At 36.5% G+C, this 57,671-nt stretch carries 40 protein-coding genes and 1 tRNA gene (2 of these 41 cut by a window edge); 17 read left to right on the forward strand and 24 right to left on the reverse strand.

Annotated elements, in window-relative coordinates; translation table 11 throughout:
* Positions 1 to 11,454, forward strand: partial view of a LamG domain-containing protein gene (locus DAY19_RS02795; protein ID WP_114705662.1) — the 3' portion only. Its footprint begins 6,576 nt before the window's first position; only the last 11,454 of its 18,030 coding nucleotides appear in the window; the start codon falls outside the window, past its left edge; it ends in the stop codon at positions 11,452 to 11,454.
* Between the two features lie 588 nt (positions 11,455 to 12,042).
* On the opposite strand, the gene DAY19_RS02805 is transcribed toward DAY19_RS02795, so the two are convergent.
* From DAY19_RS02805 to DAY19_RS02840, 8 genes are all read right to left on the reverse strand, one after another.
* Positions 12,043 to 12,126 (reverse strand) — tRNA-Leu (locus tag DAY19_RS02805).
* An 81-nt stretch (positions 12,127 to 12,207) separates the two neighbouring features.
* The gene (locus tag DAY19_RS02810) at positions 12,208 to 14,514 is read right to left on the reverse strand and encodes a hypothetical protein (protein WP_114705664.1); all 2,307 of its coding nucleotides are present in this window, start codon (positions 14,512 to 14,514) and stop codon (positions 12,208 to 12,210) included.
* Positions 14,511 to 15,329, reverse strand: coding sequence for a hypothetical protein (locus DAY19_RS02815; protein ID WP_133296867.1), 819 nt, complete (start codon positions 15,327 to 15,329; stop codon positions 14,511 to 14,513). Before DAY19_RS02815 ends, DAY19_RS02810 begins: the two co-directional genes overlap by 4 nt.
* 102 nt (positions 15,330 to 15,431) lie before the next feature.
* Positions 15,432 to 16,304 carry an ABC transporter permease gene (locus tag DAY19_RS02820; RefSeq protein ID WP_114705666.1) on the reverse strand — a complete coding sequence of 291 codons (873 nt, stop codon included), beginning with the start codon at positions 16,302 to 16,304 and terminating at the stop codon, positions 15,432 to 15,434.
* Between the two features lie 8 nt (positions 16,305 to 16,312).
* Positions 16,313 to 17,254, reverse strand: coding sequence for an ABC transporter permease (locus DAY19_RS02825; RefSeq protein ID WP_114705667.1), 942 nt, complete (start codon positions 17,252 to 17,254; stop codon positions 16,313 to 16,315).
* A 131-nt stretch (positions 17,255 to 17,385) separates the two neighbouring features.
* Positions 17,386 to 19,149: an ABC transporter substrate-binding protein gene (locus tag DAY19_RS02830; protein WP_114705668.1), complete on the reverse strand. Its 1,764-nt coding sequence runs from the start codon at positions 19,147 to 19,149 to the stop codon at positions 17,386 to 17,388.
* A 108-nt stretch (positions 19,150 to 19,257) separates the two neighbouring features.
* On the reverse strand, positions 19,258 to 19,953 hold the full coding sequence (locus tag DAY19_RS02835) for a hypothetical protein (RefSeq protein ID WP_133296868.1): 696 nt from the start codon (positions 19,951 to 19,953) through the stop codon (positions 19,258 to 19,260).
* Entirely contained in the window at positions 19,872 to 21,734 is a 1,863-nt protein-coding gene (locus DAY19_RS02840; RefSeq protein ID WP_114705670.1) for a tetratricopeptide repeat protein, read from the reverse strand. Before DAY19_RS02840 ends, DAY19_RS02835 begins: the two co-directional genes overlap by 82 nt.
* 469 nt (positions 21,735 to 22,203) lie before the next feature.
* Here DAY19_RS02840 and DAY19_RS02845 point away from each other — a divergent pair, with 469 nt between their 5' ends.
* From DAY19_RS02845 to DAY19_RS02870, 6 genes are read left to right on the forward strand one after another with little or no spacing between them, the layout of a single operon-like run.
* A complete protein-coding gene (locus DAY19_RS02845) occupies positions 22,204 to 22,593 on the forward strand; it encodes a polyhydroxyalkanoate synthesis regulator DNA-binding domain-containing protein (RefSeq protein WP_114705671.1) in 390 nt (129 codons plus the stop codon).
* Positions 22,594 to 22,638: 45 nt separating this feature from the next.
* A complete protein-coding gene (locus DAY19_RS02850) occupies positions 22,639 to 23,289 on the forward strand; it encodes an outer membrane protein (RefSeq protein WP_114705672.1) in 651 nt (216 codons plus the stop codon).
* Positions 23,289 to 24,101: an ArsA-related P-loop ATPase gene (locus DAY19_RS02855; protein WP_114705673.1), complete on the forward strand. Its 813-nt coding sequence runs from the start codon at positions 23,289 to 23,291 to the stop codon at positions 24,099 to 24,101. Before DAY19_RS02850 ends, DAY19_RS02855 begins: the two co-directional genes overlap by 1 nt.
* Positions 24,102 to 24,106: 5 nt before the next feature.
* Entirely contained in the window at positions 24,107 to 25,090 is a 984-nt protein-coding gene (locus DAY19_RS02860) for an ArsA family ATPase (RefSeq protein WP_158536757.1), read from the forward strand.
* Between the two features lie 14 nt (positions 25,091 to 25,104).
* A complete protein-coding gene (locus DAY19_RS02865; RefSeq protein ID WP_114705675.1) occupies positions 25,105 to 26,487 on the forward strand; it encodes a pyridoxal-phosphate dependent enzyme in 1,383 nt (460 codons plus the stop codon).
* A gap of 10 nt (positions 26,488 to 26,497) precedes the next feature.
* Positions 26,498 to 27,664, forward strand: coding sequence for a trans-sulfuration enzyme family protein (locus DAY19_RS02870; RefSeq protein ID WP_233500232.1), 1,167 nt, complete (start codon positions 26,498 to 26,500; stop codon positions 27,662 to 27,664).
* Here DAY19_RS02870 and DAY19_RS02875 read toward each other — a convergent pair.
* Complete coding sequence (locus DAY19_RS02875; RefSeq protein WP_114705677.1) at positions 27,661 to 28,338, reverse strand: hypothetical protein; 678 nt, start codon at positions 28,336 to 28,338, stop codon at positions 27,661 to 27,663. The genes DAY19_RS02870 and DAY19_RS02875 overlap by 4 nt on opposite strands.
* The gene (locus DAY19_RS02880) at positions 28,319 to 29,389 is read right to left on the reverse strand and encodes a hypothetical protein (protein ID WP_114705678.1); all 1,071 of its coding nucleotides are present in this window, start codon (positions 29,387 to 29,389) and stop codon (positions 28,319 to 28,321) included. Before DAY19_RS02880 ends, DAY19_RS02875 begins: the two co-directional genes overlap by 20 nt.
* 187 nt (positions 29,390 to 29,576) lie before the next feature.
* Here DAY19_RS02880 and DAY19_RS02885 point away from each other — a divergent pair, with 187 nt between their 5' ends.
* Entirely contained in the window at positions 29,577 to 30,383 is an 807-nt protein-coding gene (locus DAY19_RS02885) for an HD-GYP domain-containing protein (RefSeq protein ID WP_114705679.1), read from the forward strand.
* Positions 30,384 to 30,386: 3 nt separating this feature from the next.
* On the opposite strand, the gene DAY19_RS02890 is transcribed toward DAY19_RS02885, so the two are convergent.
* The 4 genes from DAY19_RS02890 to DAY19_RS02905 form a co-directional block, all read right to left on the reverse strand.
* Entirely contained in the window at positions 30,387 to 31,871 is a 1,485-nt protein-coding gene (locus tag DAY19_RS02890; RefSeq protein WP_114705680.1) for a hypothetical protein, read from the reverse strand.
* Positions 31,872 to 31,946: 75 nt separating this feature from the next.
* Positions 31,947 to 32,858, reverse strand: coding sequence for a hypothetical protein (locus DAY19_RS02895; RefSeq protein ID WP_114705681.1), 912 nt, complete (start codon positions 32,856 to 32,858; stop codon positions 31,947 to 31,949).
* Positions 32,855 to 33,682: a DUF455 family protein gene (locus tag DAY19_RS02900; protein ID WP_114705682.1), complete on the reverse strand. Its 828-nt coding sequence runs from the start codon at positions 33,680 to 33,682 to the stop codon at positions 32,855 to 32,857. The genes DAY19_RS02895 and DAY19_RS02900 overlap by 4 nt, the downstream gene beginning before the upstream one ends.
* A 3-nt stretch (positions 33,683 to 33,685) precedes the next feature.
* A complete protein-coding gene (locus tag DAY19_RS02905) occupies positions 33,686 to 36,343 on the reverse strand; it encodes a helicase-related protein (RefSeq protein ID WP_114705683.1) in 2,658 nt (885 codons plus the stop codon).
* A gap of 113 nt (positions 36,344 to 36,456) precedes the next feature.
* Between DAY19_RS02905 and DAY19_RS02910 the strand changes: the two genes are divergently transcribed.
* From DAY19_RS02910 to DAY19_RS02920, 3 genes are read left to right on the forward strand one after another with little or no spacing between them, the layout of a single operon-like run.
* Positions 36,457 to 37,440, forward strand: a complete 984-nt coding sequence (locus tag DAY19_RS02910) for an NAD(P)H-dependent flavin oxidoreductase (RefSeq protein WP_114705684.1) — start codon at positions 36,457 to 36,459, stop codon at positions 37,438 to 37,440.
* Between the two features lie 2 nt (positions 37,441 to 37,442).
* On the forward strand, positions 37,443 to 38,690 hold the full coding sequence (locus DAY19_RS02915; RefSeq protein ID WP_114705685.1) for an MFS transporter: 1,248 nt from the start codon (positions 37,443 to 37,445) through the stop codon (positions 38,688 to 38,690).
* 22 nt (positions 38,691 to 38,712) lie between these two features.
* Positions 38,713 to 39,774, forward strand: coding sequence for a saccharopine dehydrogenase (locus DAY19_RS02920; protein WP_114705686.1), 1,062 nt, complete (start codon positions 38,713 to 38,715; stop codon positions 39,772 to 39,774).
* 468 nt (positions 39,775 to 40,242) lie between these two features.
* On the opposite strand, the gene DAY19_RS02925 is transcribed toward DAY19_RS02920, so the two are convergent.
* From DAY19_RS02925 to DAY19_RS02940, 4 genes are read right to left on the reverse strand one after another with little or no spacing between them, the layout of a single operon-like run.
* On the reverse strand, positions 40,243 to 42,276 hold the full coding sequence (locus tag DAY19_RS02925; RefSeq protein WP_114705687.1) for a M3 family metallopeptidase: 2,034 nt from the start codon (positions 42,274 to 42,276) through the stop codon (positions 40,243 to 40,245).
* Positions 42,277 to 42,307: 31 nt separating this feature from the next.
* Positions 42,308 to 43,525, reverse strand: coding sequence for a hypothetical protein (locus DAY19_RS02930; protein WP_114705688.1), 1,218 nt, complete (start codon positions 43,523 to 43,525; stop codon positions 42,308 to 42,310).
* A complete protein-coding gene (locus DAY19_RS02935) occupies positions 43,525 to 44,025 on the reverse strand; it encodes a hypothetical protein (protein ID WP_133296869.1) in 501 nt (166 codons plus the stop codon). Before DAY19_RS02935 ends, DAY19_RS02930 begins: the two co-directional genes overlap by 1 nt.
* Before the next feature lie 40 nt (positions 44,026 to 44,065).
* The gene (locus tag DAY19_RS02940) at positions 44,066 to 44,629 is read right to left on the reverse strand and encodes a metal-dependent transcriptional regulator (protein ID WP_114705690.1); all 564 of its coding nucleotides are present in this window, start codon (positions 44,627 to 44,629) and stop codon (positions 44,066 to 44,068) included.
* A 236-nt stretch (positions 44,630 to 44,865) separates the two neighbouring features.
* Between DAY19_RS02940 and DAY19_RS02945 the strand changes: the two genes are divergently transcribed.
* Both DAY19_RS02945 and DAY19_RS02950 read left to right on the forward strand, forming a co-directional pair.
* A complete protein-coding gene (locus DAY19_RS02945; RefSeq protein ID WP_114705691.1) occupies positions 44,866 to 46,629 on the forward strand; it encodes a hypothetical protein in 1,764 nt (587 codons plus the stop codon).
* A 26-nt stretch (positions 46,630 to 46,655) separates the two neighbouring features.
* A complete protein-coding gene (locus DAY19_RS02950; RefSeq protein ID WP_114705692.1) occupies positions 46,656 to 47,048 on the forward strand; it encodes a thiol-disulfide oxidoreductase DCC family protein in 393 nt (130 codons plus the stop codon).
* A gap of 1 nt (position 47,049) precedes the next feature.
* Here DAY19_RS02950 and DAY19_RS02955 read toward each other — a convergent pair whose 3' ends face one another.
* The 3 genes from DAY19_RS02955 to ahcY form a co-directional block, all read right to left on the reverse strand.
* The gene (locus tag DAY19_RS02955; RefSeq protein WP_133296870.1) at positions 47,050 to 47,730 is read right to left on the reverse strand and encodes a hypothetical protein; all 681 of its coding nucleotides are present in this window, start codon (positions 47,728 to 47,730) and stop codon (positions 47,050 to 47,052) included.
* Positions 47,731 to 47,734: 4 nt separating this feature from the next.
* Positions 47,735 to 48,175: a ribose 5-phosphate isomerase B gene (rpiB, locus tag DAY19_RS02960; RefSeq protein WP_114705694.1), complete on the reverse strand. Its 441-nt coding sequence runs from the start codon at positions 48,173 to 48,175 to the stop codon at positions 47,735 to 47,737.
* A gap of 63 nt (positions 48,176 to 48,238) precedes the next feature.
* On the reverse strand, positions 48,239 to 49,534 hold the full coding sequence (gene ahcY / locus DAY19_RS02965; RefSeq protein ID WP_114705695.1) for an adenosylhomocysteinase: 1,296 nt from the start codon (positions 49,532 to 49,534) through the stop codon (positions 48,239 to 48,241).
* A gap of 198 nt (positions 49,535 to 49,732) precedes the next feature.
* Here ahcY and DAY19_RS02970 point away from each other — a divergent pair, with 198 nt between their 5' ends.
* A complete protein-coding gene (locus DAY19_RS02970) occupies positions 49,733 to 50,968 on the forward strand; it encodes a THUMP domain-containing class I SAM-dependent RNA methyltransferase (protein ID WP_114705696.1) in 1,236 nt (411 codons plus the stop codon).
* 2 nt (positions 50,969 to 50,970) lie between these two features.
* Here the strand turns inward: DAY19_RS02970 and DAY19_RS02975 are convergent, their stop codons facing one another.
* From DAY19_RS02975 to DAY19_RS02985, 3 genes are all read right to left on the reverse strand, one after another.
* Complete coding sequence (locus DAY19_RS02975) at positions 50,971 to 51,786, reverse strand: hypothetical protein (protein ID WP_114705697.1); 816 nt, start codon at positions 51,784 to 51,786, stop codon at positions 50,971 to 50,973.
* Between the two features lie 31 nt (positions 51,787 to 51,817).
* Complete coding sequence (locus tag DAY19_RS02980; protein ID WP_114705698.1) at positions 51,818 to 53,542, reverse strand: acyl-CoA dehydrogenase; 1,725 nt, start codon at positions 53,540 to 53,542, stop codon at positions 51,818 to 51,820.
* Positions 53,543 to 53,705: 163 nt separating this feature from the next.
* Positions 53,706 to 54,440 (reverse strand): hypothetical protein, encoded by a 735-nt coding sequence (locus tag DAY19_RS02985; RefSeq protein ID WP_114705699.1) that lies wholly within the window; start codon positions 54,438 to 54,440, stop codon positions 53,706 to 53,708.
* 195 nt (positions 54,441 to 54,635) lie between these two features.
* On the opposite strand from DAY19_RS02985, the gene gpmI reads away from it, so the two are divergent.
* The 3 genes in view from gpmI to DAY19_RS03000 are tightly spaced (at most 8 nt apart) and all read left to right on the forward strand, a layout consistent with a single transcriptional unit that may run on beyond the window.
* Positions 54,636 to 56,159 (forward strand): 2,3-bisphosphoglycerate-independent phosphoglycerate mutase, encoded by a 1,524-nt coding sequence (gpmI, locus tag DAY19_RS02990; protein WP_114705700.1) that lies wholly within the window; start codon positions 54,636 to 54,638, stop codon positions 56,157 to 56,159.
* Positions 56,160 to 56,167: 8 nt separating this feature from the next.
* Entirely contained in the window at positions 56,168 to 57,175 is a 1,008-nt protein-coding gene (gene pfkA, locus DAY19_RS02995) for a 6-phosphofructokinase (RefSeq protein WP_199506604.1), read from the forward strand.
* Between the two features lie 4 nt (positions 57,176 to 57,179).
* Positions 57,180 to 57,671, forward strand: the 5' end (the start) of a protein-coding gene (locus DAY19_RS03000) for an ArnT family glycosyltransferase (RefSeq protein WP_114705701.1). 1,080 nt of this gene lie beyond the right edge of the window; only the first 492 of its 1,572 coding nucleotides appear in the window; the start codon lies at positions 57,180 to 57,182; its stop codon lies off the right edge, out of view.

Raw genomic sequence — 57,671 nt, forward strand, 5'->3', positions numbered from 1 at the left:
CCAAGTATTCTACATTATACTATGGATAATGATCATATTGATGGATCACTAGTTCAAGAGATCAGATCTGGTTACCATGCAACAAATAATGGTGCGACACCAAGTGTATCTGGAGTCCAAAATGAAGCTTATCAATTTGTAAAAGCAAGCAATACCTACTTAGAGACTAAACATGCCGCACTTTCTCAAGTCGCAGATGAAGTAACCATTTCGATCTGGGCCCAACTGACTGCAAATGATAATCGTCAGCAGGTGCTGGCCGGGAATAGAATCTCTTCTCATGGTTACTCAATTGAAATTGACAACAGTACAAGTGAATTGAAATTCTTTGTGGAAACTAGTGGTGGAACAAGATCAGTTGCAATTGCAACCTCGGCCTACACAACAGGATTTCATAATATCGTTGGTGTCTATGATGGACAAAACACAAATCTATATATTGACGGTATACAAGTTGCAAGTGTTGACCACGGAAGTGTCCTACCTATTCAATACACTTGTCTAGGTTCATTTGTAATTGGTGCTGGAGCAACATGTAATAATGGTGCTGCTCTTGGAACGCATTTTGATAATAAAATCGATGAAGTATTAGTTTGGGACTACTCATTAACTTCTGCAGCTATTACTGAATTATTTGAAGGACAAGATACTGTTCCTCCACTTTCAGTACCAGTTACTCCACGTGATAATCTTTACACAATTGGAATTCCTGTCGCAAGACTCAACGTAGATAACTGTAGCGATATTGCTAAGGTCTATGTAGCACTCGATGATACCAAGCCAACTGGTGAAATTGCTAATTGGCAAACATGTTCAACAACAGATGACCTAATTAAATCGAGCTTATTAGAAATTGGTGCAAATGATCTACGTGTATGGTTTATGGATGAGTCTGGAAATGTTTCTGACACTTCAACTGATTTAACAATCACATATAACTTTGATGCAACCATACCTACTCCTGACTCTTACTACACACTAGACCGAGCAAATCGTGATGGAAGCGTGATCTATGACGTAACAAGTGCTCATCATGGAGAAAACTATGGGCCAATAGAGTCAACGGGTGTTGCCGATGAAGCAATGAATTTCAACGGCACGAGTGATTATATTGAAGTCTCAAACGATGTATCATTTGAGCCAGCTTCTGAAGTAACACTATCAACGTGGTTTAATGTGGATTCTTTCCCAACTTCAAGACAAGTAATTGCAGGTAACTACAACAACGGCGGTTACGAGATTGCTCTTGATAACGGTGTTGTAGAATTTAAGGTTCAAGCCTTAGGTGGCCCTCAAGTTGCTACCTACTCAACGACATCATTAACTCCAGGAGATTGGACTCACGTTACGGGTGTTTGGAATAATGGAACGATTAGACTATTTATTAATGGAATAGAAGAAGTTAATACTGTTATTGCGGGAAGTGCTGATATTGATTATGCACAAAGCAATTCATTCTTAATTGGAGCATCACCTACAACATCAACAGGCCCATCGGGTAATTACTTTGATGGTAGTATCGATGAAGTTTCTTTTTATCGAGCTGCTTTAAGTGATACCGTTATAAATGAATTATACGAGAGACAATCTAAAGGAGATAAAGCGTATTACGATGTTACTCCTCCATCAATTCCAGTAAACCTGAATATCATTTACTACAACTCATTAGTATCAAGAGCAAACCTAACAGTCACAGACTGTACTGGACTTGATTATATTATTGTTACAAAGAACGAATTCCCTCCGGACAAAAATGATGAGGACTGGCAACTTTGTAATACTTTAACAGGTGGTCTACTTTCAAAAAGACTAGATCCAACTGACAATTATGCAAAGTTTTGGACAAAAGATATTTACGGAAATATTTCAAAAACTTTTGAGTATGTTCCAATTATTACAAAATACGATAAACCTATTGCAAGACCAGTTGTTCACTGGACTTTTGACGAAGCCCACTACAACAGTACCTCAAACGAAGCCTTAGATCGCATCAGTGGCCTAAAGCTTAAAAATGAAGGTTATGAATTAGAGTATGTTGATTTTGATAATGATACATGTCCTCGAACAATGGTACACAATCCAGCATTAGCACCTGTAACAATCGATTCTGATGGTGTTCTAAATAAATCGATGCTTTTTGGCGATGACCGATTCTTGCGCGTTAAGTCTCCTCAGAACTCAAAGCTTAAGCCAAGTGACACACTCTCTGTTGCAGCATGGGTTTACTTAACTGGTGATGGTGTACACTCTGATGACCATATCATCTCAAATGAGTTCAATGGCAAAGGTTGGTCAATAAAAGTTGATGCGGCCAACAAGGATGACAAAGGGCTTCGATTTACTGTTCATACAGCAGATGGGCTCTTAGAACCATATCTTGAAACAAAGAACTACACAACAGGATGGCACTTAGTTATTGGTACTTATGATGGACAGAAGGCCAGTCTTTATTTTGATGGTATTTTTGTCAAGTCCTTCTCTAATGCTTCACCATCGCCAATCGTCTATGAGACAGGTGTAAACACTTTCGTTGGGGCAAAAGCATCTACTGGAGATGAGCCAACAAATGGTAAATCACATTACTATGCGCGCTCTGGTTTAAATTGTAACTTATACAATATCGAAGATAGTAACTTTGCAAATAAAATAGATGAAGTCATTATTTGGGATCAAGTTCTAACAGGACTAGAAGCGTCTTCTCTATATCATAATGGTGCAGATATTCTTTACGAGACGGATGTAACGGAACCACCGAACCCTACTTTAACACTAGAAAATACTAGACCAGATTTATTCTCTAATAAAGCATATTTCACCGTTAACGACTGTACAGATATTTCAGGAGTCCTAGTTAATGAAGGGACAAGACCTGACAAGCAAGATGATCGCTGGGAAGTATGTCGAGAAAGACGTGGTTCATTTGGATTAGAAGAACTTACAGAAGGTGGTCACACTATAACGACATGGTTTAAAGATCTAGCTGGTAATGTAACAAGTTCTTCTTCTGATCTAGTTGTAAATTATACTCCAATTGCAACAGTTCCATATTCAAATGCTTACTGGCCAATCGAAAGTGTTGCAAGCGTTGATAGAACTGTCATTGATATTATTGAACATGGAGTACACGACCTAATCGAAGTTAACGTAGATGCTGCCGATAACCCGACAGCAACTTATACCACAGGAAAAGTAGGAGAAGCATTATCCCTTACAGGTAGCCAGTCTTATCTAACAACTCAAGACACTGTCTTATTGACACCAGTTAACTTCTTATCTGTTGGTGGATGGTTCTATCTTACACAATCTGATAGTACAAACCGTGTCTATATTGACCGCCATGTCTATTCAACAGCAACAAACAGAGGTGGTTATAAACTCTATCAAAGCGGTGGAAACATACGATTTACACTTGAGCTAGACATTGCAGGAACAATTAATTTAGCGAGTTCAATGGCCGGTGTTACAACAGGATGGAATCATGTAATCGGTATTTTTGATGACCAGGAAGTTAAGTTGTATTTAAATGGCGTCGAAATTGCTACTTCAGGTGTACTACCTGAAAGAGATTTCGTTCGCTACGATGTTCCAACTGATTTTAGAATTGGTGCAGAATCTAATCAGAATAATCTTGCGACAAACTTTTTAAATGAGAAAGTCGATGAAATTGCTGTTTGGGGATATGACTTATCACCAACAGAAGTAGCAACTGCACATACAAAAGGACAGTCATCGACAAGACAAGTTGAGACGATGAATGCACCTTCAAATGTTGATAACGCTTATATATATTTCGATAGTCATTTCGGCCCTTACGCCAAGATGACAATTTTAAATTGTACAAATACTCCTTGGGTATATATTACTTATCAAGGAGCACCACCACCGGCCGATGACAGCGATGACTGGCATCGTTGTGTAACTAACCCTGGTGCAATATTATCTGAAAAGCTTCCAACTGGAACAACTTATGTTGATGTGTATGCAAAGAATGCACTTGGAGATATTTCGACATTAGCAGGTACAAAAGAAATTGATCCGATTCCAACATATTCAGACTACGATCTGGTAAAGCCTATTTATCATGCATCTTTTGATAATGGCACGATTAACGGTTCAACACTTACTGATCATACCTCACAAGTATCAGCTCAGCTAAATGGAAGCCCAACAATCTCAACAAGTAGTAACGGTAACGAAGTAATATTCGATGGTAGTGATGATTATATAGATATTGCTAATAATTTTAGATTTGAAAATCTGTATAACTTTACATTAATGACATGGTTGCATTTAGATAGTACTGATACAGCTACTAGACAAATTATTACAAAGAAAAACTCAAAAGATGACATACGTGTTTATCTTGATAGTGGCGATATTGTTTTTGAAGTAAATATCGTTCAACCATCTGGCTATACTAGAAGTGTTCCTTATGGAATTATTAGATATCCTCTAGAACTGATTCAAACCGGAATGCATCAACTGGCAGTAAAATACGATGGACAAGAATTATCTTTATATATTGATGCTAATCTTGTTGCTCAAGCAGATCCTGGCTATCAAAACTGGTCAACTACGACGATACGTAAAGTTGACTTTGATTTTGTAAGTGGTTTCTATCTAGGTGACAATACACAAGCAGAAAACTTCCAAGGTGCTCTTGATGACTTTATGGTATTCAATCAGACTCTTACTGATGAAGAGATTTTCTACCATTATAAGAGATATGTAGATGAAGTTTATCCAAATGATTCAACAGCTCCAACAACAACGCCAACACTTTCTGTTGTTAACTCGACGTTTGGAACAAATTGGCCAACAGATAATCCAAATCCAGTTTATTCAATAAATGACTGTAATGATATCACTGGTGTCTATATCACTGTTGATGCTCAACCAGGGCCAACAAATACATCAAGTGGATGGCAACAATGTAGTACAAAAGATGGTGCAATCGATTCACCGACACTCACTCCAGGTGTACATACAGTATATTTTTGGTTTAGAGATGCAAGAGGAAATATAAGCTCACCTCAAAGTATCGTTGTTGAATACACAGACCCACCTCTTCCTCAGCCAGTTGCTTATTGGACGCTCGATCAAAATACGAAAATCGGTAGTATTTTCTACGACTCATCAAACGCTATCAACATCAATAATTTTGGTGCTCAAAATATAGCCTCTGCAAAAGTTGGAAATGGATTAAGTTTTGATGGTGAACGTCAATATTTAAAAACTGATTACGATCCACAACTAAAAGTTACAGATGAATTCACTATTGGATTTTGGATGGATCACAATATTCCATTGGATGAAGGAAGTGGCGATCGTTTCTTCAGTATGACTGGTGCACAGCCAGGTGGTATGGAGATGTATCTAATATGCGATGAATCTTCTTGTGAAACTAGTAATAAATTTGTTGATTTCAAAGTTAATATCGGTAATAGAAATTATGTACTTGATTTACCTGTTTCACAATTTCCTTCATCTTGGGTGTATGTTCTATACACATATGATGGACGCTATCTAAGATATTATGAAAACGGAACACTGAAAAGAGAGAAAGACTTAAATGATTTTGAAAGTGTAACTTATGATGCTGTTGAAGAAGTTCCTTTTGTTATGGCCGCGAAAGCAGGAGCAGATGAACAAATATCTAAACATTCAAATATGAATATTGATGACGTTGCAATCTGGAGTAAGGCGCTAAATCAATCTCAAATTACAAATCTCTATAGTAATTATGCAAATAATAATACGAGAAACTATGATCCATTAAGACCGATTGTAACTCCGGCCAATACAAGAGCTTCTATTTATAACCCAGGTTATAAATCATTTGGTTCAAGACTTCGTCTGACAATGAATGATTGTACAGATACCGATATGATCTTGGTATCTGACTCAACAGTACAGCCAAGTGATACAGATGAAAATTGGCAAGTTTGTAACACAATAGCAGGTGGTATATTAAGCTCGCCTCTACCAACTGGATCGGTAACGCCAAGGGTTTGGGCAAGATCATTTACTGGTGAAGTTTCCGCAGCTTCTGGTACTGCAAATGATCAATCATATACAATGCCAACCTATGTTTCTGACATACCAAGGCCAAGTGTTCACTGGTCACTGGATTCAGCAGCATCTGGCGCTTATGGACATCCTCAAGTTTATGATAATTTTGGTACTGCACATGGATCACTTGATGCCACAACACCACCTGAATCAACTGCAACGAGTGGAGACAATGCTGTAATTGAAGAAGGGTTCAGCTTTAATGGTATCGATGAATTTATTAAGATAAAACCAGATGCAAATACAAACCCAATGTATACAACATCAATATCGGCATGGGCCCATCTTGTAAAAGGCGAAACAAAGCATCGTCACATCGCTGGTAATATTCAAAAAGCAACACTCACAGATGGATCAGGGATTGGACTTAGAGTTAAAAATGGTAATTTACAATTTTATGTGACTGCAAGATCCCCTGGAGCAACAGGAAGCATTCAAACTCTAACTGTAGATTTTGATACAAGTATCTACAATACAGGCCTTCACCATATAGTAGGAACATTTAACAAACAAAAACTAGAGCTATATCTTGATGGTGTAAAAGTAGCGGAAAAATACGCTCAGCTCTTTGATGGAAATTATATTGAAGTTGTTAATGATGACTTTAGTTATTGGAATATTGGTGCAGAAACAGGATATCTACAAACAGCTGAAGCAAACTCTTTCTTTAAAGGCGTTATTGATGATGTCATGATTTGGCACAATGTTCTATCAGAAGAAGAAGTTTACTATCTATACGAATACGGATCAGACCTTCTTCCTACGACACTAGCGGATGGTATTGCTCCAACTGACCCAGGAATAGAGCTCACAGGTAATCTTACAACGACGTCTTCACCATGGAGTCATTTTACAATGCCAACATGTACTGGAGCAAACGGGATTCTGATTAATGCAATCTATGTTAATTCCAGTTCAGATGCACCACCAAGTAAAGACGATATTGGCTGGCAGTATTGTACCCGTGATGAAGGATATGTAATTTCCCATTTACTTGAAAGAGGTGATAACGATATTACTGTCTACTTTAGAGATGAAGAAGGAGATATCTCAGGATCAACATCTTTTAATGTTACCTATATTCCACCAGACTTAATTCATCCACTGGCATACTATACATTTAACACTGAAGATTCTATTAGTGCTGACCACTTTAGAGACTTAGCAGGAAACCTTCATATTAAAGCCTCAAGTGATATACCTAAAGTTTCATCTGCAATTGGTGGAAATGCAGTTGAATCAACTCTCTCATCAGAAACAATTAGTAATACTTTTACTTTTGAATACGATATGGAAAGAGATTTTACGATCTCTATGTGGCACTTACCACAAGCAACATCTGAATATAAACTTTTAGAGTATGGGCAGCTACGAATTTCGAGAACATCACTAAATCAAATTCAAATTCACATACCTGATATCGGAACTTTTACAACAAATCAATCACTGATACCAGCGCAGTGGACACACTTAACTTTTAGAAGAGAAAACAACTCTCTAAAAATATATTTTAATGGAAAACTAATTTCATCTTTTTATACTAAGACAAACAATCTAAAACTTCACAACAGTGGGAAACTATCATTACTAGAAACGAGAGGTCGACTAGATGAAGTCGTTATCTATGACTCACCTCTTACAGAAGATCAAATTGCTTACTTATTCTTCAAGGGAAGTAATCAAGAAAAGCTAGAACTATATCCTTTAAACTATGTTGAACCTGCCGTTCCTGACTTTTACTGGAACTTTAATAACACACAACTTACTTCAAATAGCTTAAGTGGGGTAACAAACTCAGAATCTCTAAATGTGAAAAATGCAGTTACGACAGGAAGTGTTGATGCTATTGAAGGAGAGGCTTTCCAATTCACTCGTTATGAAGATATTTTAGCAGGTGATGATATAAATACCGTTGGCGCAAGACAATTTTTACGATCGGACTCTGTTGCACCAATTGACTTCACTTCAGAGTTCACATTATCAATGTGGATCAAGCAACCGAATGCAGATAGCGCAAACATTTTCACTGATGATAAGAGTGTTATTATTGATCAATGGGGATCAGAGTTTGAAGAGAGAGTTTTCAGACTAGAATATAAACACACTTCTACTGGTTCAGGAAAGTATATACTCTATCTAAGAAATGGTTATGAAACGGATATTACCAAACAAGCTATTAAAGTTGAAACAACATCTTTTAGTGGAATTAATGGCTGGCACCATCTTGCGATTAAAAGAGATGTAAGAAAGCTTGCTATCTTTATTAATGGCCGTGAATACGGTGCCGCTTTAATTGGAACAGCTGCTCAAATTGTTAACAACAATCTTACAACACCTTTAAGAATTGGTGAGTCAGGTCTAAGCGGGCTTGACCTTATGGCAGAAGATGTCTCAGTTGCAGCTGGAACAAATACTATCACTGGTATTGGTTCTGATTTTGAGAATAAATTCTATAATTATATCCATGGAAGTGTTGATATCATTTCAAATACTACAGTTGTTACAGGTACAGGTACTCGCTTCACTCAAGACTTAACGGTTGGAGAAAGTGTACTCATTGCAGGAGAAGTTCATACTATTGCAAGCATTACAGATAATACGACATTTATACTCGATGCAAATCATGTTTCAGGAGCCTCTGGTGAGAATGTTAGAAAGGTTATCCCAGGAACAGTATCAAGTACAACAGGATCAAATATTATTACAGGAGTTGGAACAAACTTTACTTCGGCCCAATTCCCAAATAACTCATATATCACTTTTGGTAACGAGATTGGTCAAGTTGCTTCAGTTAATAGTCCAACACAAATAACATTAGTCAATAATGCTATCTCTACACAATCAGGAGTTTACGCTGAAAGTACAAGTGACCTAAAGCGACTTAAATTAGGCGCTGAGATTTTCGATTCTTACTATGTTAATGATGCAACAACAATTACATTAGGATCAAATCACATAGCTGATGTTTCAAATGTAAATATGTGGAGAACTTATAATAATACTCATAGTGATGAATATGGATTTGACGGTAGTATTGATGAACTTGCTGTATGGTACGATGCTCTCGACTTCAACCAAATTTATAAATTATATCAGAAAGGATTGGCCAATGAGCCTATTTCAGCGGCACCTACAATAGCATTTAATGGTGTTGGTAATACAACAAATGATTCAACAGTTTCAATCACGCTCAATGACTGCCAAGACTATACTCATGTTTGGGTAGGAACAAGCCTCGATAGTGATCCGCTTGATGGAACTCCAGGCTGGGTAGCATGTACCGATGTAGCAGGTGGACTAACTTCACCAACTCTTACTTCGGATTCACTAAACACTGTTAAGATATGGTTTAAAACGGGATCTGTTGTTAGTTCATATACATCAAGTTTTGATATTACACATGTAACTGGTGATCTCACTCCTCCAGCAATTCCAGCAATTACACTTGAAACAGCATCACCAACGAATCTTTCTTATGCTCGATTTACGATTGGCTCATGCAGTGACATCACTGGTGTTCTAATAAATCTAACGGGTATTACTCCAAGTGCAATTAATCCAAATTGGAAAAATTGCTCTACGATAAACTCTGCACTTCACTCACCAATTCTTGAAAGTGGAGCAAATACAATAAGTGTATATTTTAAGGATGAAGCAGGAAATGTAACAACAAGCTCTGATTTTGCACTGACATACAATCCAGTAATGATTGCAAAGCCTGGCTTATATTTGAACTATAATAACGAAAACCTAAATAACAATATTATTCTTGAAGAAATAAATGATGATGTATTCAGTCCTTCAGTTGTTCTATCTTTAGAAAGTAGTTATATAGAAGGAGAAACGATAGAGTTTAACGGTACAAGATACCTTGAGGATGTATCAAATACTTTTAATATCACGTCAAACTTTACAATCTCAAATTGGATAAACATCGCAAAACCGACATCTTTCAGTGTCATTAATGATAAATGGAATAGTACAATTGCAGAACAGTCATATCGTAAATTAATTGATAGTAATGGCCGTCTATGCCTAGAGTATCAAACAGTCAACAGTACCCAAGTTTGGAATAATGATTCATACAAGAAGATCTGTTCAACTGGTAAGATCGAATTTGGTAATTGGAATCATGTCGCTATCACGAGATCAGGTACGAATGTAAACTTCTACATTAACTCAGTAAACGTTGGAAATGAGACAATTGATAATGGCGATCTTGTGAACTCACCTATTCCACTTCGAATTGGTGCAAGTCAGCGTGAAACAAATGGCGTTGGTATTGTTGGAGGTATAGATGAGACAGCAATGTGGAATCAAGAGTTATCTGCTTTAGATATAGAGACTCTTTATGGACGTGGAATGTCTCAAATGCCAATTTTATATACTTCGCAACCTCAAGCAACACCACTTGAAGATATTTTCTGGGGATTTGAGTCTGCAAATTACTCAGCTCCAAACCTAAGTGCAGCAATTGGCTCTAAGGACTTAATCAATGTTCCATCTTCAACGCCAAGCTCAGCAACATATAATCCGTCTGCACAGATAGGAGAAGCATTTGACTATGCTAATGAAAACTATTTCGAAACTGTTGATCATGAAATTAATCTAGGTACTGACTTTACAATTTCAACTTGGATCAACCTCGTTGATGACTCAGACGATGAAGGAACAATTCTCAACAAGTGGAATGAAGCCGATGTAGATGAACAAGAATTTAGATTATATACAGATAATCAATATATTAAGTTCTCATATCATGCGACGACAACAGCTACTGACACCTTCCCAATGCTCGGCTTTGACACAATAACATCAAATGGGCAGATACCACTTACAACGTGGACAAATATTGTCATAACAAGACGTGGAAATGTTATCCGTATGTATATTAATGGTGAGCTAGAAAGTTACAAGGTTATTGGGCCAGAAGCAATGAAGAACATTACAACCGTACCACTAAGAGTTGGTGGTGTTGAAGATGGCGGTATTAACTTCTTCACTGGTACAATCGATAACACGAGTATTTGGAAAAAGCCTTTAACTAAAGAAATGATAAAGTATGTTTATCAACAAGGACAAGCGAATCTTGAGAATCCAACCACAACTCAAGTAAGCCTTGCTAACCCAAGTAATACCATTGTTGACCCAATTGCTTATATGACAATATCAGACTGTAATGGAAATACTAAATACCTAATCCAAGATTCATCTCTAGGTGCTCCAGCAGCTGGTGCATTAACAAATGATTGTACTAGTGAGCTAAGAGGAATCTTCTCTACAGATGTCCCAGCAACAAGTGACACACTCCATATCTACTTAGGAGATGGTACTTCAACTGTTGAAGGTCCATATCCAGTTAATGTCATCTATGCCCCATAATCCAGAAGCGTTAGCGCCCGAAATGAACGCAGGTTGAACCGTAGGTTCAAGTCCAATCAGCATTAATGCAGAAAAAAGGCAAAAAAAAGCCTCCGATACGGAAGCTGTCACCAGACCTCCCATCCGGGTCGGTCGGCGTTGTTCGTCGTCATTTTTCCATCCTGGAAAATGCCGCCTCCAAAAAGATGGTGCCCAGACCGCCTGCGGAAAAAGGTGCCCGATGGCACGTTTTCGTGCAGAGTGGAACTTAGGATCGTTCAAACAAGTAATACGATTAATTATTTTTACAAAGTTGGGACTTAAGGTAGAAAAAAGGCAAAAAAAAAGCCTCCGATACGGAAGCTATCACCAGACCTCCCATCCGGGTCGGTCGGCGTTGTTCGTCGTCATTTTTCCATCCTGGAAAATGCCGCCTCCAAAAAGATGGTGCCCAGACCGCCTGCGGGAAAAGGTGCCCGATGGCACGTTTTCGTGCAGAGTGGAACATAGAATCGTTTAAACAAGTAATACGATTAATTATTTTTACAAAGTTGGGACCTAAAGAAGAAAAAAGGCAAAAAAAAAGCCTCCGATACGGAAGCAAAAAGATGGTGCCCAGAAGAGGACTTGAACCTCCACGCCAAAGGCACTAGATCCTAAGTCTAGCGTGTCTACCAATTTCACCATCTGGGCACATATTCGGTTTTAAAAAACTTTCATTGGTAAGGCGTGAGAATATTTATAAAGGGTTTGTAATAATTTGGCAAGAAAAAATTATGCTGCTGATTTATTTTTCTTATCGAGCTTCATCTCTAACTCTTTGATTTTATTTGAAAGGATTTTATTTTCTTGAGAGAGCTTATGATTATCGCGTTTATAATTAGCAACTTCAGTATCTGCTTTAGATTTAAGCTGTTTTTGTTTATCTAGCATCTTCTCAAGATGACTAAGCTTCTTATCGTTAGTTCCTTTACTAGCAGCTGCTTTCTTAGCTTTTTCAAGGTTTTGAATTTGAGATTGGGCAAATTTAAGTCTTTGCTTATATTTTTTAACTTCATTCTGGGCCTCTTTTAGCTTCTCAGCAGGGTTTTCACCCTTGGCCCCAGCTTCATCTTCATTATATTTCTTTAATTCTTTTTCTAAGCTTTCAACTTTAACTAACTCTTCTTTATACTTAAGCTGAAGATTGGCCAACTGCTTCTTTTCACTCGCAGCAAGCTGATGTGCCTCATCAACCTTTCGACTCATAACTTCTATCGAGTCATTTTTAATCTCTAATTCTTTTGTCAGTTGATCCACTTTTGATTCTAAGTCTTGAATCCAACGATCTTCTCCATTGAGATCTTTTGCACTCTTAACTTCCATCTTTCCTGTATCTGCTTTTTGTTCATCTGCTTTTACAACAAAGACATCATCCTTCTCATCAAGGTCTTCTTCACCTTTAATAACAAGGACGTCCTCTTTAGAACTTTCCGCCACTTCATCGTGAGACTTAACAACAGTAAGATCTTCAGTTGACTCTTCCTTAGGTGTGTTATCTTTAACTACTTGGATATCAGATTTCTCTTCAGGTTTACTACCTGAAATTACTTGGAGCTCTTCTTTGTGATGTTGCGTAGTTCCCGATATTACTTTTTTCTCTTCTTCTTTATTTCCATTCTCTAAAGCTTCAGCTTTTGTTTTATCCAGTTCATCCTTCATCTGATTGAACAGACTACTCATTCGGGCCACTTTAGACTTCATTTGAACTGTTTCAGAACTTCTTACAAATTCTTCAATATTTTGCCCTTTAACTCTAATAAGCTCTTCAGCGATATTTCCCTCAGCATTATCTTTTACTGTTGTGAAATCTTCATCGAGAACATCATATTTACCATTAACATACTCTTTTACGTTTTCAACATATTCGTCATATGAGTTAACAGCTGACTTATCTAAAACTTCGTCCGCAATTTCATTCTTAAGTTTTTCGCCATCAAGAGGCCAGCTTTCAGGCTTTACCAGGTCTTTAAAAGTATTTCGATCAATACTATTAAAGAACTTTTCATTGAATTTTTTTGCATCATCAAAAGACTCTTTTACTGTAGAAGTAATGGCCTCTTTGAGATCGATATTAGTGTCACTAAGAACACTTTTCTTTATGAATTCTATTTCATCATCTTTTAAAATTTTTAAGATTGCTTTATCAGGGAATGCATCGAGATCATCGAGGAAATTCTCTTCACTAACTTCTCGATTCTTCATGAATTCTACAATATCTTTTAAAGTCTTTACTGTAACTTTCTTAACGATAGGATCATGATAATTCTTATGATCAATAATGCTTTCTTCATCTGAAATATCAACTGTTGCAACTGAATCACGTTTTATTTCAATAGACTTAGTGAATACAAAACAAGCTTGATAACTTTTTTGTTTCTCTACAGTAAAGCAAATTTGAAGCTGTCCCTTCTTATCATTTCTTTTTAAGCCAAAAAATGAACATTTTTCCGACATAAATGAACTAATTTTTTCAATTAAATTGTCATCAATATAAACTGAAAAGGCATTAATATAAAAAAGCGCTTCATTGTCACTTAATAGTAGATCAATCTCAACAGGACAAGCCTGCTTGACTAAGACTAATTCACTTAAAGTAGATTGAAGCATATTTGTATAATTTTCGACTTCAAAAGACTTTTCATGTAACTTTAAATTTATAAGGTCTGAATAATATCCAATACTAAAACGAGACGTGATTTTATATTGCTTTGCCGATTGAAAGCTTTTTAGCACTCTTTGTTTTGGAGTGTGCATAACACCAAAGAATTGCTCAATTTCTAAAATGACATTTTCTTTTGCATTAATTATTGCCTCAGGACTTATAGAAGCTCGCTTTGTGCTTACATCATTACTTACATATAAGACTTTTGCCTGTGCATCGACAGTTGTGCTGAAGTCGTTTGTTATAACATTAAGCTTATCCGCTAATTCATCAACAGTTCCAACTTTGATCAAATTTATATCTTCAGAAACCACTTCTTTAAGTTTATTGAAAACATCATCAGTTAAGAATGTGTGAATATCGATTTGAAAGCTCATCGCGAACTCTCCTGAGTCATAATTTCATCAATATAACGATATTCCTTAACAGTTTGTAGAATCGACTTGAATATACTTTCTAGATCACTTGCATTAAATTCTAAATCCAATTTAAATACTTTGTGATGTACTTGAGACCAAATTGAACTAATATCATCTGATAGGCCGTAATCTAACTCAAAGAACCTTGATGATAGTCCTTTTAAATATTCTTGATGAACTATATTTTTATCAGAACGACTGTATTCATCAACGATATGATCGTAACGAGAAACGTAAGAATAGTAGGTTAAGATAATTGTATTATAAACTTCTTTTAAAAAGTTGAAGTCACAATAGCCACTTACTAGGGCCATATAAATAACAATACTGGCCGAAACTTGTGCTTTCTTTAATGTCATTGCATTAGTTCTAATAAACTCATCTTCGATATCTTTTTCATCGATTACCAGATCATTAAAAACTTCATAGCAGATAAATAAGAAATCTAAAGTAGAGCTCTTTTGCTCACCTTTTAAAACGCGATAAAAGTCCACAAGAACGAGGTTTCGATAACGCATTTTTACATCTTCAAGATTTGCGGATTTTAATTCATTGAAATGATCGATAACTTGAGAGACTCTTTCTTCATCAATTAAGACTTCTTGGATAAATTGGTCATTCGTTGATGATAATTTTTCAATTAATTCAAGATTAGCAAACTCTCCAGCGTGACCAATACAAAGCCTACGGCCACTAGGTCGACACCAGAATAACTCGCCTCTTAACAAAGGTGAGTCTTTTATATGAATTGAGGTTTGTTTGATTTCTCTCATTACATCCAAGTCACTAAAATAAAAGGCCCAAAGATGGGCCTCTTAACAATAATTATCGGATATATTCGCGAAAATCTTAGGTAATTTTAACCGAGTAAATAACTACGCTTTACCCTTTAGTTTTGGATCTAGAGAGTCTCTTAAAGCATCCCCTAGAAGGTTCAGAGCAAGTACCAGAACGAACATTGCAACTGTTGCAGCTGTTAATTGCCACCAAACTCCACGAGCTAGTTCAAGCTTAGAGTCATCGATCATTGTTCCCCAAGAAGGTTGACCTTGAACACCAAGACCTAAATAAGAAAGGATTACTTCTGACTTAATAGCTTGTTGAAATCTCAGAGAGAATTGAATGATTACGATGTGAAAAATATTTGGAAGGATGTGCTTAAACATTCTTCTTGTATTTCCAGCACCAAGTGCGGCAGCTGCTTGAATATATTCTCTTTGCTTGTGTCTCATAACTTCACCACGAACAAGTCGACAAAGTCCAACCCAAGAAGTGATACCTAGAGCTAAGAAAAGTGAAGAAGTTCCTTTTCCAAGAACCATCGTCACAGCAAAAAGAAGCATGATATATGGAATTGATGCCATTGATGTATAAAACCAAACGATAAATTCATCGACTTTTCCACCAAAGTAACCGGCCGTAAGACCTAGTGTTACACCAATTACAGTTGAGATAGTAGCAGTAGAGAAACCAATACCAATGGCCATCTCTGCACCTTTTAAAGTTTTATAAACAACACTTCGACCAAAAATATCTGTACCAAATAGAGCGTCCAATGAAGGAGCTGAATATGAAGCACCGATTTCTTTTGACCATTCACCTGCAATAACTCCAAAGAAAGTTAATGCGGCAAGAAGTACGTATCCACCAATAACGATCATACTAAAAACTGCAGCTTTATCTCTTTTAAGCTCAGTCCAAGCATGTCCCCATAATGATTTTGATTCACTTGAATGATTTACTGACATGACAACTCCTACTTTAACCTTACTCTTGGATCAACAACTGTATAAAGAATATCTGTAATAACTGTGAAGATGATATAACCCATAGCAGATAAAATCGTCATCGCCTTAATAACTGGGAAGTCATTATCAAAAACAGCTTTTACAGTTAGACCACCAAGCCCTGGAATTGAGAAGAAACTCTCAAGAAGCAGGGTTCCTAAAATAAGGAAAGGAATTTGAATAATTACATATGTGATAATTGGAATTAGAGAGTTCTTTAAAACGTGCTTTAAAAGAACAGCTTTCTCGCTTAGACCTTTGGCACGTGCTGTACGTACATAGTCCTGGTAAATATCATCAAGAATTACTGTTCTAAAGTAACGAAGATCAGGACCTAAGTTAAGAACAACCATAATGATAACTGGTAAAATAATATATGGTACAAAGTACGGGAATCCGTGCTCATAACCTGAGATTTCAAACCACCCCATTTCATACGCAAAAAACTTTTGGAAGAAAAGAATATACGCAAGAGATGGAATACTCATTAACGATACACTGATAATAACAAGTGCGCGGTCAATGGCCTTCCCTCTAAAGAATGAAACAACAATAGCAAGAAGTATTGATAGTGTTGTTGAGATTAAGAAAGCAGGAAGAGTTAATGTTAATGAAGGAATCGCACCTTCCTTAATCATTTCAATAATCTGTTGCTTTGTTGCCCATGAACGACCAAAGTCGAAAGTAAAAGCAGACTTAACGATATCTAAGTACTGTTCTACTAATGGACGATCAAGTCCAAGTTCATGTCTTACTTCAGCAATTTGTTTTGCTGATGCGTGCTTACCTAATAAAAGTTGTGCTGGATCGTATCCAGATAAGTTAAAGATAGCGAAGATAATTAAACACACACCTAGAATAATAGGGATCGTGTAAAGTAGTCTTCTTATAATGTATGACCAAGTATTCACAAAAACAGCTCCTTAGCTCTAACAGCATTCATATTTAAACGATTAGCTTTTCGCTTATTTAAAAGAGAAAGACCCTTTCCCAATTAAATAAGCGCTGGAGATAACTCCAGCGCCATATGTACTATAAAAAATTATAGCTTATCTTGCATTTTCTTCTTTTGATCTAGATCCACGTCTAGGTATTGAGCCTGACCTGCTTCAAAGTCAGTTGTCATGTAGTTTTTTAGCCAACTGTGCTTGATTAGGTAAGACTGACGGTGAACACCGTAAATCCATGGAACTTCTTCTGCTGCCATTTTATTAAGCTCTTCATAGATAGCAGTTCTCTCTGGAGAATCTTGCATAATTGAAGCTTTTGCAAATAGCTTATTGAACTCTGGATTATCATATCCTGAACCATTTGCTCCTGGAGACTTATTTGGTCCATATAGAAGTTGTAGGAAGTTTTCAGCATCTGGATAATCTGCACCCCATGCAATTCCATAAAGCATAACCTGACGCTTAGTGATCTTCTTTTGAAGCTCTGGCCATGAGTTTTGTACAACTTTGATATTTACACCAATTTCTGCCATTTGCTTTTTAAATAGCTCACCAATCTGACGTGAAGTCGATGAAGATGGACAGTCATAAGTAATTTCAGGAAGACCTTTACCATCTGGGTAACCTGCTTTTGCTAGAAGCTCTTTTGCCTTTGCAAGGTCACGGTTTCTATAAGGACTTACGTAGTCTGGCATATAACCAGCAATTCCCGGAGGAATAACTGACTGCGCAGGAAGAGCAGTACCATTATAGAAAAGCTTGTTAAATTCTTTTACATCATATGCAAGAGCAAGTGCTCTTCTTAGGTCACGATTTTGAAGTAACTTCAGATCGTGATTGAATGCTGTATAAGTAACATCTAGAGATGGTGAAATTGAAAGCTCAACACCCTTCTCTTCAAATTGCTTATCTAGACCTTTACCTGGAGTAACGGCCGCTTCAAAGTTATCCTTTGGGATACCAATATAATCAACTCTCCCCTTAAGGAAGTTTAGCCAACGTGGCTGATCTTCTTTAACAACATTGATTTCAATACGATCAACGAAAGGAACTGGTTTACCAGCATACTTTAGCATGTGCTTAAATTCGTCACTTGCTTCAGATGGGAAAAGCTTCTTTCTAAACTTTGGATTTCTTGTGTAGCTAAACTTCTTAGCAGTTTGCTTGAATTCACCAAGCATGAAAGGCCCTGTACCAACTGGGTGGTTAAGGAATTCTTTCCCGTAGTGATCAACAACTTCTTTTGCAACTGCAAATGTAAATGGCATTGCAAGTGAGTATAGGAATTGTGGGAATTGCTTCGTAAGTTTAAATTGAAGAGTATACTTATCTAAAGCTCTTAGACCTTCTACTTCTTCAGAATAATCAACCTTATCTTTTTCAGCATTCTTATCACGCCAAGCATCTAGCCCTTTGATCTTACCAGATAGTAGCCACCATCCAAGACCCTGTAGCTTTGGATCAGCAAGTCTTTTGATTGAGTAAACAAAGTCTTCAGCAACTAGCTCACGACCTTTACCACCTTCAAAAGCTTTATCATCGTGGAATAAAACACCTTTTTTAATTTTGAAAGTATAAGTTAGTCCGTCTTCAGAAACTTCTGGTAAAGATTCTGCTAAGTTTGGAACTAGAGTGTATGGTCTTTTTAAGTAGTGATACTCTAATAGACCTTCATAAACACGACCAACTTCATTAGATGAATATTTGTCATTTGAATAAATCGGATCCATCCCTTTAATTTCAGATGTTACCGCTAAATTTAAGACCTTTTCGTTTAGGTCAACTTTTTTCGTACATGAGATTGTTACTGCAAGTAAACTCATGAGTAAAAATGAAACAAGATTCCTTGATTTCATAAACCTTCCTTTGTTCGTAAAATTATTGCACAGAATAATAACAGACTAATTTATACAAGAGATAAGATAAATTTACTAGGAATTATTAGGACTTGCACTACCGCACTGCTAGATACTACCGCACGAATCGACAATTAGATCCAATGCTAAAACGCGCTGCTTCTTTTGAGAATTCTTGAGCTTCCTTAGGCCATGAAGCTGAATAACCTTATACTCATTTGCCACAAGTCGACTGAACTCTGCCTTGAATTCAAAAGGCCCACTCATTTGCTTAGAGTAAACGAGTTTACCATCACTGAAGTGAGTTACTTTTCCGGGAAGACACTTATCGTCACAATAATTACTGTCGACATTTCTAATATCACTAAATAAAAGACGATTTTGCATCAGGAAGTTATCAAGAATATTTTTTGTGCGTAAATGATTTGCCGCAACAAGGTTTTTAGAAATTTTCTTATAAAGAGTTCCCTCAACTTTTTTTCCTGTCGCTAATGGAAGAATCAAAGTCTCTTGTCCTTTAAACGGAACATCGATAGCAAGACTAAATGTTTCTTTATTAAAAATTGCATTATAAGTGAAACGCTCTTGCTTCTTACCAAAGTTAAGACGACCCCTTCCCTTAAACTCTTTACACAGTCCGCTGCTTAACAATTTATGTGCAGTGACTTTATCTGTAGAAGCTTTTGTACTCGTTGAAGTTTTCTTAGGTGTTGCACATGAAATTAACGTGAAGCAGGCAAGCGCGCAGAGTCCAGCTTTTCGATATAATTGAGAATTTCTTCGCGTTCTTTTACTTTTGTACAATTTTTCAATGCCTCGACATAATAGTGACGGGCCCTTTCAGGCTTATTAAGTGAAGTATATATGAGCCCTAAATGCTTTGCAATGACAACATCATCACTAACAAGAGCAAAGGCTTTCTTTATTTCACGATATGCTTTTTTGTAATCACCAGTCTTATAATAGTACCAACCCAGTGAGTCTCTAATGTAGCCATCTTTAGGATTCAATTGAACCGCTCTTTTAATATAAGTGTAGGCCTTGTCCATATGAACGCCCTGTTCTAAGTAAGTGTAGCCTAAGAAATTTAAAGCATGAGAATTATTTGGATCTCTTTTAAGAATATCGAGCATAATCTTTTCTGCTTTAACAAATGACTTATTCTTTTCGTAGAGTGAAGCTAAGTAGTAAGCGTGTCCATCAGTATAGTTATCGTGCTCAACATGAGATTCCATTAGTGCAATTGCTTGTCCAAGATCTCTTTTCGTCTCATAATATCCGGCCAAAATAACTTCTAATTCAAATCTTAACTCTTTAGATGTTTTAGATCTCTCTTTTACAAAATCCACAAAGCGCTTTTCTTGCTTTGAGTCTTTTTGTGCATAAGCATTTAAAATATTTGCAATTTGAATATTTGACTCGTGGTAAAGAGAGCTATCTTCTTTAATTCGTGAGTAGTAAGTAACCGCTAGATCTCCATCTTCACTTTTTTGATATAAGCTTGCTAAGTAATAAAGCACTTTATCTGAGTCTGGAATGACGTCGAGAATTTCTTTAAAGACACTTTTTGCATCTTCGATTCGATTGGTTTCAGTATAAATAACACCAAGTCTAACTTTTAAATTTAAGTTTTCTGGATCAAGTGCAAGTAGCTTTTCTAAATATGGTACGACTTCATCGTATTCGCCATCAGCAAATAGTAAGTTTACATACTTCCCAAGTGCTGTGTAATTACTTGGATCGTATTTTAAAAACTTGCGATATAAAATTTTTGCTGCATCGTATTTCCCCTCTTGCTCCAAAACAACACCAAGCAGAATTGTACTTTGCTGATTGGTTGGATCAAGTTTTAGAGAGATATTAAAATACTTCTTTGCTAATTTATATTTCGACTTTTCAAAGTAGATCTTTCCTTTATGAAAAGCATATTCACTACGATTTGAGCGATCCTTTTGAGAACAATAACTAAGTGTCCCAATGGCCTTTTTTACTTTCTTATCATCAACGTATGCTTTCGATAAATATATACAAGCTTCACTTAAAAGTGGTCGTGTTTTATAGACAAGATTACGATACAATTTAATTGCTGTTTTGTTCTCACCTAGTGCACCATAGACACCGGCAAGTAAAAGACGTGCCTTTGCTTTTACATCTTCATCTGCATGTTCAATTAAGTAGTTTAACTCTTTCTTTCCTTCTTCTAGTTGACTTGATTTGATAAGTTCAACTGCATACTTACGACGAAGATAAATATCATTTGGCTTTAATTCTACGACATATTTTAGAATCAATGATGCAGATGCTGCATCACCAGCAAGGGAGGCGTCAGAAGCCTTAAGAAAGAGATCACTGGCCACATAATTAATTGATTCTTCGCCTCTTTCTTTAGCATCAGCTACTACTTCCGCTAGAGAATTCTCAACGAATTCACGTGCGCGCTTTGCTTCTTCAAAATTAGATATTTTAATCTCTGCGGCCTTGTTAATAAGCTGAGTTTCCGTCATCTTATCGGTATGTGTCGCACAGCTCACTAATGCTGCAAGCGGTAGAAGAAGTATTGATTTTTTAAAGAAAAATTTGAACATTAAACAATCCTTGGCCTTTATGCCTTGGTACCTCTTCGACCTAAATAGATATTTCTTAAAAAGAATTCTCAGTAAAATGACCCCCGGCAGAAATAACAGGCCACAAAAGCTTAGTTGCACTAAGTCACCGAAATTAGGGGAATTAAACGGATTCTCTTGTAATTTAGATAAAATTAAGATCGCAATTGCTTGACAGTTACTGTCATTGATTGTTACTTCTCTGATGCAATTTTCAAAACGCTGAGCAATAGACACGGTGGGAATCAATAAATATCGCTTAAGGCCAAAGCTTGAAGCAAAAAAAGATGAACCACTAAGTACTTAATTTTATTAATTTTTGTTGAGAAATGAAATTAATACAAAGAGCTTAACTATTACGAGGCAACGTGTTAATTATTAACTAGTTTTAACTCAGGAGATCTCATTAATCTTTTGAGCTATATTCGTTAAAACCAATAGGGGTAGTAGAATGAATGATGTAAGAATTATTAAAAGGTACCAAAACAGAAAACTTTATGACACTCATCAAAGTTGCTACGTGACTCTTGAAGAGATCGCTCAAATCATCAGAGAAGGTCACGAGATTCAAGTAATTGATAACAAAACAAAGAATGACATTACTTACATGACTCAAATCCAACTTCTTTTTGATCAAGAGAAAAAATCAACTAAGCCAGGTGACGTTGAACTTCTTAAGAGAGTTATCCGTGGTGAAGAAGGTACATTCACTGGTTATATTAGAGGACTAGAAGGAATTGAAGCTCCAGTAGTTGAAGAAGCTCCAGCTCAGTCTTTCAACTCTTTCAACAGTGCAGCAAACCTAAACTCTTCTGTTGAAACTACGACTACTTTAAACTAATATAGGGCAGTTATTACTGCATATATATTTAGTTTAGAGGGTGAAATGATTTTAAAAATTTCAAAATCTATATTAAGGCCTGCAGTTATTCTAGCAGGCCTTTTTATTTTTAGTGCTCAGGCACAAACTGTTAAGCAATTAACATCAAAGAATTCAGCCAAAAAGAATGAGGATTCGGTCGCTGCAGCTCAACTTTTAAGCGGTCAAGAATTGCACATCCATTCTCTTGGAATTGGAATTGGGCAAACTTTATTAATGAGTGATTTTAAAGACAACGGTGAAGATAAGATCACGGCCGAACTCTTTTATAATTACAAGGCTTCGTACTCTTTTGACTTTTATGCCAACCTTCACTTCTCAAAACATGAACTAGAAGAGAAAGGTACGTATTCAAAAATCTCGGGACTTGTTCTTGGTGCTAAAGGAAAACTTTTTCACTATGATGCCTTTCAACCATTTGTTGGTGGTGGACTTGGCTTCTTCCGTCCTCAATTAAAAACTGTAAACTATAAATCAAAAGGTAAGACAGTATTCGGTTATCAAGCCGTTGCTGGAGCTGACTTCGATCTAAATCGCAAGATTTCAGTTGGTGGAATGTTCATTTACAACAATCCTTTTGATGTCGAACAAGAAAGCACTGCAGACGTAGAAGGTTATTATTTTAAAATGCTTCTTACTGCATTCTATAAATTCTAATGAAGTTTAAAGACTTATATATAGTCACAGGTAAGGGAGGTGTCGGAAAAACCCTCACTTCCCTTGCCTTGACCAAGTCTCTAACTGAACTCGATCAAAATAAGAACGTCTATTTTTTTTCGTTTGAACAAAATGCTGATAAGGATCTTATCAATAAGTTAAATGTTAATACCGTTGAGTTAACGCATATTAGTTCAGTTCAAGAGTATATTGCGAGAAAACTAAACTCCAAAACAATTGCAAAGTGGATTGTATCAACATCTTTTTTTAATGCATTATTTGATATGGTTCCAAGTTTTGGGCAACTCATCTTCTTAGGGCATATTATTGATCTTGCTCGAGATGATCGCAATATCGTCGTCGTTGATGCACCGGCATCAGGTCATCTTCTTTCGACAATACATTCACCAAAAGTCTTTAAAGATATTTTTAAAATCGGTCCCATTGCAAATGATATCGATAAAATGCATAACTTTCTAACAAATGATGAACATACTCAATGTGTGGTTGTTAGCATTCCGACAGAGCTTGCCATTGAAGAAGGCCAAGAACTAGAGCGAGAACTAAAAGAGAAATATAATCTCTCGACAATTGAGATCCTAAATTGTGATCTCTCACTAAATGACTTTCCAGAGGATGATACGCCAGATTTTATCAGGGCAAAAATCCAAGACCAAGAAAGCCTAAAAGAGAAATTTAAGGTTAACCCTCACCTAAGTTTCCCTCAAATTGTCGTACCGACACAAAAAGAACAAGTCGAGGAATTAACAAGAATTATTACAAAGAAAGTTGATATTTTTAAATCAAAGTAGGAATCGTGGAAAACTATAGAGAAGTCGAAATATTTTGTGGAACAGGTGGCGTTGGAAAAACAACGATTTCAACTTCACGTGCCTTCTTTCTGGCTTCTCAAAAAAAGAATGTTCTTTTAATAACGATTGATCCGGCCAAAAGACTGCGTCAATTACTTAGCTTAAAAGATGCATCAGAAGTGATTAAGTTCACTGATAAAGAAATCAGCTTTGATGTTTTATTACTTGATCCTAAAACATCATTTGAAAAGATTCTCGGGAAGAAAGTTGATAATAAAATACTAGAAAACTTAACAAGTAGTCGCGGTGGCCTAAATGAAATTCTTGCAGTCCTAGAGATTCAAAATCAACTTGAAACTAAAAAATATGACTCTATCGTCGTCGACACTGCGCCAGGAAAGAACTTCTTAGACTTTTTGAATTCATCAAATAAGATTAATAAATTCTTTAATAAAACATTTGCTGATGCATTCATGTACATTACTAATAAGAATAAGCCTGGACGCTTCTTTAACCGCATTATTACCGCTGGGATTGAGAAGTTTCTTAATTATTTAGAAAGTGTTACCGGCAAGGGCTTTATTAATGACTTTCTTGAGGCCATCACAATTCTCTATGAGAATCGAGATAAGTTTATTGAAGGTATTAAAGTTGAAAAAGTTCTCAATAGTGCCCAGCGATCGAGGTGGTATCTCGTTACTTCTGCTGAGCATATGAAAGAGGTTGAAACTCAACAGATTCTTGACTCAATTCAGGCCCAAATGACCACAGAACGTTACCTAATAATTAACAAATCATGGTATAACAACCTCGCATCTTGGGAACCCAAGACAGAAAAAATGAAAGAGTTTAAAGATATAATAATCAAACAAGAAGAAATAAAAACTTCGATCTCAAAGAAATCACAGATTGAAGCAATTACATTTCCAGACCTCTCAACGTTTGATCCTATCAAGCAGTTAGAAGAGTTAGAAGAACACTGGAAGTAAATGGAGATTTAATTATGATGAAAGGTGCTAAAGCAAACGTTGTCGAAGCAATTGGGAATACACCAATTGTAAAACTTAATCATATCGGTAAGGACCTTAATTGCGAAATTTACGTAAAATTAGAATATATGAACCCAGGTGGTTCAACTAAGGATCGTATCGGTGCATACATGCTTGATCGTGCAGTAGAAGAAGGTGATCTAAAGCCAGGCGGAACGATCATCGAAGGTACTTCTGGGAATACAGGGGTTGGTCTTGCGATGTGGGCAGCAGTTCACGGATACAAATGTATTTTCGTACTTGCTGATAAGCAATCAAAAGAAAAGATCGATAACCTTAGAGCATTTGGAGCAAAAGTTGTTGTTTGTCCAACAAACGTAGAGCCAGAAGATCCTCGTTCTTACTACTCTGTTTCAAAGAAACTTTCTGAAACAATTCCAAATTCATTTTACGTAAATCAATACGATAATCTACATAATAGAAATACACACTACACTTGGACGGCTCCAGAAATGTATGAGCAAACTCAAGGTGACTTTGATGTATTTATGGCCGCAGTTGGAACTGGTGGGACAATTAGTGGTTGTGGACGTTACTTCAAAGAAAAAATGGATAAAGTTGAAATTATCGGTGTTGACTGTGTTGGTTCAATCATCGCTGGTTACCACAAGACTGGAGAAATGGGACAAGCTCACTCATATGTTTTAGAAGGTGTTGGCGAGGACTTCATTCCAGAGAATTATGACTTTGACTTAATTGATGACTTTGAAGTTGTTAATGATAAAGAGTCTTTCCTAATGACGAGAAAACTTCTTAAAGAAGAAGGTATTTATGCTGGTGGATCAGCAGGTGCCGTTATTGAAGGTGCTCTAAAATATGCGAAGAAACAAACTACTAAGAAAAAGATTCTTATTCTTCTTCACGATTCAGGAAACCGTTACGCTTCAAAAATCTATAATGATGATTGGATGAGTGATGGTGGATACTTAGATTCATCATTCAATGTTCAAATTTCAGAGGTATTAAATACTCTTGGTAAGGATGGAAATATTATTACTGTTGAAGATACAACGACTATTGGACAGGCCATTACTCTAATGGAAGAGAAGAATATTTCTCAAGTTCCAGTTGTTAGTAAAAATGGTGACATTCTTGGTCTTTGTACAGAGAAGAGTCTAATTAAGCCAGTTATCATGGGTGAGTTCCAAAAAGATGATAATATTTCATTAGCTATCTCTAACAACTACAGAGTTGTGGATTGTAATGAACTTCTTGAAACAGTTGCTGATGCACTACTTAAGAAGGAAGTTGCCATTATCACTAAAGATGGAAAAGTTTCTGATCTATTATCAGAAATTGATGTTCTTCAGTATATGTCAGAAAAAGGTTCTAACTAAGGATCAAGGCTTGAAGAAAAGCACTCTTAAAAAAGCAGCAAAAGCCTCGGTATGTATCCATGCCGGGGCTCACCCCGACAAAGAAACAGGCGCAGTTATACCGCCAATTCATCAAACAACAACATATGCTCAAACAAGCCCAGGAATTCACCAAGGCTACGAGTATTCACGTTGTCATAATCCAACAAGGACGCGATTAGAAGAATCACTTGCGGCACTAGAGAACGCAAAATATGCACTGGCAACGTCAAGCGGTGTTTCAATTGAAATGCTAATAATGCATGCTCTGCCAGCTGGATCAACGATTCTTTGTGGTGATGATGTATATGGTGGAACTTATCGTCTCTTTACGACCGTTTTTAATTCCATTCATAAGTTTATCTTTGTCGATACAACTGATCCTAAAAAAGTTGAAGAGGCACTAAAAGAACATAAGCCTAAATTAATGTGGGTAGAAACACCAACGAACCCACTTTTAAAAATTTCTGATATTAAGAAAGTTTCAGAACTTGCGAAAAAATATAAGACCTTAACTGTTGTTGATAACACATTTATGAGTCCTTATTTTCAAAACCCATTAGATCTTGGTGCTGACATTGTAATGCACTCAATGACTAAATATATCAATGGTCACTCTGATGTTGTTGGTGGAGCCTGTATGCTCAACAACAAAGCACTTTACGAGAAACTTTGGACACTTCAAAAATCTCTTGGACCAACACAATCACCATTTGACTCTTGGTTAGTACTTAGAGGTATCAAGACTCTTGCGATTAGAATGGAAGCTCATGCAAAGAATGCAATGAAAATAGCAAAGTATCTCGAGTCGCATCCAAAAGTAGATAAAGTTCTCTACCCAGGCCTTAAGAGTCACCCTCAATATAAAATCGCAAAAAAACAAATGAGTGGCTTTGGAGGGATGATTACATTTTTCCTAAAAGGTGACATTAGAAAGTCTAAGAAGTTTTTACAAAACGTCGACATGTTCTCTTTAGCTGAAAGCCTTGGTGGTGTTGAGAGCTTAATTGAACACCCGGCCATCATGACTCATGCTTCTGTTCCCAAGAATGTTCGTGAAAGTATCGGCCTAACAGATAACCTAATAAGGCTATCTGTAGGTATTGAAGATGCTAATGATTTAATTTCAGATTTAGAAAGAGCATTTAAGACAATCTAGAAAGTTCCAGAGCCTGCATTTTCATCAATTTCAAGGCCATCAGAGCTTGTGTCTGAAGACTCTTCAACTTCAGTCTCCGCTGCTTTGTCTTGCGTTGTCTCAACTTTTGTTTCTTTCTCTGCTTTGAACTCTGCTCTAGCTTTTTTTATATCTTCAGGTATTCTCGCAATTGGCTTACGAATCATTAATGAATCATAATTACCATTGCGATTAAAAATATTATTTTCTTTCAAGTATGCGTTTAGTACTAAGCTTGCACAAAAAACTCTTCCGTGTGGATCATTAAGATTATTCTTTGCACCTTCTGCAAAGATAAGCCCATCATCTTCGATAATTTTACGTATTGTCTTATACTCATCACAGAAGTCATTTGAAGTTTTATGACACTCTCCGGCCTTACGATAAACATCGATTGACGTCGTCGTTGATTTTATATGAACTGGATCTCGACAAATATCAATCACCCACGATCGATTGTGATACTTATATTCGTTATGGGCCACTTCGACTTCACATTCTTTTTTAGAAATAGTCAGGGTTTTATTTAAAAGTCCAAATGGTGATGACTTATGAGAGACAGAGACATCAAAGGAAGACTGAAAACATTCAGTCCCTGTAAATGCTATTACTGAATTAATTGTTAAAAATAGAATACTAAATTTTAGAAATTGCATTTTTATCTACCTCTATCATTAGAATTGTTTGATCATTTGGTAAGAAGTCATTCTCATTATAGCCCTTTTTTGTTTGAAATGTTAATTCACTAATGAATTCAACAGGGGCCGCCCAATTCTTTTTAACAAATGTTAAATACTCTTCTCCATCAATTTTATCTTCAATATTCTTAAAAAAGCCAGGAGATAGCAATAACAGGCCTTCACCTTTATTTAACTGAACTTCTTGCGTTGATGTATTATAGTTCGATGGAAACGCGCTACCATTTCTCGCTAATACAACACCATCTTTATTTAATAATTCATGATCACCAATATTAAGCACCTCAGCACTTAAGTCTGAAAGCTTAATTCTAGCAATTAAAATGGAAGCATCTCCATATTCACTAAAGTCATCTTTCTTACTTTCTAAGTTTGAGATGACTTTAGTCATATCAATATTAGACTCTAGCTTCCAAGTTTCGATTAGTGATAAGAAGTTTCCGATAAGCATATATGATGATGCATGTAATGAAACAATCCATACTTCGCCACCAATTTTAAAGAAGTCAAAAAACTCGCCACCATTTGATGTACCGGCACAAAAGCGTGAAGTAATTCCTACTCCTCTTAGCTTTTCACTTCTAAAAGGCGCCATATTACGATGCATTTCTTTAATATTTTCGACTTGGCCAACAAGTCCTTCCATAACAGAATTCATCTTGAATAATAATTGCTTTTGAGTCTCTAACGCTCTTAGCCCTTCTATCGCATTTTTTATATTGAGATAGTTTTCTTCTACAGACTTGTCTGCAAAAAATATTCCAAGACACATCTCATTGTCTAATAATGAACGATCAAGATCATCCCCTTCATTATAGATAATAATAAAATGGTCCTTGCTTTCGACATTCTTAAATGACTTTGTAAACACCACTTGACTTGCATCAAGTTCACGGTCAATTGAAGATTGTCCCTCTTGAGATTGAGGTAAATTTAATAATTCTAATAGATTATTTAGCTTATCGACGGCAATTTTATCGATATCTGAATCAATAATTCGAACGTGCATAACTCTTCCTAAGTATTCAAAATTATATAGGTATGGCACTAAATTTTGGCACCTTAAGAAAGTATTCTAGCACAATAAGCGACTAATATCATACTAATGCCCCGATTAAATTAAAGATTCCTTAAGAATAACCCGAAGAATTATTAGAATATGGGTATAACCTGACTATAACACTAGGTCTTGATAAATGAAGAAGAGCAAAATCGTAAATTTGGGTGAACGCAGAAAAAAAGCGAGTACTCGTAAGAGTGCTGACAAAAAAACGACATCACCTAAAGCCAACACAAAGAACAAGGTTTCAAACTCTGTACAGACAGATCCTACTGCCGTATTAGAAGCAGAAAACAAGGCCTTAAAACTAGAACAGAAAAAGATCTGTGAGATGGCCGCTCGAACAATCCTTCACGCACTAGACTGCAAAGATCATTATACATATGGACATAGTACTCGCGTTGCTTATTTCAGCCTCACTTTAGGAAGAGAAATTGGACTAAATGAAGAAGAATTATATGACCTAGAACTATCTGCTCTATTTCATGATATTGGTAAAATTGGAGTTCCTGACTCCGTTCTTAATAAACCATCAAGACTTACTGAAGATGAATTCCTTCAAATGAAGAGTCATCCTGAGAAATCTTATGAAATCCTACAAGGCTTTACTCATTTTGAAAAAGTTGCAAAGTTTGCAAAATACCATCATGAGAGATGGGATGGACGTGGTTATCCGGAAGGACTAAAAGGCGAAGAGATTCCTCTTTTCTCTAGAATTATTCTTATTGCTGATACATTTGATGCTATGACTTCAACAAGAGTTTACCGTAAGGGACTTGATTATGAAGTTGCTTATGAAGAACTCGATGAGTTCTCTGGATCACAATTTGACCCAGAGCTAGCACAAGCATTTATTCGCGCAATGAAAAAAGAAGAAGCTAAGCAAGAGAAAACTTTTACTCTTACTATCATAGATGGCCTCTTCAAAAAAGATGCTGCTTAATCTCTAATCACACTTTGGTGTTTCAGCAACAGTATTAATATTATACTCCTGTAAAGTTCTACAATCGTATTCCGTTGCTAAAATCTTCGATGTTGCACATTCCGTTGGCTTGCCTTCTTGTCTAAACCAAGCTTGGTTTGCCTTACAGCTCATATATGCTTCACGATCAACACATGCCCAGTGTTTTCCTTTACAATTATAAACAAGTCCACGACCAAAGTTTTCATAATTAGGTGGAGCACTATACTTAACCTTATCCTTTACGGCCGTTTTGTTTTCTTCAAGTTTATCGACGATTTTTCCTAAAGCAGAATCAAGAGACTCTTTTTGATCTTCATCTTCATTGGAATCACTTGCTTCACCCATCATAGTAGAATCCATATCACTAGTCTCAGGCAAAGGTGCCACAATAAGTGGATCAGAAGATGGCTCCTGCGTTTTCTCACCTAACTCCTGATTCGTTGTAGTTGCTTGATCTTCAACTTGTGGTTCATTCATTGAATCAACATTACCATCAGAGCTTTCAGTATCAGACTTTGTTTCTTGAGTAACGTTTTGATTATTTGTCACTTCATCTGAAGGTTTCGCCTGAGGTTCATCACTTGGCCCAGCAGGTTGACTATCACCTTGTGGTTGCTCATCTTTAGCTTCTACAACTGGCTTAGTTTCCTCTTTAGTATTTTCAGGCTTATTTTCGTCAGCTTTTTGAACTGTTTTTTCTTGTGCCTTATCTTGCGTTTTCTTTGGTTTAGCTTTTCGTGGCTTTCTTGCTTTTCTTTTTACTGGGGCCACCTCTGGCACTTCTTCTTCAGAAGAATCACTAAGTAAGAAGGTATCAACGGCCATAGCGACTACAGCGACAATTAAGATGATCTTAATGAGTTTGCTTTTCTTCTCTTTTTTCTCATCCTTTTCATCTTCATCATCATCGTCATCGTCGTCTTCATCTTCCTCGTCACCATCTTCATCGTCATCTTCGTCATCGGACTTTTTCTTCTTCATTAGCTTTGCTAAGAATGGTAACTGCTTTTCTAGAAAGCTCTTTTCTTTGTCGTCATCTTCTTCGTCTTCTTCATCATCATCGTCTTCGTCTTCGTCTTCATCTTCATCATCGTCAGATTTTTTCTTATTTAATAACTTTGCAAGAAAAGGTAATTGTTTCTCTAAGAAGCTCTCTTCTTCCTCATCTTCATCTTCATCATCATCATCTTCGTATTCTTCGTCATCTGATTCATCATTATCAATAGCGTCTTCAGCTTCGACTTCATCATCAAATTCTGAAATATCTTCATCGGTTGGAATCCCTTGTATCTCAGGTCCTCCTGGGATCTTTATATCAGTAGACGTGGCGTCGTCTAAATCGACTGATTCATCTTCTTCATCAAGTTCATCTTCAGACTCTTCAGAATACTCATCAAGTAACTCTTCATCATCTTCTGACTTCTTGAGCTTTCCTTTCATCTTGTCGAAAAAACCTTTCTTGGCCACGTAAATTCTCCTAATTCTAAACTAAAGAACTCTTTCATTTTACTGTATAAATGGAAATCGATGAAGGAATATTCTCTATTTAGCGCTTTTAACCAACCCTAAAGCTCGGTTAAAGTAGCAAATATTTTTAACGAAATCAGGAGATAGAATCAAAGAGTTTGAATTCAAGGCAGTTTTATCACCAAAATATAATGTCCCATCACCTAAGACTTTGGTTACATTCATGATGACTTCTCCCATTGTGCGACGATAATTAATCTCAACAATAGGACAAATTTTAGATTCAGAATTTTCAAGATAGATCATATTATCAAATTGAATTTTATTATTTAAAAGAGCTTCTGGAATATGCTCTTTGATATCATTGATGTATTTCTCAAGATCAAAAGAAATAGGAAGCTCATTGATTTGAATTAGACGCCCTCCTTTAAACTCTCCCTTATCACTAACGAAATTTTCTACAATAAAGTAGTCATTATTTTTAAAGTCGTAAGTAACACCAAATGTTTTTACAACTTTTACATAGCGAGATTGAACACCTGGAAACCCTAGTCTTTCGAAGTCTTTTACAGAATTTAATACCTTGTTTCCTATTCCTGAAAATGTTTGATCTGGTCGGTAAAAAGTTGGAAATGATTCTTCTAAGTCCTCTTTAGATCTTATAATCTTATCAGCTAAAGGCCTATGCCATTTCGCTAAAGCACATTTTGAATTGGTCTCTTTAACCTGTTCAAAGTTTTCTAAGTTACCCCACCAGTTAATATAATTTGTAATATTGTCGTCAATATTAGGTATCGTAAAACCAAGATCATGAAGATGACTTAAGTACTTATTTGAGTATTTATTTTGGGAACATAGAGTTACATTAGATATATTATTTACAAGAAAGAAAATATACTCTAACTCTTTTAAGAACTTTTCATTTTTGAAGTTTTTATTATTCCGACTTAAGGCCGCATCGAAATCGAGGTTTACCCTAAATCTCACTTCCATTCCTTGCGTTTTGTAACGATGAATCCATCTTGATAATTTTTAATTTTCTCAATGAAGTCTTCATCCATGCCTGTACGAACTCTTCCTTCATGATCGAAAATCATGCCCTTGGCCCTTGCTGGTGATAGTAAGTCAGGAAGTGAAGAGACATAGAACTCCCAAAGGTCTTTTTCGTTTCTCCAGCGATTTAGCCAATGAATTCCAAATCCCACATGAGAAATCTCGTCTTCATAAACCACATTTAAGATTGCAGATGACTTCTTATCTCCAACTCCAGCAAATATATCACGATAGAATTTTGCAAAGTCTAAGTTTGCAGCTTCAAATGTTAATGCCATAACGGCAAAGTACTCTTCAAAGCTTGTTAACTTTTGCATCTGACGCCAAAAGAAGTCATTTACAGGAAGATCGCCAAAGTCTATTCCAAAATCATTCATTCGTTTTCGATAGAGATTGAAGTGCTTGATTTCATCATCAATTGTAGAAAGTATTCCCGTTGCAATACGTTTGTATTGAGACTTATCTTCAATTGGAATATACATTAGAGCAGCCGCCATCATCTCAATCGCCAGTAACTCATGATTAGCAAAGAAGTGAAGTGCCATGGCCTTCTTTTCATCCAAGTGAAAACTTCCTTTCTTTGGGAATTTCACTTGCTCACTAGAAAATTTAATACGGGACTCACGCTCAGGCATGAGATCTTTGATACCATCGGCCGTTTTTTGATAAGATAAATCACTTACTACACTAGTTGCAGTAAGCTTATCCTCTAGAGTTGGTGATTCTAATAATAGCCTTGCGTAATCGTATATATTCATGACTCATCGTTTGGTAACTTTTCTCTTACGACTAACATTCTTACGCTTACCCTGTCCAGAATTTGGTTTACCTTTAAAGTTTTTACCACCTGGACGACGGCCTTTTCCACCTTGGCCAGGCTTACCGCGGCGATTTCCGCCAGGTCTACGACGAGCGGCCTTCCTCTTCTCAAAACATTCCTCACAAATTGGAAATTTTGAATCATCAGGAAGCTTGCAACCACATGAAGAACACTTAGCAACAATTTTTTGTGATAAGAGTTCATTTAACTGATCAATAGCAAGTTGCTTATTATTTAAAAGCTCAACTTCTGAATAAACGAAGTTCTTATTATTAAAGTGTCTTGAGAGCCATTGATAAAGCTCGACACACTTAATGGAAGTTTCAAGATAATCAATATCCCCAGAGTCATGCTCAATTGGCTCGGCCGGAATCCCTTCCATATTTACATACTTATGAAGGATCCAATTATAATGTTGAACATGATCACTTAAGCCTAAATTTACTGGAGCACATGCAAACCCGAAGATCTCAGCATCAGTAAGTGTCCCATTAGAGTCAGCATCCTCAACCATCTCGGCCAGCTCGATCATCTCTTTCATATCAACGCACTCAAAAGGCTTTTGGAATGTCATTGTGTTAAAGAGCCTTAAGAACTCAGAGAGCTTTAATTTTGGAAGATTATTATCTATTAAAGCACGGTTGACTTGGTTGAAAATATCTAAGTCAGGACCAACCATACATTTTTCACTCTGCTCCAGTACTGCACTCATGGCCTCTTTAATACTTTCGATTCCATCTTCAACTTTACGAAGACAAGTAACAGCACCTTTTGGAAAACGTTGGTAACGTCCTGCTCGACCACCAATCTGCTTAATCTCACTTACTGAGATATCGTGTTGTTGGCCATCATAGAATTTTGATAGAGTCGTAAAAACAACTCTCTTAATTGGAAGGTTCATCCCCATAGCAATTGCATCAGTTGATACAATGACATCAGTTTCACCCTGATCAAATTTTCTCGCTTGCTCACGACGAACCTCCGGCGAGAGTCGACCGTATACAATTGAAACTTTATATCCGAGACGCTCTAGGTCTCTCTTGTGTCTTAGTGCATTCTTTCTAGAAAATACAATAAGTGCATCATTCTTTTGCATATCTGCAAGAACGATTGGATGAGGTTCAACATAGAGCTCAGTCATTCTTGTATATTCATTTATGATGAGTTCATCACCACATAGATCGACAATATTTCTTACCATCTCAAGAGCTGATGCATCACCACATAGGTGAACTTCATCTGCCATGATATTTACTAAGGCCCTTGTCCATGCCCAACCACGAGATGGATCTGTAATCATTTGGATTTCATCAATTACACAACAGTCAAAGACTTCTTGGAGCCTGGCCATTTCAATCGTTGATGAATAGTGAGTCGAACCTTCTCTTTCAATAACTTCTTCACCAGTTAAAAGAGTTGTAACTGCACCTTTAGAGTTTAAAGTATCGTAGAGTTCAGCTGCAAGAAGTCTTAGTGGTGCAAGATAGCAACCTTTAGGAACACTCGAGAGCTTCTCAATAGCATGATATGTTTTACCAGAGTTTGTAGGTCCCATGTGATAGACAATCTTTCTCTTCATTTGTCTAGCAGCTGAGTGAGTCCAAAACTCCCCTAGGTATTCTTGAAGGATAGTTGAAGATACATCCTTCTTTTTGAGAATAATAATTGATTTAACAAACTTCTTAAATTCACGAATTAGATAGCGCTCATTACGCCAATAATTTGTTGAAAGTGATGAGTAGAATTTATGATACTCATCATCTGTGATCAGATCTGTACTTAATTCATTTTCTTCAAGATACTGATCAAAGAGCATATGCACATTACGTTTATGTAATTTTGCTAATTCTGATGGATAAGAAAATTCAGAACGGTAATATTGTTTGACCTGATTCTCAAGACGATTAAGAGATGATCTCTTAATTGTATTTCTTAATTTATAAAAACTCTTATCAAGTCTTTTTTGTAGATCAAAGACGATATCTGAAACAGTATTGAGTCCGCTATCAATTTCTTCTTTGATTGTTTCTTTCTTAGAATCAATTAACTCAACACAACTTTCGTAAACAGAGTCTCTTAATAAAGCTCTAAAGTCATTTACACATTTAATACACTGACATTTTAACTCACCAATTTTATGTTTAGTTAAGTCAACATCTTCTGCACGAATAAATTTTTGTGTTTCATTGTGCTTATCAACAATTTTCTGCGACCACATCTTGAATGTCTTCTCATGTAGAGAAAGAACATTTTGAGAAAGGCCACCATCTTGTCCAAAAAAGACAGCTTCTTTTTCTGGGATAAGGCAATCATCAATGAAGATTAGATCGAGAATATTTTCTTGCTTTATCAACAAGTTGAAATTAGTGAACTCATTGTTAAAGAAGTAAACCAATGATGGATATTCATCAAAGACTTTCCATAGTGGAGTCAAAAGACTCTCTAGAAAATCGAGAACAATATGAGCATCTTCGCTCGTTCTAACATAACTATCATCTTCAGCGAAATTATTGACTTTGATAATATTTTTACGTTCTGTTTCAATGTTTTCTCTAATGTCAGAGAAGTCAGGTAGCTTATTTATTTCTTGCGAGCTCATGCTTTAAAGATACGTTGCGGGAAGAAATTGTGCAAGTAATCTTAGGTGTTAAATACAAAAAAATACATTATAATCAAAAGGTCATTTGAAAATTAAAATAAATAGGATTCGTTATGAAAACATGGCTCACAGAAACTTTTAATATTAAATATCCAATTATCATGGCCCCGATGTTCCTCGTATCAAGTATAGATATGCTAGTTGAAGCTTCAAAGGCTGGAATTATGGGTTGTATTCCAGCGCTAAACTGGAGAACACCAGAGGAATTTGAAGAGGGTCTAAAAGAGCTAAAAGAAAGATGTGAAGGTCCATTTGGAATTAATATCATTGTAAATCAGTCAAACATCCACATGCACAAGCAAATTGATCTATGTGCAAAATATGCACCCGACTTTATCATCACTTCACTTGGAAACCCAAAGGAAGTAATTGAGAAATGTCATCCTCAAGGTACAAAAGTTATCTGTGATGTTGTTGACCTAAAATATGCAAAGAAAGTTCAAGATCAAGGAGCCGATGCAGTAATCGCTGTAAACTCTGGAGCAGGAGGTCACGCTGGACCAACTCCAGCAAGTATTCTTGTTCCATTACTTAAAAGAAATCTTGATATACCAGTTATTTCAGCAGGTGGTATTGCAACAGGTTCTGGTTTATTTAGTATCATGGCCCTTGGCTGTGAAGGTGTTTCAATTGGTTCACCATTTATCGCGACAAAAGAGTCAATTGTTTCAGATGCGTATAAAGAAGCTGTGGTAAATTACGGCGCCAAGGATATCGTCATGTCTAATAAGATCTCAGGGACTCCTTGTACGGTTATCAACACTCCTTATGTACAAAAAATAGGAACAGAACAAAATATCGTTGAAAAGGCCATGAGCAAGAATAAGAAGCTTAAAAAATATGCAAAGATGCTCACTGGTTATAAGGGAATGAAAGCAGTTGAGAAAGCTGCCTTTGGAGCAACATATAAAACTGTTTGGGTTGCTGGCCCTTCAATCGAATTCATTGAGAAAATTGAAACTGTTCAAGAGATTGTTAAACGACTGATAACTGAATATGAAACAGCAGTTGAAGAGTTCTTAGCAAAAAGATCGTAATTATGTTTAAGCTTCCTAAGGTTTTACGTTATCAAAATTTTAGAAAGCTCTATATTGCAGGCTTAACGTCTGAGCTTGGGTCTTTTGTTTCAGAGACGGCCCTCATGCTCTTAGTCTTTGAACTATCAAGTAATAATAAGGCCTATCTCGGTGCTGCTCGAGCAGTATTTCTCTTATTCCTCACTATCGGAAATCTCATCGGTGGTGTTATTGGAGAGAAGTATAATCGCAAGAAGGTATTACTTTTTACCAATTATATTAGAATTCCGATTATCTTCACCATTCTCTTTGTGGAAAGTCCTGAAGTTGTCATTTTATGTGATGGACTCATTGCTCTTTTTACAGGGATGTATAATCCAACACGCCAGGCAATGGTAAATGATATAGTTCCTCAAAAGGATATGAATAAGGCAAACGCATTATTTGGTTCGGCCTTTGCAGTACTTCATATGATTGGACCATTTCTAGGTGCCACAATGTTTACCGCCTTTGGTGGTATTAAAGAAGTCGTTGCCTTAGATTTTCTAACATATATCGTGGGTATCTTCTTTATTATGTCACTAACCTATAATCCTCCTAAACATGAAGAAGATAGTGAGAAGTTCATCTCCGAAATAAAGAATGGAATAAAATACGCCAAGACTCAAAAGCCTTTATCGGCGATTCTATCCAACGTTGTCATCGAGGGGCTCGTTCTTGGGTTTATGTTTCCATTGATACTTCCTTATATGACTGAAGTTCTAGGTGCTACAAAACAAGACTACGGTATTGGACTAGCGCTTTTTGGACTTGGCGGGCTTTTTGGTGGCTGGGCAAGCTCCACTATTCTTAAAGATCAATCTGTTGGTAAAATTATAATAACAGCGCTTTATATTGAACCAATACTAATGGCAGTTTGGCTACTGTCAGCTTCCTACTTTGCAACTTTGATTATCTTCTTTATATGGGGACTTGTTGTCTTTATACGAATAACAAATCAACTAAATTATGTCTCAAATAAAGTAGAAACTAAGTACCTAGCACGTAGTTTTGCCTTGCTCGACTTAGGCTTCGTCGTTCCAAATATACTTGGTGGGATCATTCTTACGTTTATTGGAAATAGTTTTAAAACAGAAGAAATACTCTATATCGTATGTATCGCATTTTGCACCTTGATTTTTCCAAGGATGTTATTTTCCGATATGAAAGCATTATTTAATATTAATAACGAAACTGTCGAAAGGGATACATCAATCCAAGACAGTATATAAAAAGTTATTAGAAGGTATCAATATGACAACAATTTGGTTAAGAGATGAAGATAAAGAGTTTGAAAAAAGAACTCCTCTAACACCAGAAAATGCAAAGAAGCTTTTGGACGCAGGTTACAAAGTTATTGTAGAAAAATCTAATGACCGTATCTTTCCTATCCAAGAATATGAGAAATTAGGTTGTGAAATTAAAGAAAGTCATGCCTGGATTGAAGAAGCTCCAGTCTCGGATGATGTCTTTATTTTAGGACTAAAAGAATTAAAAGAAACCGACACATTTCCACTTAAACATAATCACATTTACTTTGCCCATATCTATAAAGGACAAAATGGAGCCGAAAAGGTTTTCCATCGCTATAGTGAAGGTCAAGGAACACTCTTTGATCTTGAGTTCTTGTTAAATGAAGATAAACGTAGAGTAGCAGCATTTGGCTACTGGGCAGGATATGTTGGGGCGGCCTTGAGTGTAGAGAACTTCTTCTCAGAGTCTCCAGCTCCTCTGCGACATTACTCTTCAAAAGATGAATGGCTAAAAATTATAAATGAAAAGAGACAAGGAAAAAGAAACCCTTGTACCTTTATCATTGGCGCTTTAGGGCGTTGCGGAAGTGGTGCTAGAGAGCTACTTGATGATCTTGAACTTGAATCAGTTAATTGGGATGTGGATGAAACAAAGAAAGGTGGCCCTTTTGAAGAAATCATTAATGCCGACATCTTTATCAATACAGTTCTTATGACAACTAAGATTCCTCCATTTCTTGATAAATCACTTATGGAGAGAAATCAGAAACTCTCTTATATCTGTGATGTAAGTTGTGATCCAAATAGTGACTTAAACCCTATTCCTATTTATGACGTGCATACAACATGGGATAAACCTTTACATAGAATCGAAAGTTCTATCGATCATGAATGCAATATTATCGCCATTGATAATCTTCCTTCGGCCCTACCAAAAGAGAGCTCGATTGATTACTCGAATCAATTGATTCCTCACCTTTTAGAACTTAAGAATGCGAAGAATTACTTTACGTGGTCGCATGCTAAAGAGATTTTTGAAACGAAGAAGTCTGCTAATAAGTAAGCATGTTGCTAACTTTAGCAAAGCTAAAGTGTCGCTTTTCCTTTGCGATAACTTTCCCATTGCTCCTGAGAAAACAAAACCGACATAAACGTCGGTTTGTTTAAATCGCTTTTTAGCTAAAGATTGGGGAGCTAACACTGCATCATATCTTAGCTTCGCTAAGATGCTGCAGCTGTTTTTACATGGTCGCATGCTAAAGAGATTTTTGAAACGAAGAAGTCTGCTAATAAGTAAGCATGTTGCTAACTTTAGCAAAGCTAAAGTGTCGCTTTTCCTTTGCGATAACTTTCCCATTGCTCCTGAGACAACGAAGCCGGGCTTGAACCCGGCTTGTTGAAATAATTTTTTTAGCTAAAGACTGGGGAGCTAGCGCCGCAAACAATAGACTGGCCTTTATGGTCACGATGACCGGTATGTCAGCGAGAGGCAGGAGCCGAAGCTGACGAGGGCGGCCAATTTTGCGGGGCACTAAATTAGACCACCACGTCTAAGTAGTGCATCAACCTCTGGCTCACGGCCACGGAATCTCTTATAAAGATCCATTGGGTGTTCTGAGCCACCTTTTTCAAGGATATTCTCTCTAAAACGATCAGCAATTGTCGTATTAAAAATCCCTTCCTCTAGGAAAAGTTCAAATGCATCAGCATCAAGAACTTCTGCCCACTTATATGAGTAGTATCCAGCAGAATATCCACCAGCAAAGATATGTCCAAATGCTGTAGAAGTCATTGTTCCTGGAATCTTTGGAAGAAGTTGAACATCCTTAGTTGCTAGAGTTTCAAATTCTTCTACATTTGTAATATTTGAAGGATCACCTGAATGCCATGCCATATCAAGAAGCCCAAGACTTAGTTGGCGAATCGTGTGACGTCCTTCACCAAAGTTTGAACTATCTTTTAGCTTTTGAACTAATTCTTCTGGGATTAGCTCTCCTGTTTCATAGTGCTTAGCAAATAGATCAAGACATTCTTTTTCAAATGCCCAGTTTTCCATTATTTGAGAAGGAAGTTCAACGAAGTCCCAGAATACATTTGGACCAGAAAGCATACGGTACTGACATTTTGTTAGAATACCATGAAGTGCGTGTCCAAATTCGTGGAATAGAGTCGTCACTTCATTAAAAGTTAGAAGTGAAGGCTTTGTTGTCGTTGGCTTTGTAAAGTTACAAACGTTAGCAATATGTGGACGGATATCCTCACCATTTTGAACATATTGTTCTCTAAATGCAGTCATCCATGCTCCACCACGCTTTGAAGAACGTGGGAAGTAGTCACCGTAGAATAATGAAATAAAGTTACCATCGCGATCTGTAATTTCATAAGTCATTACATCATCGTGATACTTTGGAACATTACTAACTTCTTTAAAGTTTAGTCCGTATAATTTTGTTGCAACTTCAAATACTCCATTAAGAACATTTTCTAATTTGAAGTATGGCTTAAGCATTTCATCATCAATGCTATACTTTTCTTTCTTTAACTTCTCATAGTAGTACATATAGTCCCATGATGCGAAGTCTTCGATACCATCTTTTTCTTTTGCATATGCTTTTACTTCATCCATATGCTCAAGTGCAGCTGGCATGGCTTTGTCTTTTAATTGGTTTAAAAGATCAAAAACATTCTTTGCACTCATTGCCATGCGCTCTTCTAAAATATAGTCCGCGTGGCTCTTATAACCAAGAATCCCAGCTCTTTCATGTCTAAGCATAGCGATTCTCTTAACGATTTCTTGGTTATCAAGTTCATCACCCTTAGCACACTTTGTCCCAGAAGCGATTGTCATCTGCTTTCTTAGCTCACGATTTTGGGCATAAGTAATGAATGGCCCAAAGCTTGGATAATCAAGAGTGAAAACCCACTTACCATCATGACCTTTTTCAGTAGCTGTCATTGCAGCAGCTTCAATAAGTCCTTCAGGAAGTCCAGCAAGATCTTCTTGATTATCAATTACCATTTCAAAACGATTCGTTTCTTTTAAAAGATGATCAGAGAACTCAAGACCTAACTTAGAAAGTTCTTCATCAATCTTTCTTACCTTATTCTTATCATCTTCATTTAAAAGAGCACCGTTTCTTACAAAGCCTTTGTAGATTTTGTTAAGAAGTGTAGTTTGCTCAGCATTTAAATCTTCATTCTCTTTGTTATCAAAAACAACTTTAACCTTTGCAAATAAGTCAGCATCAAGGTTAACGTCATTTCCATGTGCAGTTAAAAGAGGAGAGAACTCTTTTGCAATCTCATTCATCTCATCATTTGTATTTGCAGATTTTAGGTTAAAGAAGATCATTGAAATATCTTCAATAGCGCTTCCAGAAGTTGCATATGGCTCAATAATATTGGCAAATGTTAGCTCTCCATCAAAGTTTTTAATGGCCTCGATTTCTTCTTTGTGCATCTTAATGGCCTCTTTAATGGCCGGCATATAGTGCTCATTTTTGATCTTATCAAATGGTCTTGCGCCATATGGATTCGTAAATTTCTCTAATAATGGATTAGACATATAGACTCCTAAATATAGTTTATGAATATTTTTACGCTGAACGAAATTTATAGGCCATAAATGAGGCCAGAGATATCCAGAGTAACACTGATATTAGTAGCATATTCTGAGTGAAAGCTAAACTTGTAAAGACTAATAATAATGCTGAAATCCCCATTTTTGACGCACGGTACACAATCATATCAACAATATACTTGGCCCCATACTTTTGTTTCTGCGTTAAAGGGAAATAGAGCATCTCCTTTGCTGCAGAGAATATAGAATAGTCGAGCCCTTTAAAACCAACAAAGAGGATTGCCGTTCCTAGAAGACCTAAGAATTGACCGCGATCCAATATAATTAAGACAAGGAAAACCACTGGAACCAAAATATGTACTATTGGAATTTTTAAATACTTAAAAGCAATTGGAATAACTAAGAGTTGAACAACAAGAGAGAGAATATTAATGGAAGAATATATATTTCCAAGATATGCACCTTTTGCATCAGCACTCTCAAAAACCTCTAGGCCGAGATTAAACTTAAAGTTAGCAAGATTAATAACGAATTGAGATAAAATAATTAATCCACAAATCGAAAAGACGTAAGCCTTCTTTCCTTCTAGAGAAGTTATTGGAGACTTATCTTTTGCTTCAAGAAACTGCTTTTGAGTAAAACTAAAAATTAAAATCACGAGTGCCAAAACAAATAAACCTGCACTTGCCGCATAAAAAACACCGACGTTCTTCATAAGACTAGTGGTTAATAGACCACCAAAGACACCACCAATAGAACCTAAAGCGCCAAGAGGGCCATAGACAAGTTTTGCTGTTTTAATATTGATTACAGAGTTTAAATAACCCAATGACAAATGAACAACGAGAATAATATAAACTTCTTTCCATACTGCAAAGACACCACTACCAAATGCTACTCCATTAAATGAAGCAATAAGGGCCCCGCCCATTAAGGCAATCGACGTTGCAACAATTGTATTAAAGATTGCACCAATCGAATAAAGTGTCTGTAAGATATTGATGATGCTAACACTAATTCCTAAGAACATTACAGAGCTTAACCAGATCCATGGAGTGCTTTTTGCACCATAGCTATCAATAAATAATGCCGTAGCACTTGAGCGAATCATAGGATAGGAGAAGAAAGCTAAAAATAGAGTTAGTGTTACGACAAAAATATTTTTTCGTTCAGAAACACTTAATGAAAGAAATCCGTGATGAATTTCTTTAACAGCAGTAATAAGACTTTTCATTATTCAATCACCATTAAAGAGAACTTCTTACCCTCTAAAGACGAAATAGTCGAAAGATCAAACCACTTACCTGTCTCTAATTTAATATTTAAAAGGTCCTTACGAGTGTTTTTACTAATGAGATCTAATGAATATGATCCCGCTTTTTTATGACAGATCATAGACAGCTGAGTGCCACTTAGATCTAAATCAAATTCATCTCCATTCATTGAGATTAATTCTGAAATAGATTCAGAAACTTTATCTTCGATAGTTGTTTCTTCTTTTAATTTAAACTTACAAAATTCAGAATTAAAAATAGGTATCGTATTAACTTCAATATCAGAGCGAAAATGAGATTTTATAATTTTAGAAATAAAGATTTGACGAGTGGGTTTAACTTTTACATCTAAACAATGAGACTTTGGAAGAATCTTTATGGACTCACCCTCAATTAGATATTCTTTAATTTTTAAACGAGTTGCGTGAATAGAAGGACCTTTCTTAAAACAAAACTCCATTGCATTAACTGATAATGCAATGAAAGCTATTGTAAATATTTTAAGAATCTTGGTCGTCCTCTTGTAAGTAAGTATCACCCTTCTGCCCTTCCATGAACTCTTCAGCAGACTTAAAGTCACAAAGACTTAAAGTTGTTTTAAAATTAAAACCTTTAGGTAGTTTACCATCTTTTGCTAAATCGTCACATGAGCAAGAAAGTGTCTTCATGAAATCGAAGAATTTCGTACTAGTTTCCTCGCTTAAAAGGTGCTCAATCATACATGAATCTTTTTCAGCAATATCTTCAGAAACACCTACAAAATCTTTTAGGAAATAGTAAAGAAGAGTTCTTGATGTAAGAGTGCGATGAACTTCATCATGACCCTTGTCTGTCAGAAGAAGAAACTTTGTATCGTCTTCTTCTTTAACAAGTTCTCTTTTCTTAAGATTATTTAAAGCTGTTGATACAGAACCTTTTGTCAGTCCTAAATCTTTGGCGATATCAGTTACACGAGCATAACCTTTTTCTTCCTTCAATTTATGGATGGCCAACAGGTAGTGGACCATTGAATGTGACAGTTCTGCTTCACGTGGTTTTTTATCTTTCGTATCTAAATTGGCCATGATATTTCTCACAAATTAGGTTATAGCTATAATCTAGCAATTTCAGGTATTTTTGGCAAATACCACAGCGCAATGTGCCCAAATTTTGGTGCATTGAAATTCCCCTTTATTTAGAGCAATAATCCCCATAACCCACTGTAATTACATTAATATACTGACGGCACATATTACAGTCCTCCCTTGCAATGCCTCAGCGTGTTAAAATTAAAAGGAATCTAAATTATTGAGGGAAATCAATGTTAAAGATAAATAAACTCATCATTCTAGCTATTTGGGCCACTATGAATATAGATGCCTTGGCCCAGTCAGCAGGATATACAGCTCCGACTCAAGAAGATGTGAGAACGGGAAATCTTACAGATCAAGATAAGATGAAGATGGAAAACTTCACTCATGCTGGTTATCAGAAGCGTGAGGCGGAGGAAGCGTGGGCAGAAGAATGTGGTACCGATGCTTATTGTGACAATATTAAAAATGGTGGAGATGCCACTGAAGGTGAGAAATTCTTAGGGATGTCCCCACAACTATTTAAGGCCGTTGCTCAAGCCTACTCAATGATTATGCCGGCAATTTCACAAGCTGGTGGTGGCGGAACCTTTGGAAAAATTGATCGCACAACAAAGAAGGATGTTACAAAAACATGGTCTGAACGTGGTGTAACAAAGAAAGATGGTTCATTCCAAGTTACAGATGAAGATAAATTTAAGGAATGGAATAACTCAAATGAAAATCCAGTAGATAAAGATGCCGCTACAAAGCAAGCCAATACAGAAGAATCAAAAGCCAAAGAGGAAGAAGGTGCTGATTATTGTCAGTATATCCCAATGGGAACAGAAATTATCGCACGCGCAACTCAAAAGCGAAGCGATGAATTTGCACTAGCATCTCAGCCAGATATTGAAAATGCACAAAGTGCGGCCCTTTTTAAACAAGCGCGATCACACCGTGACCGCCAAAAGTCAGTAGATATTCAAAGAAAAGGTTGGGGAGCAACAACAGTTTGCTACACGGCCTCTATTGCAATGATGGGTGGCTCATTTACAAGCCCTACTAACGTTTTAAAACTTGCAGCCTCTGCATTAATGACAAAATACTATATGTGGGAATATGGAATGCATGGTGATGCTGCAGACAAGCTAAACTCAGTTGGTAAGAAATTAAGTGGAAAAGGAAAATGTAATCCTGTTTCAGATAGAGACTGTTACTGTAGTCAGCCAGAAACACAAAATGATGTAACTTACTGTTACCCACAAATCGCTCAACGTAAGGCCCAAAACGGAAACTACCAAGTATCTTGTGTTGATAATAATGTAAAAGAAGATGTTGGTTGTAGTTGTCGCCAAACTAATACATGTCTTGATACGAGAATCTCAGCAAAGATCAATGATATGTACATTCCAGGGGGACTTGGATCAAGCCTTGATAACTTCTATAAAATGACAAATGGAGTTTCAAAACCTGAAGGAGCCTCTGACTCGTACCGCGCAACTGCAGGTAAGATCTTTGCAATGGCCAATGATAAAGTAAGAGATGCACTTGATAAGGTTGAACTTCCAAGTTCATATGAAAAGAAGAATGAAGAAGTTGCCAATGCCCTTAGAGACTTTGGACTAAATGGTACGGTTGCAAATGCAATGTCAGCGGCACCAGAGACGAAAGAAAGCAAGAAAGCAGAACAAACACTTAGAAAGCGTTATGGAAGCGGCCTTAAGTATAAAGGAAAGTATGCTAGTTATAAGAAAAAAGATAACGGACTTTATTTTAAAGGTGGAAATGGGCTTAACAAGAAAAAGAAATCAGATAAAAAGGTTGTAAACCCTTATGCTCACCTTCTAAAGAAAAAGAAGAAGAAAAACGCAAGAGCAACTGCTGATATTTTAGACTATTCAATAAAGGCACAAAAAAACGCTGGTATCACAAAAGATAAATCGAGAAATATCTTTGAGATTATTTCAAGACGATATCGATATTCAGCAACAAAGAAATTAGGAATTCAATAAAGAAATATTTAATTAAAGGAATTTTCATGGAAGAAAATTACAAGTTACCAATTCTCATTTTTGATGATGAATGCCCTCTTTGCATTCGCTTTAAAGACTCTCTAGCAAGGCTAGAAGGTGCTAAAAAGATCTCTTTCATCCCAGTAAATGATAAAAAAGTGTATGAACAATTCAAAGAACTTGGACTAAATGAAGAGGAATGCCAAAATGTGGTTCACTACATCACTTCAGATAAAAAGGTTCTAAAAGGTGAAGATGTAATTGCTCACCTAGTGAAACTCTATCCTCTTGTACACAAGTTTAGCTGGCTAATAGAAAGTGACATGGGAAAGAAAGCAACAGACTACTTTCACAAAACAACTAATGCCTATCGCAAAATGATAAAGAGAAAATGTCCTAATTGTATGAAACACGCTTAATCTAGCGAACAAGACTTTTACGAGAAAACATTCCACGATTATACGGCTCTAAAGTTAGGGCCGTTAATACCCAAGTTAAACAAAACTCTGCAAATTGAACCTTATTATCACTTGGTATAAACAGAGTAATAATAAGAAGGATTAAGAAGATTATGATATGAGTTGCCTTCGGCACAGGAAGTGCAAAAGCGTCGATTACGTTCTTAAACTTATCAACCTTTAAATAAAAAACTGGAACAGCAAATAAATAGAAGAAAAGAACTCCTCTAAGAAAGAGGTTCCAAGACTCATGACTAACACCACGGGCAATTAACCAATTTTGAAAGTTCGTTTCTAATAAAACACTATTAGCATCTCTAAACATCTCAGGTGAGTGCCAACCAAATAAACGTTGTCCCCAACTAACCTCTTCTAATGCACAGATTACATAGAAGATCCCCAAAACAATGAGCATCGTAAGAAACTTTTTATCTCGGAAATTTGAAAGAACTTTACGGCGGTAGAAGTAACCGAATGAGATTAGACAAAGGCCTGCGAAGGTAAACCACTCAAGTAGGCCATTATGTGTACTAAGCACATTATCGAAATAAGCTAAATCTGTTCTTGAAATATAGAGACTATAAATTCCAATTACAAAAATAACGAAAAACGAGATATATTCTGTCCATTTAATTTTAAACATATCTTTAATTTTCACCGAGGTCTGAAAACATGTCAATGCGGGTTTTATGCCTGCCACCTTCAAACTCAGTGGCCAGCCAAATCTTAGTCATGGCAATAATCTCTTCACTATTTGAAATACGCCCACCAAAGCAGATAACATTAGAGTTATTATGCTCGCGAGACAATCTTGCATCATCCTCAGTATGGCATAGAGCTGCTCGAATTCCCTTGAACTTATTAGCAACCATACTCACACCAATCCCCGATCCGCACAGAAGAACTCCACGCCCTTCTTTTTGAACGGCCTTAGCAAGTGCAATAGCATATTCGGGATAGTGACAAGATTCAGTAGAATGAGTACCAAGATCCTCAACATCATAGCCTTCACTTATTAAGAATTTCTTAACAGATTCTTTCTGCTCAAATGCACCGTGATCAGTTGCTAGGAATATTTTCTTACTCATGACTTTACCTCAAATAAGAAAGCCTCCTTTCGGAGGCTTTTATAAATTAATAGCGTGTATTGGCTAGTAACGATAATGCTCTGGCTTGTATGGACCTTCAACTGGTACGCTGATGTATTCAGCTTGTTGAGGAGAAAGTTCATCGATTTCAACATTGATTCTCTCAAGGTGAAGACGAGCAACTTTTTCATCAAGGTGCTTAGGTAGCATATAAACATTGTTCTCATACTTACCAGCATTTTCCCAAAGTTCCATTTGAGCAATTACTTGGTTACAGAATGAGTTCGACATAACAAATGAAGGGTGCCCTGTTGCACAACCAAGGTTAACTAGACGACCTTGAGCAAGAAGGATGATTCTCTTACCATCTTTTGCTGTATATAGATCAACTTGTGGCTTGATATTATCTTCTTCATAATTGTTATGTAGGTGCTTAATATCGATTTCATTATCAAAGTGACCGATGTTACAAACAATTGCACCATCTCTCATCTTATCTAAGTGAGAAGCGTTAATTACGTGGTAGTTACCTGTAGTTGTAACGAAGATATCACCTTCAAGAGCTGCTTTATCCATCTTCATTACTTCGAAACCTTCCATTGCTGCTTGAAGAGCACAAATTGGATCGATTTCAGTAACGATAACTCTTGCTCCAAGACCTTTGAAAGACTGAGCAGAACCTTTACCAACATCACCGTAACCAACAACAACACAAGTCTTACCAGCGATCATTACATCTGTTGCACGCTTGATACCGTCTACTAGAGACTCTCTACATCCGTAAAGGTTATCAAATTTAGACTTTGTAACAGAGTCATTGATATTGATTGCTGGCATCTTAAGAGTTCCAGCTTTTACTCTTTCATATAGTCTATGAACACCAGTCGTTGTTTCTTCAGAAAGACCTTTGATTCCATCGATTAATTCTGGGAATTTGTCGTGAACCATATTTGTAAGGTCACCACCGTCATCAAGGATCATGTTAAGAGCTGATCCATCTGCCCACTTAAGAGTTTGCTCGATACACCAGTCAAATTCCTCTTCGTTCATACCTTTCCAAGCAAAAACAGGAATTCCAGCAGCAGCGATGGCCGCAGCAGCTTGATCTTGAGTTGAATAAATATTACAAGATGACCATCTTACTTCAGCACCTAGTTCAACTAGAGTCTCAATAAGAACAGCTGTTTGAATTGTCATGTGAAGACAACCAGCGATTTTTGCACCTTTAAGTGGCTTTGAAGCACCAAACTCTTTACGTAGAGACATTAGTCCCGGCATTTCAGTTTCAGCAATTTTAATTTCTTTTCTTCCCCAGTCTGCTAGGGAAATGTCAGCTACTTTGTAGTCTGTAAAGCTCATGAATTCCTCACTTGTATGTTTAACTAAATTATTAAAATATTTATGTTGGAAACTATATCAGTAAGTTCTTCAAGTTTGAAGTCTATACGGCTCAATAATCACCTTTTTATGGGTATTTTTAGACAAAGAATGAACGAAATTTTACTAACTTAGGTTATTTTCTTTGACACACGCCAAAATAAAGCATAAATCCAGCCTATGAATAATCAAAGAAATAGCAATAAAGTCATTAATGACAAGAGTTTTTATTTTGCTTCTTGCCCTCGTGGTTGTGAGCAATACCTCGTCAATGAGCTTCGTGCCAATGGTATTGAAGGAAAGGCCGGCCGTGGTGGTGCAGCTTTCAAGGCCAGAAATAAGGCCACTGTAGAATATATTTTAAATGCCCGTATTGCTTCTCGTGTTTTTAAAGAAGTTGGATATTTCTATATCCGTGATGAAAAGCAGATTTATAAAAGAGCTGGGGAGCTTCCATGGGAAGACTACATCACACCAGATCAGACTTTTAAAATCAATACTCTTTTAGATGGTGAAAGTAAGGAGCTGTTTAAAAGTTCAATCTTCCTATCACAAACTCTAAAAGACTCTCTCGTTGATTATATGAGAGATAAGTTTGGCAAGCGTCCAAATGTTGAAACAACAACGCCTACAGTAACTTTCCTACAACGAGTTGAAAAAGTTAAAGAAGGTTGTAAGGTAATCGTTTACGCTGACATGGTTGGTGAGTCTCTTGATAAAAGAGGTTATCGTGAATCAGGTCACCGTGCACCTTTACGTGAAAACCTAGCGGCTTCACTTATTGCGGAAACAAAGTGGGACTGCCAAGGACCTTTCTATGATCCAATGGCAGGTTCTGGAACGATTCTTATTGAATCGATAATTTATTTTCTAAAGTTATCACCAGCATTTTTTAGACTTAAGAAGAATACGACTCCATATTCATTTACTAATCATCCATGGTTTCAAGATTCAAATCTTGTGGATTGGTACTTTGATAAAGTTCATGAAGTAATGACAGACTCACAAGAGAAGATTGATTCTATCCCAAGTGATAAATTCTTTTATAATGATGCAGATGTTGAGAACTTCAAGCTTGCAAGAGCTCACTTACTCGACTGCTTCGGCCGTGTAGACTTTGTTAATTTCAATTGTGAAGAGTTTTCTAAAGCATCTGTACCTGCAGGGTTTGAAAGAGGTATTGTTCTATTCAACCCTCCATATGGAGAGAGAATTCAAGCAATTGGTTTTGAAGATATCAATGATTTCTACTATGAGATTGGAGAGACATTAAAGAATAATTTTAAAGGATCAACTGCATATATTCTTACTGCCCATGGGCCACTAAGAAAGAATATTCGCCTAAAAACTTCTAAGAAGACAGAGTTTTTAAATGGCGACATAGAATGCCGCCTTTTAAAATATGAATTAATGTAATCTTAACTTTCTAAGAATTCCGTTAGATTCATAGCAAGCTTAGGTAAAGCGTATTTAAGAAGCGAGTTCTTATTTGCAACTTTATCCTTGTGCTTTGCCGATTTTGAAAAGAAGTATGTTCCGATATCTGAATCTTTAAGAAACATTGTATGTCCTTTACCTGCAAACTTTCTTAATACAAAATCTGAATCAAGTAAGCAGATATCGCGGATCATAAAGTTTCGGGCCATATAGATTATAATCACTTGATCTGAAAGATCACAAAATGACTTCCTAACCTTCACACCTTTAGGTGAAGTTTGATCTCCCCAATGTACAACGACTTCAACTCGTTTATTATCAGTCGTATAAAAATCGAATCCTCTTTGAGAAGTTGACTTCTTTTGCATCAAACCAAAGATACACTTTGCATACCATTCACCTAACTGAACAGGTAGCTTCTTACCGTTAAAAATAATATGCTCATCTCTTAAAATGTCATAAACCTTATTAACGGTTTCAATTGCATCAAAGATTCTCTTATTATCTGGAAGATGGATAATCATGACCTGCTTGGCCTGAGTTCTCTTAAGCTTACGAGAGAATTGATTCTCATACCATTGAGTAAACTCTTTATCACCAACGAGATCAAGGGAGTCATAAATATATCCCTTGCTCAATAACTCTGACTCATTAAACTCTTCTACTTTTTTTTCCATGAAGCTTAAGGGTGCATATTCCCCTTTCTTCTTCATGACATAAATATTGTCTTTATAGTAGTTGCTACTACCATGAGTTGATTCATTAAAGAGATCAACTCCTTTAATCATACTTTCCATTACTCACACCCGTGTTTTTAATACTTCAAAATTAAACATTGATTGAAGTTAGATCTTCTTCAAAATTTAAAACACTATGAGCAAGACCAATATTGCGTGTTAGCTGATACTGGCAGAATACTTTAAAGTCATCAATTTTTGATTGATAATACTTTTTCTCTTCTTCACTAGAAGCGTTTTTCAATTCATTTTGAGCAATACAAGCATGCTCAAGTAAAAGCCAAGAAACAACAAGGTTTCCACAATAAGTTAGGAAGTCAGTTGCATATGCCATAACACCATTTTGGTTCTTTTCGGCCATAAGCTTTCCAAACTTCTTAACAACTTCTTCACTCATCTCCATTGATTTTCCAATCATTGAAATTTCATGAGGAAATGACTTTGCTTCTTCTTTATTCATTGTTGCTTGAATCTTTTTTCCTACATTAAAGAATGTCTCACCTTTATCCATAAGGATCTTTCTCATAACAAAGTCAATTGCTTGAATTCCGTTAGTTCCCTCATAGATTGTTGCAATCTTTGTATCACGCATGAATTGTTCAATACCGTATTCAGTACAATAACCATAACCACCGTGAACTTGAACACCTTCACTTGCGATATTGACACCTTCATCTGTACAGTACCCTTTACAGATTGGAGTAAAGAGAGCAATTTCATTTTCTGCAACCTCATCTCCTTTCTCTGCCTTATCAAATAGATTAGCAGTATAAAGAGTAAGAGCTCTTAGCCCTCTTGCCGTCGATCTCATCTTAAGTAGCATTCTCTTAACATCTGGCATATTAATAATTTCAGTACCAAATTGTGAACGCTCTCTTGCATATTGCTCAGATAGTTCATAACAAAGGTTTGACTGCGCTTCACCTTGAAGTCCACAAAGTAGTCTTGCTTCATTCATCATGATGAACATATTTTTCATACCATCAAATTCTTCACCAATAAGCTCACCAACACATTCTCCGTCTTGGCCAAAAGTTAGCTCACAAGTTGCCTGAGCATGAATTCCCATTTTATGCTCGATCTTCGTGCATTTAACATTATTTGATTCTCCTGAATCAACGTTAAATCTTGGAACGATAAATAGAGAAAGTCCCTTTGTTCCCTCAGGTGCTCCTGGAGTTCGTGCAAGAACGAGGTGAATATTATTCTCGTAAAGATCACTCTCACCAGAAGAGATAAAAATCTTTACGCCATTGATTGCATATTTTCCATTATCAAGTGGCTTTGCCGTTGTCTTTGCATTCCCAACATCAGATCCTGCTCCTGGCTCAGTCAGACACATTGTCCCACCCCATTCACCAGTCATCATCTTCGTTACAAAAAGATCTTTTTGTTCCTGAGATCCAACTTTTAGAATTACATTCATCGCACCTTGAGATAGTCCGTAATACATTGACCAAGCAACGTTTGAACCAATTGCCATTGAAGTACATGCTACTTTTAAAGCATGTGGAGCTGGCATCCCACCAACCTCTTCAGGATAGCCAAGTGCATACCAACCATTTTCATAGAAATTCTTATTAACTTTGTGAAACATTTCTGGAACGATAACATTACCGTCCACATGCTTTACCCCAATCTCATCACTTTCTTGACGAGTTGGATAGATTTCGTTTTCTACAAATTTATCAAATTGGATGAGGATATCCTTTAATTCGGCCTCACCGTAGCCGAGTTCACCGGCCTGTTCTTGAATTTTGCACGTTTTAAATAGATTGAAATTTACATCCATTAAGTCTGTACGATACTTTGCCATATAATAGTCCTTTTTTAATACTAAAACACTATTATTATAAATGATGTTCAGGTTTCATGCACGTAAAGACAAATTTAGCCGGCGTAAATTAGGTTTAATTTAATAAAAAAGCGCGGATATTGCCGCGCTTTTTTGTCAGGTATGTATTTGGGGGATTTAAATCTTAGTAAGGAGTAGCATTAACAGTTGTTGCTTCTCTTGAAACAGGTTGTCTAATAAGGGCCTGATTCATATCAATTAAATTAGCAGCGCCGTTAATCTTAATTACCCAGCGACGAGAACTGATTCTCTTAACATACTCACAATCGGATTGTGAGCCATATCCTAAAGAATAGAACTGAGTGCAGTTCATATTATCTGAATATCTATAATAGCGTCCGTAAGGATCAACTTTATATAAATTACCATTTGCATTGGCAGACATTACATATGATGCAAGATTATTTGCAAGAGATGATAATGAACTTCCAAAGTGGGCATCTTCTGAGTATGTGTATTGAGTACCATAGTAATTTACATTACGATTAATAACTCCATTTGCACCTAACTCTCTAAAACCAATGTCTTGGTTATTATAACTTGATGAAGATGACGAATATGTACAAATTGTTCCATACCATTTTTCTTCACAATCTTGAGAACCATAGCTTGAGTTAGACTTTTGGAAAGCATAAAGGCCTTGAGGCGAGCTTTGACCAAAGTTATTATTGGCGATTGCATTTGCTAGTTGCTGTGCTGTTACAAGACTAGATGCAAGGCCATTAGTTGTACCATTGTTTACATTTACATTGTAATTGAAGCCACTACCATTTAGGCCTCCTCCGCCGTCAGATCCACATCCGACTAGTGAAGCAAGAACAATGACTGATAGAATCGAGTTCTTTAAGTTAAGTTTCATAATATTCTCCGTGTTTGTGTGTGTTTTAAACAATTTGCCTATATATATACAAGTTGCGTGCCAAGTTTTAAGATGAGATTACAAGTAATTAGAAAGCACCATGTGTATAAAAAGTGAACACATTGGGGTATTTTGTATAAACTTTAAGTAGTTATAAAATGTGTTTTGTACAAACACTTTGCTAGGATCGTGATTATGTCGATAAAAAATATAAGTAAAAAGGCCCTCTTAGTTATCCTTGATGGTTTCGGAATTAGTGAAAACACTGAAAAGAATGCTATTAGAGACGCAAAAACACCAACCATTGATAAGTTGTTTAAGACTTATCCATACACAAATATTCAAGCAGGTGGCGTACTTGTTGGACTCCCTAAAGGTGTTGTTGGTAATTCTGAAGTTGGGCATATGAACTTAGGAGCAGGTCGTGCTATTAGGCAAGACTTGGTTCGTATTAATGAGTCGATAAAGAAGGGCAACCTTTGTAGTCAATATCAACTTCAAAAGCTTATTGATACAGCAAAGAAGAATAATAATCGCATCCACCTTTTAGGACTTCTTTCTGATGGTGGCATTCACTCACATATAGAACACACTAAAGAGATCATTAAATGTCTTAAAGAAAGTGGTATTGAAGTCTTCGTCCATGCTTTTATGGATGGAAGGGATACTCCTCCGGCCTGTGGTGATATGTACTTAAAAGATATCGTTGGATATGAAGGCAGCCACTTTGCTTCAATGCAAGGGCGCTCAATTGGAATGGACCGTGATCGCAGATGGGAAAAGATTAAAAAGTCTTACGATATGTATTTAGGTAACGGGGACATTACAGATCTTTCTCCTATGGAATATCTTAATAGCGAATATGAAGCTGGAAGAACTGACGAGTTTATTGCACCAGCATTATTTAATAAAGACTATGCTATTAAAGAAGGTGATTGTGTCTTCTTTACAAACTTTAGACCAGACCGTGCAATCCAGCTAACTCTAGCTTTCAATTATCCAGAGTTCAGTGAATTTGAAAGGCCTTTCTTTCCTGCAATGTTTCTTTGCATGACTCCTTATATCCCTGATGAAATGGATTTACCGGTTCTCTTTGATAAAGAGAAACTTAAAGGAACAATGACAGAGTACTTAAGTGACCAAGGCCTAAAACAATTAAAAATAGCCGAAACAGAGAAGTATGCTCACGTAACTTTCTTTTTTAATGGTGGTGAAAAAGAGCCTTTTGCAGGAGAAGACCATCTTCTTATTCCATCACCAAAAGAAGTTTCAACATATGATGAAAAGCCACAAATGAGTGCTCCAGAAGTTACTGAAAAACTCTTAGCAAAAGTATCAAAATATGACTTTTCTGTTGTTAACTTTGCAAACTCAGATATGGTCGGCCATACAGGAAATTATGAAGCTGCTGTACAAGCGATAGAGACTCTTGATGAGTGTCTCGCAAAACTTTATAAGAAGTGTGAAGAGGAAGGGATAACAATGATTATCACAGCTGATCATGGAAATAGTGATCAAATGGTTCATAAAGATGGAACTCCTCACACAGCTCACACTGGAGCTCTTGTTCCATTTTGTGTCGTTAACGAAAAATTAAAAGATAAAGCTTTTACAATTGCACCGGGTGAACATTCATTAATGGATGTATCTCCTACTTGTCTCTATATTATGGGACTTCATCAAGCACCTAGCTTTACTGGACATCATATCTTTGAATAGGAAATTTTATGAGTGAAGAAACAAAATCAAATAATAATATAAATAGAATTGCAGTACTATGTAGTGGCGGTGACAGCCCAGGAATGAATTGTGCAATTCGCGCTGTAGTTAGAACTTGTCTAGCTAATGATATAGAAATATTTGGAATACGTCGGGGCTATGCAGGTCTTCTCGAAGGTTCACAACATCAAATGGATACAGCAAGTGTTGGAAATATTCTCCAAAAAGGTGGAACGATTCTACAAACCTCACGCTGTCCAGAGTTTATTAAACCAGAGATTAGAGCTGAAGCTGCACATATACTAAAAAGGAAGAATATTGATGCGCTAATTGTTATTGGTGGTAATGGATCATTCAATGGTGCATGGGAGTTACATAAGGAGCATGGAATTCCTGTCGTTGGAATCCCTGGAACGATTGATAATGATATCGAAGGAACTGACTATTCAATTGGATTTGATACAGCAGTGCAAACTGCAATCGAAGCTGTCGATAAGATCCGCGATACGGCCCACTCTCACGATAGAACGTTTATCGTTGAAGTTATGGGAAGAAAGTCTCCGGCCATCGCTCTTCATGTGGGACTTTGTACTGGTGCTGAAAATATTATCTTTCCAGTTCAAGAAGAAAAAGAAGTTGATATCGACACAATTGCTAATGATATTAAAAGAGGTCTTAAAAGAGGCAAAGGCTCTTCAATTATTATTGCCTCAGAAGGTGAAACAGAAGGCCTTTCACATTATGTTCACAATGAACTCCTTGATAAGCACAAGCTCGATTCAAGAGTATGTATCCTAGGCCATATTCAACGAGGTGGAAACCCTACTGCCAGAGATCGTTTCATTGCAACCCAAATGGGACATCTTGCTGTGAAGTCACTTCTTGCTGGTGAGAAGGCCAGTGTAACGGCAGAACAAAATGGACAAGTTGTACTAGAAAAACTTGAAAACTGTCTTGGTAAGAAGTTTGAAGTTGAAGAAAAGTATGTTGAAATTGTAAAAACTCTATCAAAGTAATTATATGCAAAAAGTATCAAACAAGAATTTATTTATTATCTTTACTATTTTATTTTCAATTTTTTACCTATGGGATATTGGAAACCTCAGTGCACCTCGCCAGGGAACTGAATCATTATATGTCCAAATTTCACAAGAGATGTATGACACCAATAATATAATGACACCTCACTATAGAGGAGAAAGACATTGGTCAAAACCGCCATTTCATTTTTGGATGCCATTTCCACTTTATGCACTAATGGGTGAATCATCTCTGACGGGGGCCCGCGCTTCTCAAGCAATCTTAACGATTATTCTAGCAGTCTTTACTGCCGGCTGGTTAAAGAGAAGATTTCGAATTGAGCCGCTCTTAACCCTCGCCTTCTTCTTAGGAGGCTATGGTGCAATTAAGTTTGGCCGTACTTTCATGATGGAGACATCACTTTCACTGCTTCCATTTATTAGTTCGCTTTTTCTTTTTGATTATATAAAAGACAAATCTAAAAAGAGTTTT

Origin of the sequence: Halobacteriovorax vibrionivorans, assembly GCF_003346865.1 — a bacterium.
In the GTDB taxonomy this organism is placed as follows: domain Bacteria; phylum Bdellovibrionota; class Bacteriovoracia; order Bacteriovoracales; family Bacteriovoracaceae; genus Halobacteriovorax_A; species Halobacteriovorax_A vibrionivorans.

Bases quoted from the DNA above. Each gene is read 5' to 3' on its own strand.
- DAY19_RS02810 (WP_114705664.1), bottom strand. From the start codon at position 14,514: ATGAGCTTTCAAATCGATATTCACACATTCTTAACTGATGATGTTTTC.
- DAY19_RS02815 (WP_133296867.1), bottom strand. From the start codon at position 15,329: ATGAGAGAAATCAAACAAACCTCAATTCATATAAAAGACTCACCTTTG.
- DAY19_RS02820 (WP_114705666.1), bottom strand. From the start codon at position 16,304: ATGTCAGTAAATCATTCAAGTGAATCAAAATCATTATGGGGACATGCT.
- DAY19_RS02830 (WP_114705668.1), bottom strand. From the start codon at position 19,149: ATGAAATCAAGGAATCTTGTTTCATTTTTACTCATGAGTTTACTTGCA.
- DAY19_RS02840 (WP_114705670.1), bottom strand. From the start codon at position 21,734: ATGTTCAAATTTTTCTTTAAAAAATCAATACTTCTTCTACCGCTTGCA.
- DAY19_RS02845 (WP_114705671.1), top strand. From the start codon at position 22,204: ATGAATGATGTAAGAATTATTAAAAGGTACCAAAACAGAAAACTTTAT.
- DAY19_RS02850 (WP_114705672.1), top strand. From the start codon at position 22,639: ATGATTTTAAAAATTTCAAAATCTATATTAAGGCCTGCAGTTATTCTA.
- DAY19_RS02855 (WP_114705673.1), top strand. From the start codon at position 23,289: ATGAAGTTTAAAGACTTATATATAGTCACAGGTAAGGGAGGTGTCGGA.
- DAY19_RS02865 (WP_114705675.1), top strand. From the start codon at position 25,105: ATGATGAAAGGTGCTAAAGCAAACGTTGTCGAAGCAATTGGGAATACA.
- DAY19_RS02875 (WP_114705677.1), bottom strand. From the start codon at position 28,338: ATGCAATTTCTAAAATTTAGTATTCTATTTTTAACAATTAATTCAGTA.
- DAY19_RS02880 (WP_114705678.1), bottom strand. From the start codon at position 29,389: ATGCACGTTCGAATTATTGATTCAGATATCGATAAAATTGCCGTCGAT.
- DAY19_RS02885 (WP_114705679.1), top strand. From the start codon at position 29,577: ATGAAGAAGAGCAAAATCGTAAATTTGGGTGAACGCAGAAAAAAAGCG.
- DAY19_RS02900 (WP_114705682.1), bottom strand. From the start codon at position 33,682: ATGAATATATACGATTACGCAAGGCTATTATTAGAATCACCAACTCTA.
- DAY19_RS02905 (WP_114705683.1), bottom strand. From the start codon at position 36,343: ATGAGCTCGCAAGAAATAAATAAGCTACCTGACTTCTCTGACATTAGA.
- DAY19_RS02910 (WP_114705684.1), top strand. From the start codon at position 36,457: ATGAAAACATGGCTCACAGAAACTTTTAATATTAAATATCCAATTATC.
- DAY19_RS02915 (WP_114705685.1), top strand. From the start codon at position 37,443: ATGTTTAAGCTTCCTAAGGTTTTACGTTATCAAAATTTTAGAAAGCTC.
- DAY19_RS02920 (WP_114705686.1), top strand. From the start codon at position 38,713: ATGACAACAATTTGGTTAAGAGATGAAGATAAAGAGTTTGAAAAAAGA.
- DAY19_RS02925 (WP_114705687.1), bottom strand. From the start codon at position 42,276: ATGTCTAATCCATTATTAGAGAAATTTACGAATCCATATGGCGCAAGA.
- DAY19_RS02930 (WP_114705688.1), bottom strand. From the start codon at position 43,525: ATGAAAAGTCTTATTACTGCTGTTAAAGAAATTCATCACGGATTTCTT.
- DAY19_RS02935 (WP_133296869.1), bottom strand. From the start codon at position 44,025: ATGGAGTTTTGTTTTAAGAAAGGTCCTTCTATTCACGCAACTCGTTTA.
- DAY19_RS02940 (WP_114705690.1), bottom strand. From the start codon at position 44,629: ATGGCCAATTTAGATACGAAAGATAAAAAACCACGTGAAGCAGAACTG.
- DAY19_RS02945 (WP_114705691.1), top strand. From the start codon at position 44,866: ATGTTAAAGATAAATAAACTCATCATTCTAGCTATTTGGGCCACTATG.
- DAY19_RS02950 (WP_114705692.1), top strand. From the start codon at position 46,656: ATGGAAGAAAATTACAAGTTACCAATTCTCATTTTTGATGATGAATGC.
- DAY19_RS02955 (WP_133296870.1), bottom strand. From the start codon at position 47,730: ATGTTTAAAATTAAATGGACAGAATATATCTCGTTTTTCGTTATTTTT.
- rpiB (WP_114705694.1), bottom strand. From the start codon at position 48,175: ATGAGTAAGAAAATATTCCTAGCAACTGATCACGGTGCATTTGAGCAG.
- ahcY (WP_114705695.1), bottom strand. From the start codon at position 49,534: ATGAGCTTTACAGACTACAAAGTAGCTGACATTTCCCTAGCAGACTGG.
- DAY19_RS02970 (WP_114705696.1), top strand. From the start codon at position 49,733: ATGAATAATCAAAGAAATAGCAATAAAGTCATTAATGACAAGAGTTTT.
- DAY19_RS02975 (WP_114705697.1), bottom strand. From the start codon at position 51,786: ATGGAAAGTATGATTAAAGGAGTTGATCTCTTTAATGAATCAACTCAT.
- DAY19_RS02980 (WP_114705698.1), bottom strand. From the start codon at position 53,542: ATGGCAAAGTATCGTACAGACTTAATGGATGTAAATTTCAATCTATTT.
- DAY19_RS02985 (WP_114705699.1), bottom strand. From the start codon at position 54,440: ATGAAACTTAACTTAAAGAACTCGATTCTATCAGTCATTGTTCTTGCT.
- gpmI (WP_114705700.1), top strand. From the start codon at position 54,636: ATGTCGATAAAAAATATAAGTAAAAAGGCCCTCTTAGTTATCCTTGAT.
- pfkA (WP_199506604.1), top strand. From the start codon at position 56,168: ATGAGTGAAGAAACAAAATCAAATAATAATATAAATAGAATTGCAGTA.